This is a genomic window from Faecalibacterium sp. AF28-13AC (assembly GCF_003478405.1).
GTDB lineage: Bacteria > Bacillota > Clostridia > Oscillospirales > Ruminococcaceae > Faecalibacterium > Faecalibacterium prausnitzii_E.
Genome location: NZ_QUFG01000008.1, coordinates 1 through 55708, shown reverse-complemented (window position 1 = coordinate 55708; position 55708 = coordinate 1). Strand labels below are relative to the sequence as shown.

The 55708-nt window shown below is 62.4% G+C and carries 54 protein-coding genes and 1 tRNA gene (1 of these 55 cut by a window edge); 25 read left to right on the top strand and 30 right to left on the bottom strand.

Annotated features, from left to right (window positions below; all coding sequences use genetic code 11):
• From DWY95_RS17105 to DWY95_RS12055, 7 genes are all read right to left on the bottom strand, one after another.
• Nucleotides 1-87, bottom strand: partial view of a hypothetical protein gene (locus DWY95_RS17105; protein ID WP_158577560.1) — the 5' portion only. It extends 51 nt beyond the left edge of the window; 87 of the gene's 138 nt are visible here — the first part of the coding sequence; it begins with the start codon at nt 85-87; its stop codon lies beyond the left edge, outside the window.
• 252 nt (nt 88-339) lie between these two features.
• Nucleotides 340-678 (bottom strand): hypothetical protein, encoded by a 339-nt coding sequence (locus DWY95_RS12080; RefSeq protein WP_118553692.1) that lies wholly within the window; start codon nt 676-678, stop codon nt 340-342.
• Nucleotides 679-786: 108 nt separating this feature from the next.
• Nucleotides 787-1128, bottom strand: coding sequence for a hypothetical protein (locus tag DWY95_RS12075; protein ID WP_118553691.1), 342 nt, complete (start codon nt 1126-1128; stop codon nt 787-789).
• A 204-nt stretch (nt 1129-1332) separates the two neighbouring features.
• Nucleotides 1333-2496 (bottom strand): DHHW family protein, encoded by a 1164-nt coding sequence (locus DWY95_RS12070; protein WP_118553690.1) that lies wholly within the window; start codon nt 2494-2496, stop codon nt 1333-1335.
• Between the two features lie 14 nt (nt 2497-2510).
• The gene (locus DWY95_RS12065; protein ID WP_118553689.1) at nt 2511-3929 is read right to left on the bottom strand and encodes an MBOAT family protein; all 1419 of its coding nucleotides are present in this window, start codon (nt 3927-3929) and stop codon (nt 2511-2513) included.
• A gap of 60 nt (nt 3930-3989) precedes the next feature.
• Nucleotides 3990-4565 (bottom strand): DUF4358 domain-containing protein, encoded by a 576-nt coding sequence (locus tag DWY95_RS12060; RefSeq protein WP_118553688.1) that lies wholly within the window; start codon nt 4563-4565, stop codon nt 3990-3992.
• A gap of 161 nt (nt 4566-4726) precedes the next feature.
• On the bottom strand, nt 4727-5608 hold the full coding sequence (locus DWY95_RS12055; protein ID WP_118553687.1) for a M15 family metallopeptidase: 882 nt from the start codon (nt 5606-5608) through the stop codon (nt 4727-4729).
• A gap of 61 nt (nt 5609-5669) precedes the next feature.
• Between DWY95_RS12055 and DWY95_RS12050 the strand changes: the two genes are divergently transcribed.
• From DWY95_RS12050 to DWY95_RS12040, 3 genes are all read left to right on the top strand, one after another.
• Nucleotides 5670-6110: a SpoVA/SpoVAEb family sporulation membrane protein gene (locus tag DWY95_RS12050; RefSeq protein WP_097791806.1), complete on the top strand. Its 441-nt coding sequence runs from the start codon at nt 5670-5672 to the stop codon at nt 6108-6110.
• Between the two features lie 111 nt (nt 6111-6221).
• On the top strand, nt 6222-7244 hold the full coding sequence (locus DWY95_RS12045; RefSeq protein ID WP_118553686.1) for a stage V sporulation protein AD: 1023 nt from the start codon (nt 6222-6224) through the stop codon (nt 7242-7244).
• Nucleotides 7241-7597, top strand: coding sequence for a SpoVA/SpoVAEb family sporulation membrane protein (locus tag DWY95_RS12040; RefSeq protein WP_097791808.1), 357 nt, complete (start codon nt 7241-7243; stop codon nt 7595-7597). Before DWY95_RS12045 ends, DWY95_RS12040 begins: the two co-directional genes overlap by 4 nt.
• A gap of 136 nt (nt 7598-7733) precedes the next feature.
• Here DWY95_RS12040 and rpsT read toward each other — a convergent pair whose 3' ends face one another.
• Nucleotides 7734-7994, bottom strand: coding sequence for a 30S ribosomal protein S20 (rpsT, locus tag DWY95_RS12035; RefSeq protein ID WP_005929709.1), 261 nt, complete (start codon nt 7992-7994; stop codon nt 7734-7736).
• A 178-nt stretch (nt 7995-8172) separates the two neighbouring features.
• Here rpsT and gpr point away from each other — a divergent pair, with 178 nt between their 5' ends.
• Entirely contained in the window at nt 8173-8955 is a 783-nt protein-coding gene (gene gpr, locus DWY95_RS12030) for a GPR endopeptidase (protein ID WP_118553685.1), read from the top strand.
• Nucleotides 8956-9035: 80 nt separating this feature from the next.
• Complete coding sequence (locus DWY95_RS12025; RefSeq protein ID WP_118553684.1) at nt 9036-10142, top strand: stage II sporulation protein P; 1107 nt, start codon at nt 9036-9038, stop codon at nt 10140-10142.
• Between the two features lie 49 nt (nt 10143-10191).
• On the opposite strand, the gene DWY95_RS12020 is transcribed toward DWY95_RS12025, so the two are convergent.
• The gene (locus DWY95_RS12020; RefSeq protein WP_118553683.1) at nt 10192-11685 is read right to left on the bottom strand and encodes a hypothetical protein; all 1494 of its coding nucleotides are present in this window, start codon (nt 11683-11685) and stop codon (nt 10192-10194) included.
• Between the two features lie 502 nt (nt 11686-12187).
• Here DWY95_RS12020 and asnS point away from each other — a divergent pair.
• The 6 genes from asnS (at nt 12188) to DWY95_RS11990 (ending at nt 17940) form a co-directional block, all read left to right on the top strand.
• On the top strand, nt 12188-13576 hold the full coding sequence (asnS, locus tag DWY95_RS12015) for an asparagine--tRNA ligase (protein WP_097791812.1): 1389 nt from the start codon (nt 12188-12190) through the stop codon (nt 13574-13576).
• Between the two features lie 183 nt (nt 13577-13759).
• Nucleotides 13760-14812 carry an A/G-specific adenine glycosylase gene (gene mutY / locus DWY95_RS12010; RefSeq protein ID WP_118553682.1) on the top strand — a complete coding sequence of 351 codons (1053 nt, stop codon included), beginning with the start codon at nt 13760-13762 and terminating at the stop codon, nt 14810-14812.
• A 199-nt stretch (nt 14813-15011) separates the two neighbouring features.
• Nucleotides 15012-15194, top strand: a complete 183-nt coding sequence (locus tag DWY95_RS12005; protein ID WP_097791814.1) for a phosphatase — start codon at nt 15012-15014, stop codon at nt 15192-15194.
• A 198-nt stretch (nt 15195-15392) separates the two neighbouring features.
• Entirely contained in the window at nt 15393-16697 is a 1305-nt protein-coding gene (locus DWY95_RS12000; protein ID WP_118553681.1) for a M23 family metallopeptidase, read from the top strand.
• Nucleotides 16698-16785: 88 nt separating this feature from the next.
• Nucleotides 16786-17451: a zf-HC2 domain-containing protein gene (locus DWY95_RS11995; protein ID WP_118553680.1), complete on the top strand. Its 666-nt coding sequence runs from the start codon at nt 16786-16788 to the stop codon at nt 17449-17451.
• A gap of 3 nt (nt 17452-17454) precedes the next feature.
• Nucleotides 17455-17940, top strand: coding sequence for an RNA polymerase sigma factor (locus DWY95_RS11990; RefSeq protein ID WP_097791817.1), 486 nt, complete (start codon nt 17455-17457; stop codon nt 17938-17940).
• Between the two features lie 52 nt (nt 17941-17992).
• Here the strand turns inward: DWY95_RS11990 and DWY95_RS11985 are convergent, their stop codons facing one another.
• The 3 genes from DWY95_RS11985 to DWY95_RS11975 all read right to left on the bottom strand — a co-directional run bounded on the left by DWY95_RS11985 (nt 17993) and on the right by DWY95_RS11975 (nt 21807).
• Nucleotides 17993-18976, bottom strand: coding sequence for an aldo/keto reductase (locus DWY95_RS11985; RefSeq protein ID WP_118553775.1), 984 nt, complete (start codon nt 18974-18976; stop codon nt 17993-17995).
• A gap of 144 nt (nt 18977-19120) precedes the next feature.
• Nucleotides 19121-20725 carry a peptide chain release factor 3 gene (locus DWY95_RS11980; RefSeq protein ID WP_097791819.1) on the bottom strand — a complete coding sequence of 535 codons (1605 nt, stop codon included), beginning with the start codon at nt 20723-20725 and terminating at the stop codon, nt 19121-19123.
• A 224-nt stretch (nt 20726-20949) separates the two neighbouring features.
• Nucleotides 20950-21807, bottom strand: coding sequence for a GNAT family N-acetyltransferase (locus DWY95_RS11975; protein ID WP_118553679.1), 858 nt, complete (start codon nt 21805-21807; stop codon nt 20950-20952).
• 196 nt (nt 21808-22003) lie between these two features.
• Here DWY95_RS11975 and DWY95_RS11970 point away from each other — a divergent pair, with 196 nt between their 5' ends.
• Nucleotides 22004-23395, top strand: coding sequence for a trypsin-like peptidase domain-containing protein (locus DWY95_RS11970; RefSeq protein WP_118553678.1), 1392 nt, complete (start codon nt 22004-22006; stop codon nt 23393-23395).
• 94 nt (nt 23396-23489) lie between these two features.
• Here the strand turns inward: DWY95_RS11970 and pulA are convergent, their stop codons facing one another.
• A complete protein-coding gene (pulA, locus tag DWY95_RS11965; RefSeq protein WP_118553677.1) occupies nt 23490-25439 on the bottom strand; it encodes a type I pullulanase in 1950 nt (649 codons plus the stop codon).
• Between the two features lie 157 nt (nt 25440-25596).
• On the opposite strand from pulA, the gene DWY95_RS11960 reads away from it, so the two are divergent.
• Entirely contained in the window at nt 25597-27636 is a 2040-nt protein-coding gene (locus DWY95_RS11960) for an AAA family ATPase (RefSeq protein WP_118553676.1), read from the top strand.
• A gap of 51 nt (nt 27637-27687) precedes the next feature.
• On the opposite strand, the gene DWY95_RS11955 is transcribed toward DWY95_RS11960, so the two are convergent.
• The 12 genes from DWY95_RS11955 to DWY95_RS11905 all read right to left on the bottom strand — a co-directional run bounded on the left by DWY95_RS11955 (nt 27688) and on the right by DWY95_RS11905 (nt 39025).
• Nucleotides 27688-28653 carry a WYL domain-containing transcriptional regulator gene (locus tag DWY95_RS11955; protein ID WP_118553675.1) on the bottom strand — a complete coding sequence of 322 codons (966 nt, stop codon included), beginning with the start codon at nt 28651-28653 and terminating at the stop codon, nt 27688-27690.
• Nucleotides 28654-28662: 9 nt separating this feature from the next.
• Nucleotides 28663-29526 carry a prephenate dehydrogenase gene (locus DWY95_RS11950; protein WP_118553674.1) on the bottom strand — a complete coding sequence of 288 codons (864 nt, stop codon included), beginning with the start codon at nt 29524-29526 and terminating at the stop codon, nt 28663-28665.
• A complete protein-coding gene (gene aroA, locus DWY95_RS11945; protein WP_118553673.1) occupies nt 29516-30790 on the bottom strand; it encodes a 3-phosphoshikimate 1-carboxyvinyltransferase in 1275 nt (424 codons plus the stop codon). Before aroA ends, DWY95_RS11950 begins: the two co-directional genes overlap by 11 nt.
• Nucleotides 30791-30856: 66 nt before the next feature.
• Nucleotides 30857-31873: a 3-deoxy-7-phosphoheptulonate synthase gene (aroF, locus tag DWY95_RS11940; protein WP_118553672.1), complete on the bottom strand. Its 1017-nt coding sequence runs from the start codon at nt 31871-31873 to the stop codon at nt 30857-30859.
• A 346-nt stretch (nt 31874-32219) separates the two neighbouring features.
• Nucleotides 32220-32684, bottom strand: coding sequence for a type II 3-dehydroquinate dehydratase (locus tag DWY95_RS11935; RefSeq protein WP_118553671.1), 465 nt, complete (start codon nt 32682-32684; stop codon nt 32220-32222).
• Nucleotides 32665-33927, bottom strand: a complete 1263-nt coding sequence (locus tag DWY95_RS11930; RefSeq protein ID WP_118553670.1) for a shikimate kinase — start codon at nt 33925-33927, stop codon at nt 32665-32667. Before DWY95_RS11930 ends, DWY95_RS11935 begins: the two co-directional genes overlap by 20 nt.
• Entirely contained in the window at nt 33928-35070 is a 1143-nt protein-coding gene (gene aroC, locus DWY95_RS11925) for a chorismate synthase (RefSeq protein ID WP_118553669.1), read from the bottom strand.
• Nucleotides 35071-35072: 2 nt separating this feature from the next.
• Nucleotides 35073-36116, bottom strand: a complete 1044-nt coding sequence (aroB, locus tag DWY95_RS11920) for a 3-dehydroquinate synthase (RefSeq protein WP_097791832.1) — start codon at nt 36114-36116, stop codon at nt 35073-35075.
• Nucleotides 36113-37183, bottom strand: coding sequence for a prephenate dehydratase domain-containing protein (locus DWY95_RS11915; RefSeq protein WP_097791833.1), 1071 nt, complete (start codon nt 37181-37183; stop codon nt 36113-36115). The genes aroB and DWY95_RS11915 overlap by 4 nt, the downstream gene beginning before the upstream one ends.
• Before the next feature lie 177 nt (nt 37184-37360).
• The gene (locus DWY95_RS17100; RefSeq protein WP_158577559.1) at nt 37361-37522 is read right to left on the bottom strand and encodes a hypothetical protein; all 162 of its coding nucleotides are present in this window, start codon (nt 37520-37522) and stop codon (nt 37361-37363) included.
• A 4-nt stretch (nt 37523-37526) separates the two neighbouring features.
• The gene (locus DWY95_RS11910) at nt 37527-38291 is read right to left on the bottom strand and encodes a hypothetical protein (protein WP_097791834.1); all 765 of its coding nucleotides are present in this window, start codon (nt 38289-38291) and stop codon (nt 37527-37529) included.
• A gap of 8 nt (nt 38292-38299) precedes the next feature.
• On the bottom strand, nt 38300-39025 hold the full coding sequence (locus tag DWY95_RS11905) for a lysophospholipid acyltransferase family protein (RefSeq protein ID WP_118553668.1): 726 nt from the start codon (nt 39023-39025) through the stop codon (nt 38300-38302).
• 217 nt (nt 39026-39242) lie between these two features.
• On the opposite strand from DWY95_RS11905, the gene DWY95_RS11900 reads away from it, so the two are divergent.
• The 7 genes from DWY95_RS11900 to DWY95_RS11870 all read left to right on the top strand — a co-directional run bounded on the left by DWY95_RS11900 (nt 39243) and on the right by DWY95_RS11870 (nt 46938).
• Nucleotides 39243-40091 carry a DUF624 domain-containing protein gene (locus tag DWY95_RS11900; RefSeq protein ID WP_118553667.1) on the top strand — a complete coding sequence of 283 codons (849 nt, stop codon included), beginning with the start codon at nt 39243-39245 and terminating at the stop codon, nt 40089-40091.
• Nucleotides 40092-40123: 32 nt separating this feature from the next.
• Nucleotides 40124-41506 (top strand): hypothetical protein, encoded by a 1383-nt coding sequence (locus DWY95_RS11895; protein WP_118553666.1) that lies wholly within the window; start codon nt 40124-40126, stop codon nt 41504-41506.
• Nucleotides 41507-41564: 58 nt separating this feature from the next.
• Nucleotides 41565-42173, top strand: coding sequence for a cytidylate kinase-like family protein (locus DWY95_RS11890; RefSeq protein WP_097791838.1), 609 nt, complete (start codon nt 41565-41567; stop codon nt 42171-42173).
• A 151-nt stretch (nt 42174-42324) separates the two neighbouring features.
• On the top strand, nt 42325-43677 hold the full coding sequence (locus tag DWY95_RS11885) for an MATE family efflux transporter (protein WP_187116986.1): 1353 nt from the start codon (nt 42325-42327) through the stop codon (nt 43675-43677).
• A gap of 45 nt (nt 43678-43722) precedes the next feature.
• Nucleotides 43723-44427, top strand: coding sequence for a DUF308 domain-containing protein (locus tag DWY95_RS11880; protein WP_118553664.1), 705 nt, complete (start codon nt 43723-43725; stop codon nt 44425-44427).
• A gap of 92 nt (nt 44428-44519) precedes the next feature.
• Entirely contained in the window at nt 44520-45932 is a 1413-nt protein-coding gene (locus DWY95_RS11875) for an FAD-dependent protein (RefSeq protein ID WP_097791841.1), read from the top strand.
• Nucleotides 45933-46137: 205 nt separating this feature from the next.
• Nucleotides 46138-46938, top strand: a complete 801-nt coding sequence (locus DWY95_RS11870) for a MurR/RpiR family transcriptional regulator (protein ID WP_118553663.1) — start codon at nt 46138-46140, stop codon at nt 46936-46938.
• A 52-nt stretch (nt 46939-46990) separates the two neighbouring features.
• On the opposite strand, the gene DWY95_RS11865 is transcribed toward DWY95_RS11870, so the two are convergent.
• Nucleotides 46991-48199 (bottom strand): aminotransferase class I/II-fold pyridoxal phosphate-dependent enzyme, encoded by a 1209-nt coding sequence (locus tag DWY95_RS11865; RefSeq protein ID WP_118553662.1) that lies wholly within the window; start codon nt 48197-48199, stop codon nt 46991-46993.
• 266 nt (nt 48200-48465) lie between these two features.
• Nucleotides 48466-48541: transfer RNA gene (locus DWY95_RS11860), tRNA-Pro, on the bottom strand.
• A 187-nt stretch (nt 48542-48728) separates the two neighbouring features.
• Here DWY95_RS11860 and DWY95_RS11855 point away from each other — a divergent pair.
• Entirely contained in the window at nt 48729-49874 is a 1146-nt protein-coding gene (locus DWY95_RS11855; protein WP_118553661.1) for an MFS transporter, read from the top strand.
• 31 nt (nt 49875-49905) lie between these two features.
• On the opposite strand, the gene DWY95_RS11850 is transcribed toward DWY95_RS11855, so the two are convergent.
• Entirely contained in the window at nt 49906-50232 is a 327-nt protein-coding gene (locus DWY95_RS11850; RefSeq protein WP_097791860.1) for a helix-turn-helix domain-containing protein, read from the bottom strand.
• A 142-nt stretch (nt 50233-50374) separates the two neighbouring features.
• Here DWY95_RS11850 and DWY95_RS11845 point away from each other — a divergent pair, with 142 nt between their 5' ends.
• The gene (locus DWY95_RS11845) at nt 50375-50728 is read left to right on the top strand and encodes a cupin domain-containing protein (protein ID WP_118553660.1); all 354 of its coding nucleotides are present in this window, start codon (nt 50375-50377) and stop codon (nt 50726-50728) included.
• A 69-nt stretch (nt 50729-50797) separates the two neighbouring features.
• On the opposite strand, the gene DWY95_RS11840 is transcribed toward DWY95_RS11845, so the two are convergent.
• Nucleotides 50798-51424, bottom strand: a complete 627-nt coding sequence (locus tag DWY95_RS11840) for an epoxyqueuosine reductase QueH (protein WP_097791846.1) — start codon at nt 51422-51424, stop codon at nt 50798-50800.
• 280 nt (nt 51425-51704) lie between these two features.
• On the opposite strand from DWY95_RS11840, the gene DWY95_RS11835 reads away from it, so the two are divergent.
• The 3 genes from DWY95_RS11835 (at nt 51705) to DWY95_RS11825 (ending at nt 54333) form a co-directional block, all read left to right on the top strand.
• Nucleotides 51705-51908, top strand: a complete 204-nt coding sequence (locus DWY95_RS11835; RefSeq protein ID WP_097791847.1) for a DUF896 domain-containing protein — start codon at nt 51705-51707, stop codon at nt 51906-51908.
• Between the two features lie 187 nt (nt 51909-52095).
• Entirely contained in the window at nt 52096-53388 is a 1293-nt protein-coding gene (locus DWY95_RS11830) for an adenylosuccinate synthase (RefSeq protein WP_118553659.1), read from the top strand.
• 45 nt (nt 53389-53433) lie between these two features.
• Nucleotides 53434-54333 (top strand): DegV family protein, encoded by a 900-nt coding sequence (locus tag DWY95_RS11825; protein ID WP_118553658.1) that lies wholly within the window; start codon nt 53434-53436, stop codon nt 54331-54333.
• 61 nt (nt 54334-54394) lie between these two features.
• Here the strand turns inward: DWY95_RS11825 and aroD are convergent, their stop codons facing one another.
• Nucleotides 54395-55153: a type I 3-dehydroquinate dehydratase gene (gene aroD / locus DWY95_RS11820; protein ID WP_118553657.1), complete on the bottom strand. Its 759-nt coding sequence runs from the start codon at nt 55151-55153 to the stop codon at nt 54395-54397.
• Nucleotides 55154-55708 lie beyond the last annotated feature (555 nt).

The window sequence follows — 55708 nt, the reverse complement described above, 5'->3', positions numbered from 1 at the left end:
ATCGATCGTGTCGTAGATAACTGTGACGATCAATCCCAGGAAACTGATGATGAGCGCCAACAGTGCAAGAACCTCAGTCAATGTCATTTGACATCCCCCCTTTCAGCCACAAGGCCTCCGGGGGACAAAAACTACAAAAGTCGCCCTCCCGGCGCCTTGCTGATAACAAGACCTTCCGGTAGGGAGTTGCCGCCTGCGTTCTGGACACAGCGTCTTCCGGTATTAGAATAGCACACTTTTCTCCAAAACACAACAAAAAGCGGCGGCCCGCCCCGATTGGGGAGAGCCGCCGCTTTTCATTGTTCTTTGGAGGACTCCGGGCTGTCTGGCCTCAATATTTTAGGCAGTGATGACGACCAGAGCGGTGATGGGCCACAGGCCGACAGCAGCCGTACCAGCGCAGATACCCTTGAATGCGCTGATCAGATCCTTCTGCAGGTAGTTCACATAGGTGTTCATGCCGCCCTCCAGCAGAGCTGCGGTATCCTGGCCCTTGTGCGCTGCGACATAGTTGCGGGTAGCGACCATGCCCTTGTAGTAGTTGTACAGGTTCCAGATGCCGAATGCGGTGCTAGCCAGAGCAGAAATAGCACCAATAGCGCTGCCGCCCTGCGTATAGGTCATTTCCTCTTCGTTCATGACGTTGTAGTTCGCGGGCATCTTCATCTTGTTTTCCATAATAACACTCCTTTGAAAAAGCAATAATATCCCAAGCAGTGCATTCGCTGCACTGCAGGTTTCCAAACAAATGCTAAGGGGTTCCAAGAGGCATCCGGGGCTGTCTGCTCAGATGAGCATCAGCACCACGCTGACCGGAGCCAGACCCACCACCGCAGCGGTGGAGACCACATCCCGCAGGAAGTTGGACGGGCTCTGGCTCATGTCCTCGCCGATATCATCCAGTGCACGGCCGATCACCGTAAAGACATTGCCCTTGCGGTTTCCCTTCTGGCTCAGCCAGCTGCGGGCCGTTCCGATGCCCCAGACATAGCTGGCACCCAGCACCACAGCTCCTACGACCGTTGCCGCCGTCGAGAGCGCATCCAGATAACTGCCGCCCTCAACATAAGTCATCTCATCCTCCGACACCACGGCGCAGTGTGCGGGCATCTTCAGTTCGTTCTTCATCTTTCGTTTTCCCTCATTTCGACGGTTTCTGTTCCTCCGCCGCATACAGCAACCCTGCTGCATTCCTCACTCACTCTTTATACGCTCATTTTACTACGTCTGTCGATTTTCTGCAATAGATTCTGTGCAAAACTGTGAAAAATCGGAAAGTCGCATGAAAACTTCACGAAAAGTTTGTGAAAAAGGACTGCGTTTTTTCACAGCTCAGCCTGCCACGCCCGCACGGTAGAGATACGGGTCGCTGGTAAAGCTGGAATAGCTGTACAACACCAGGATGGCGTCGTAGTCGTTGTCTGCGATGAGCTGGTCCAGACCGTAGTTGTAATTGCGGAAGTCCACCACATCGATGGCCGCATAGTTTGCCGTCAGATACGGCACGAAGCTGTTGGCGTAGCTGTCCTTGATGACGAGGATCTTGCCGGTGCCGTCGCCCTCCACCCGGCTCAGGCCGTTGTTGCCGTGGAGGAACATGGCGTACTTGTCGTAAACGTCCAGCTTGCCCGTATCGTACAGGTCGGTCTGTGTGCCCTCGGTGGGCTGGCCCGGCGCAGTGACGTTCCAGATGGTGAGCCGATTCTGCAGATCGTACCAGGTGATGGTGTCCGGCTCGGCATTCCAGGTGCGCGCCTTGGAGTAGTGGGTGCCGTAGAAATCCTCCGCCGTCTCCACAGAATGCGCACTGCGGTCAAAGGGCGTCAGGCCCTGCGCTTCGCAGAACTGCTCGTAGGCGTAGTAAGCCCCCAGCGTCGTCCAGTGGTGGTCGGTGCGATAGTACAGATACTCGTCCTTGTGCGCCCGCAGCGCATCGGTGACGCGGAGAAACTGCACCGCCGGGAGCGCCGCCTTCGCTTCGTCGATCCGCCCTTCCTCGTCCATCTGGGGCGCAGCGAGGGGCAGGTCTTCCGGGTAGAGCACCGAGGCCGACGGCACGAGCATGAAGCTCACCTTGCCGGGGTAACGCTCACCCAGCAACTGCACCGCCGCCAGATTCTTGTTCCAGACCCGCTCTTCGGTGGGCAGAACGCGGTAGCGCCGGGCAAACATCCGGTGCTCCCGCCCCAGCAGGATACCGCCGCTCTGGGTCTTCTGGAACAGGGTCGTCTCGGCCAGGCTCTGCAGGCTGATCCACTGGTCCCGCCCGAAGACCTGATCCTTCACATATTTGGTATAGTTCGTAAAATAGTTGTTCAGCCCATCCACCGACACGGCCGTCAGTTTGGGCCGCTGGGTGAGGGTGGTGTTTTCCAGCTCGCTGTAGGCGCGGTCCGGCGTCACCAGGTCCAGCACGAACAGCGCCGCGAAGAACAGGGTGAAAGCTGCCAGCACCGGGTACTGCTTCAGGGAGGAAACACGCTTTTTCGGATCCATGCTTTACGTCCTCCTCAGAAATTGAAATACAGGAACGGGCTGTTCGTGCTGCCCACGACATAGGCCGTGGAGAGCACCAGCAGCACCAGCACCGTGGCCACCCGCGTTGCGGTGCGCTTCTTCAGCAGGTCCCAGATTTTTTCGATGAGCGGGGTGCAGCAGACCACCGACACCGCCAGCAGCACACCGTAATTCCGCAGGAAATACACCGGCGACACGCCGCCCGCAGGCACGAAGAGCTTATAGAACAGGTAGTTGAACCCGACGCCCCAGTCGTTGCCCACGAACATGGCCCAGCCCACCACCACGAGGAAGAGGGTGTAGACATGCGGCCAGATTTTGCCTTTTTCGAGGTATTTCAGCAGGAACAGCTTCTCGACGGCCAGCAGGATGAAGTAGTACAGGCCCCAGCAGATGAAGTTCCAGTCCGCGCCATGCCAGATGCCAGTGAGCAGCTCCACGACGAAGAGGTTGAAGATCTGCCGTTTGAGGCCCTTGCGGTTGCCGCCCAGCGGGATATAGACATACTCCCGGAACCAGCCGGACAGGGTCATGTGCCAGCGCCGCCAGAATTCCGTGATGGAGCGCGAGATATAGGGGTAGTTGAAGTTCTGCGGGAAATCAAAGCCCAGCATCTTGCCCATGCCGATGGCCATCATGGAATAGCCGGAAAAGTCGAAATACAGCTGCAAAGAATAGGCGATGACGCCCAGCCAGACCAGCGCCGTGGAGGCATTGCCCAGACCCACATAGGTGGTGGAGGGGCTGTTCTGGATGCCGATGATGTCGGTCCAGAGCGCGCCCACGGCATCCGCCAGCAGGACTTTCTTCGCCAGACCGAAGGTGAACAGGGTCATGCCCTCCTCGATCTGCCGGAGGCTGTAGCGATGTTCGTAGACATGCAGCTGAGCCGAGACATCGCGGTATTTGACGATGGGGCCTGCGATGAGCTGCGGGAACATGACCACATAGGCACCAAAATCAATGATGTTGTGCTCGGTCTTCACATCCCGGCGATAGACATCAATGGTGTAGGAAAGGGTCTGGAAGGTGTAGAAGCTGATGCCCAGCGGCAGGGTGCTGATGCCTTGAATGGCCGCGAACTGAGTGCCGAACAGGCTGTTCAGGCTGGAGAGGACGAAGTTCGCATACTTGAAATAGAACAGCATCCCCAGGCTCCCCGCCAGAGCCACCAGCAGCAGCGCCGTGCGGGCGGCGGGCTTGTCCTCCATGCGTTCCAGCCCCAGGCCGCAGAGGTAGTTGATGAGGATGAGGGCCAGCATGACCGGGAAAAACCGGACTTCGCCCCAGCAGTAGAACACCAGACTGCACACAAAGAGCACGGTGTTCTTGAGTTTGGCGGGCGCAAGGTAATAGAGCGCCAGCGTGATGGGGAGAAACCGGAACAGAAAAAGGATGGTGCTGAAAACCAAGGTGTTCCTCCTTTGAAAAAGGGCCGATGCCGCCAAGGCACCGGCCCACGATGATCGTTGTTACTTGAGCAGAACGCCGTTGACGGCGTCGGTCAGGTCTTCCGTGCACGCGTTGGAGGCAATGACCATCACCACGCGGTCGGCGCTGTTGGCGATGACGGCATTTTCCACATTGGCCTGTGCCGCGGCAAACTCGGCATAGTTGCCGTAGAAGGCCACCTGGTCCTGCTGGTAGGCCTTCAGGGCCTCCACGATCTCTTCGGCCTTGCCCTCTGCCGGCTCGATGACCAGCACCAGACCGGCGTCGCCGTTGTCGTTGCTCTTCACGCCCTTATAGCTGGCCACATCCTCCGCCTTCAGGCCGAAATCGTACTCGATGTTCATGGCAGCGATCTCGAACTGGTTGGAGATGGGGTTCGCTTCCAGCAGCGCATCTACCTCGTCGGCCAGCGCATCGGGGCTGTTGGTGCCGTCGTCGGGCAGGGCGCTCTCCGCCTGGGACAGCACCACCGAGGACGCCGCCGGGCTTGCCGAGGACGCCGTGGAAGAGGAAGCCGCGCCGCCGCAGCCTGCGAGCAGAGCGCAGCCCAGCGTGGCAGCCACAGCGGACAGTATCAGTTTTGAACGGATCTTCATAGATTATTCCTTCTTTTGCATTCATTACACTCAAGCCCGGCGCTGTGCCTTCCGGCGCGGCTGGCCGGGCCATTGCTATCTTACCATACCCTTGCCGGAAATGCAAAGGTTCGCGCAAATTTTTACGGTTTCTTCACCGGTCTTTGCCAGCGCTTTTCCGCTCAGCCCGCAAGGGTGTGCAGCTGGGCGATGTAGTCCTCGAAGCACAGGCCGCTGGCGCTGATCTTCCGGGCATTTTCCACGCCCACATAGCGCCAGTGCCAGGGCTCGTAGGTGATCTCGGTCTGGGCCTCGGCCCCCTTGGGGTAGCGCAGGATGAACCCGTAATCTGCCGCGTGCTCGCACAGCCAGCGGAAGGCCGTGGTGTTCTCAAAGCCCTCGTCCAGGCCGGTGTGCTCCGGGCTGTTCAGGTCTGCGGCCAGACCGCAGTTGTGCTCCGAATAGCCCGGCGGGTTGACGACCGCCGCCGCCTTTTCCTTGGCTGTGGCCAGGTCGTAGCCCTGGTCGGTGTAGTATTTCGTCTTCCGCTCGTACAGACCGGTCTGGTACTTGACGCTGCGGTAGCCGCTCTGCATCCAGATGGTCACATTTTCGGCGGCAGCGGCTTTCTGCATCTCCAGAAAGGCATCGCATGCCACGGTCTGCAGCGTCTTGTTCACAGCGGTCTTCGAGCCGCACTCCTTGGTCTCAAAGGTATAGTCGTCCGGCATCTTGTTGGTGTGGTTCACCAGCACCATCAGCGGGTCGGCCAGCATGGCAGCGGCCTCGTCTGCGGTCAGGCCCAGAGCATTGCCATTGGTCTCCTCCACGGTGCTGGACGCTGCCGGAAGCAGGCTGTTCTCCGCATCCTCCGCCGGGGCGCTGGCCGCGCTGGCGGAAGGCACCGGGGCGTGGCGGTTGAGCAGGAACGCAGCCCCGCCCACGAACAGGCAGACGGCGACGGTCAGCCCGGCCACCCGGCGGATGGCACGGCTGCGACGGCGGCGGCGCACTTCGGCGCGGGTCATGCGGCGGTGCGGTTGGTTCACAGGTCGTTGATTCATAAGGCTTCTCCTTGTATATTCTCTCCGGGCTGGGGACATCCTATCCCCGGAGGTGTTCTGCATGAAACTGACAGCGCAGGAATATGCGCGGCGGGTACAGCGGGCAGGCCCGCATTCGCCGCTGGGCACCGACTGCCTGTGGGCTTTCGGCGTGGGCGGCGGCATCTGCCTGCTGGGCGAGGTGCTCCGCCAGTGGTATCTGGGTCTGGGGCTCGAAGCCGACCTTGCCGGTACCCTGACCAGCTGCACCCTCATCGCCCTCTCGGCGGTGCTGACGACGCTGGGCCTTTACCAGAAGCTCGCCGCCCGCGCGGGGGCCGGGTCGCTGGTGCCCATCACGGGCTTCGCCAACGCCGTGGTCAGCGCGGCCATCGAGTTCAAGACCGAGGGCCGCGTGCTGGGCACCGGGGCCAAGATGTTCACCATCGCCGGGCCGGTCATCGTGTACGGCACACTGGCTGCGGTGCTGTACGGCGGGGTGCTTTGGCTGCTGGGCGGCTGATCCCTCTCACTTACCATACGCTTTGCCGGGCGCAAAGATTGCACACTCCCGGCGATTTTCCAGTATACCACAAAATCCGCAAAAAAACATCCCTGAAAGGAGGAATTTCTCATGGCGACCCGGCGCGGCGACACCCTGATTTTCCAGACTCCGCCCGTCATCGCGGCCCATGCGGCGGTGGGCGGCAAAAAAGAGGGGGAAGGCCCCCTTGCGGCGGGCTTCGATGCGCTGAGCGCCGATAACCGGTTCGGCCAGTCCGGCTGGGAAGCCGCCGAGACCCAGCTGCAGCTGCGGGCGGCGCGGCTCTGCCTGAAAAAAGCACAGATCACTGAGAAAGAGGTCAGTCTGGCTCTGGCCGGAGACCTGCAGGCCCAGTGCACGGCCTCCAATTACGCCATGCGGGCACTGGGCATCCCCTATGCGGGGCTGTTCGGGGCCTGCAGCACCATGGCCGAAGCGCTGGGGCTGGGGGCTGCGCTCTGCTCGGCCGGGCTGGCCGACGGCCTGCTGGCCATGGCATCCAGTCATTTCTGCACCGCCGAACGCCAGTTCCGCACCCCGCTGAGCTATGGAGCCGTCCGCACCCCGACCGCCCAGTGGACGGCCACCGCCGCCGGGGCCTGTCTGCTGCGCCCCGCCGGGCAGGGGGTCGGCATCCGGGCCGTGACCTTCGGGCGGGTGCAGGACTATCAGATTCGGGACATCAACAACATGGGCGCAGCCATGGCCCCCGCCGCCAGCGCGACCCTGCTGCACTACCTGCGGGACACCTACGCAGAGCCGCCGGATTTCGACGCCATCTACACCGGCGACCTGGGCCATGTGGGCAGCCAGCTCTTCCGGGAGCTGCTGGCCGCCGAGGGCCTGCTCATCAAGAACCATGTGGACTGCGGCTGCATCCTCTACGACGCCAACGAGCAGGCCGTGAAGAGCGGCGGCTCCGGTGCGGGCTGCTGCGCGGCGGTGCTCTGCGCCCACATCCTGCCCCGGCTGGAGCGCGGCACCCAGAAGCGGGTGCTCTTCCTCGCCACCGGAGCCTTGATGAGCCAGACCACCTTTCTGCAAAAGGAGAGCATCCCGGCCGTCGCCCATCTGGTGGAGCTGGCTGCGCCGGAGAAAGGAGCCGCATCATGAACTATCTTTGGGCCTTCGTCATCGGGGGCGGCATCTGCGCCGCCGGGCAGATCCTCATCGACCTGACCGGCCTGACCCCTGCCCGCATCCTGACGGGCTATGTCGTCGCGGGGGTCGTGCTGTCGGCCCTCGGCTGGTACGCCCCGCTGGCCGAGCTGGCCGGGTGCGGGGCCACCGTGCCGCTGCTGGGCTTCGGCCACCTGCTGGCCAAAGGCGTCCGCACCGCATTGCAGGAGGAGGGGGCCATCGGCATCCTCACCGGCGGGCTCACCGCCGCTGCCGCCGGCATCACCACCAGCCTCGTCTGCGGCGTGGTCTGCTCCTGGGTCGGCCGGAGCCACGACCAGAACTAGCCCACAATAAAAAGCGGCGCTGCTTCGCGCCGGTTCGCGCACGGCGGGTGGTAGGATGCAAAAAAACAAAAACCCCCGCACCGGAAACCGGCACAGAGGTTTTGTTCGTCAGTCGATCACTCGATCAGGCATGAACTCAAGCGTTCTTGTTTGCACGCTTTGCCATACGGCTGATCTTGCGAGAAGCGGTGTTCTTCTTGATGACACCCTTAGCGCGAGCCTTGTCGATCGCGGAAACAGCAGCCAGGACAGTTGCGTCCTTGTCAGCGGCTTTAGCATCGATGGCAGCGTCTGCCTTCTTGACGACTGTTTTCAGGTTGGTCTTAATGGCCTTGTTGTGAGCCTGCTCAGCTGCAGCCTGCACGACGCGGTCCTTCTGAGATTTGATGTTAGGCATTCGTTCCACCTCCTTGGCTACCTATAACAGCGCACCTTATGATACCATATTTGCCGTACCAGCGCAAGCCTTTTTTCGATTTTTGTTTAGAAAAGTTTTCAAAATCCCATACTGAAGCTGTAAATCCGGGCCAAAACGGCCCCAAATGCAAATTTCAGATGGGAAAGCGGGATGAATCATGCGGGAAACAGACCTTGCCGATGAGCTGTTCCGGGCACCGGACAGTGCGCCGCCCACCGGTGTGCGGGTGGCCACAGCCAGGCGCGGCGGCGTGACCGTGACGCGGGTGGAGATCGCGCGCGAAGGGCTGGAGCGCCCCCGCGGGCGGTACGTGACGTTGGAAGTGCCCCGCGTCAGCCTGCTGGACGAGCGGGACGAAGCGGTCATCGAACCGGCTGCGGCAGAGCTGCAGGCCCTGCTGCCTCCGGCAGGGCCGGTGCTGGTGCTGGGCGTCGGGAACCGGCGGGTGACCTCCGATGCCCTCGGCCCCCGGACCGTGCAGAAAATTTTCGTCACGATGGGGCAGCATGCCGTCCCGGTGCAGGGCATCCGGCCGGTGGCGGCAGTGGCACCGGGCGTGTCGGCTGCCACCGGGCTGAGTTTGCAGCAGCTGGCCGGGGCACTGGTGCGGGAGATCCGCCCCGCTGCCCTGCTCTGCGTGGACAGCCTCTGCTCTTCCGAACCAGAGCGGCTGGGCCGGACCCTGCAATTCTCGGACACCGGGCTGTTCCCGGCCCAGCCCGGCCACAGCCGCCATCTGGATGCTGCCCGGCTGGGGGTGCCGGTCGTAGCGGCAGGCATCCCGACCCTGATGCAGGCCGAGGAGGGCAGCGACCTTGTGGTGACCCCCCGCGAGCTGGACAGCGTCATCGCCCACGGGGCCGCCCTGCTGGCCGCGGCCATCAACCGTGCCCTGCAGCCCCGCCTGAGCATTGCCCAGCTGGGCTGGCTGACGAGCTGAGGCCTTGGCATTCCGGCACGAAACGTTCTATCTCTACAGGTTCATTTCATACCCTATCAAGAGGGAAGGAGGTGTCCGCCATGCGCCGCAGGCAGGGAGATTTCGGGGCCGGGCCGGTGCTCAGTCTGGCCGGGGCGGCGGCGCTGATGCTGGCGCTGACCGTTTTTGCCCATGGGCTGGTGCTCAGTCTGGCGGCGCTCATCATCGGGCCGCTGCCCGCCGCGCAGACGGCCCTTTCTCTCAGCCGGAAGCAGGCCGCCTCCGCGCAGAGCGGCGAATCTGCGGCAGAAGCGCTTCCGCCCGAAGTCCTCGAACCCGCTCCGGGATCTCTGCCCGCCGCCGCAGACCGCTCCTACCTCGTCCCGCTGGAAGGCGACGACGCCCGGCCCGAAGACGCAGGCACCGTCCTCGAAAAGACCTATCCGCAGGGCAGCGGCGAAAAATACGTGGCCTGTGGGGCGGGCAGCATCAAGAACAACACCCGCGTCCCGGCGGCAGACATCGCGGCAGAGATCCAGAACCCCCTGCCTTTTCAGGTGGAGTGGAACAGCCCGGAGCCGCAGATCCTCATCATGCACACCCACGCCACCGAGGACTACCGCCTCTCGGCCGGGCTGTGGTTCCGCCCCGGCGACGGCTCCCGCACCACCGACCGGAACTATAACATGTGCGCCGTGGGCCGCGTCATGGCCGACACCCTCAATGCCGCCGGGCTGAACACCCTCCACGACGAGACCCTGAACGACTACCCCAGCTACACCGGCAGCTACGCCAACAGCCGCGCTGTGGTGCAGCAGTACTTAGCCCAATACCCCAGCATCAAGGTGGTGCTCGATGTCCACCGCGACGCCATCGAGACCGAGAACGGCTCCCGGATGGCCCCGGTCTGCACCGTGAACGGCCAGCAGGCGGCTCAGGTCATGATCATCTGCGGGTGTGACAACGGCGGCAGCATCTCCCTGCCCAACTACCGCCAGAACCTCCGCTTCGCCGCCGCATGGGAGCGGGCGATGGAGGGGACATTCCCCGGCCTCACCCGGCCCGTGCTGTTCAGCTACCGCTTTTACAATCAGGACCTCACCACCGGAAGCCTGCTCATCGAGGTGGGCGGCCATGGTAACAACCTCAATGAGGCCCTGTACGCCGGGCAGCTGGCCGCCGAGGGGCTGATCAGGGCCTTGCAATAAAAAAGCCCGCTCAGGCATCGCAGCGCCATACCTGAGCGGGCAAGATCCATTATTCGTATACCACGCAGCCCAGAACCGTCTTGCCCAGACGAGCGATCTGCTCCTTCTGGTCGTTCACGCTGCTGTAACGGGAGCAGCTGCAGTCGGCCACGAGCACCACCGCGTCGGCGGCGTTGACTTCCAGAACGGCGGTGGAGGAGACCAGTACGCTCTCGGCGCAGGTCAGCTTCCGGCTGCGGAGGGTGTCGGCAGCCTGCAGCTGGGCGGTCAGGGCAGACAGCTGCTCTGCGGGCAGATCGCCGGTGACGAGGATGCGATCAGCCTTGGGGGCACGGCTGGCAATGGTGGCGGCGATCAGGCGCACCGTCTCGTCGTCGCGGCTGCCATCGGGGCGGCCCTCCAGCTTGTTGAGTTTGGCGTCCAGCTTGACTGCCTTCCGGGCAGCGGCACCGGCCAGCGTACCGAGGACGGGCAGATTGCAGGTGGACTTGAGGTCCTTCGCAGAGTAGACGAGGCCGGCGGTCAAGAACTTGACGACCGCAGCGCCGGCTACCAGGACCACGCCGAGGACCAAGCCGATCACGGCAAACTTCACAAGAGAGGAGCTGCCGTTGCCCGGATCTTTCGGCACTTCGAGGGCAGCCAGGTCCTGATCGGCCTTCTGGATGTTCTGCTCCAGCAGGTCGTGCTGCGCCTGCAGATCGGTCATCTGGTTCTGCAGGCTGGTCAGGTTGTCGCGGGTGTTCTGCTGCTGGTCGCGCAGGTCGGTGGACACGGTGACGCTGCTGGTGCGGGACAGCAGGGTGATGCTGTGGTGCCCCACGGTGGACTCAATCGTCTCGTACAGGCCGTTCATCCGGGCGATGACAGCGTCCAGAATGGCGGTGGCATCTTCCTCGGATGCTGCGTTGATGCTGATGGAGAGCAGGCGGGTGGAGTCGTCGCCCCAGACGCTGACCAGCTCCCGCATATACCGCTCTTCCATGTTGAACTGCTCTGCAATGGCAGAAATGGCCTCGTGGTTGGTCAGCAGGGAGGTGTATGCACTCAGGACCGAACTGGTGTAGTCGGGGTTCTGGTAGTCCATGCCGGGCATGATCTTATAATCGGTGGTGACGTACAGATCCGCTCTGGCGTTGTAGACATTGTAGGGATCGATGCTGTTCAGGACGGACTTTTCCATGTACTCTTCGGCGTTGTCGATGTTGAACTGGACCGTCTGCTGCGAACGCTCGTTGTCGCGCAGCTGCTGGTTGTAGCTCTGCACGTCGGTATCGCGTTTGTTCTGTGCTTCGCGGTACTCGACCATGTCCTCTTCATACGTCTGCTGGGCCGAAGTGCGGGGTGCGGTCTCGCCCTCTTCTGCCGCCTTCTGGACGGCGGCGTTCCACGAGATGTTCTTCACAACAGCCACGCCTGCAAACAGTACGGCGCAGACCAGGGCTGCGGCCGCCATCTGCCGGTATTTGCGCAGGACTGTGAACAGCAGGGAAACGAGGTTGATCTCCTCTTCCTGCTCATACGGGATCTGGTTTTCAGTCATAAATGTCCTCCTAAAACAACAGAGAGTTTGCAGCGCGGGATGCCTCCCCGGAACGCCCGGAAACAGGATGGGTATAAAGCGCACAACATATCATTTTAGATGATATCATTTTTCGGCCCGGAATGCAAGACAAAGTCTTGATTTTTGATTGACAAAGCCGCTTTCCTGTGCTATTTTTAGAATTACCGAAAAGCACAGATCGGGAAAAGTAACGCATCCGGGACGCTTCCAGAGAACACGGCAGTTGCTGCGAGCCGTGAGCGCCCCCTGCGCGAACGAACACCCAGGAGCTGCAACCTGAACCCCAGTTTTTTGCAAAACTGCCAGTAGGTGCGCCGCTGCGCCCCGCGTTACAAGGGCAGCGCTTTCTTTTTGAGATGAGCGCGTGAGCGACCGGACACTTCCGGTAATTCAGGTGGCACCGCGGACATTACAAGACAGCTTGTTCGCCCTGAAACTTCAGGGCAAAGCTGTCTTTTTATTTTACATCGGAGGAGATACCATGGAACGCACTGAGATCGTTTCGCTGTACAAGAACACCCCCGCCGACGGCACCGTCGTGACCGTCTGCGGCTGGGCAAAGAACATCCGCGACTCCAAGAACATCGGCTTCATCGCCCTGTCGGACGGCGGCTGCTTCAAGACCCTGCAGGTCGTGCTGGAAGCCGGCAAGCTGGAAAACTACGACGCCGTCATCCACACCGGCCTCTACAGCAGCCTGCGCATCGTGGGCCGCATCGTGCTGACCCCGCAGGCCAAGCAGCCCTTTGAGCTGAACGCCGATTCCGTCGAGATCCTGGGCGACTGCCCCGCCGACGAATACCCGTTGCAGAAAAAGAAGATGAGCATGGAGTATCTGCGCACCATGCCCACCCTGCGCCCCCGCACCAACACCTTCAACGCCGCCTTCCGCGTCCGCAGCGTGGCTGCTTATGCCATCCACAAGTTCTTCCAGGAGAACGGCTTCGTCTACGCACACTCCCCGCTGCTGACCGCATCCGACTGCGAGGGCGCCGGTGAGATGTTCCGCGTGACCACCCTCGACCTGGAGAACGTGCCCAAGAACGAGGACGGCACCGTCGATTACACCCAGGACTTCTTCGAGAAGCCGGTCAACCTGACCGTTTCCGGCCAGCTGGAGGCCGAGGCCATGGCCATGGCCTTTGGCAAGGTGTACACCTTCGGCCCCACCTTCCGTGCGGAGAAGAGCTTCACCACCCGCCACGCCGCCGAGTTCTGGATGATCGAGCCGGAGATGGCCTTCTGCGACCTGAACGGCTACATGGACACCGCCGAGGCCATGACCAAGTATGTCATCCGCTATGTGCTGGACAACTGTCCCGACGAGATGGCCTTCTTCAACCAGTTCATCGACAAGGGCCTCATCGAGCGCCTGGAGCTGGTGGCGAACAGCGAATTCGGCCGCATCACCTACACCGACGCCATCGAGGTGCTGAAGAAGAACAACAAGAAGTTCCAGTTCCCCGTCGAGTGGGGCGTGGACATCCAGACCGAGCACGAGCGCTACCTGACCGAGGTCGTCTTCAAGAAGCCCGTCTTCGTCACCGACTACCCGAAGGAGATCAAGAGCTTCTACATGAAGCAGAACCCGGACGGCAAGACTGTGGCCGCAGCCGATATGCTGGTGCCCGGCATCGGCGAGCTGATCGGCGGCAGCCAGCGTGAGGAAGACTACGACAAGCTGGTAGCTCGTATGGACGAGCTGGGGCTGGACAAATCCAGCTACGACTGGTACCTCAACCTGCGCAAGTTCGGCGGCGTGGAGCATGCCGGTTACGGCCTGGGCTTCGAGCGCATGATCATGTACCTCACGGGCATCCAGAACATCCGTGATGTCCTGCCGTTCCCCCGCACCGCTTACGGATTCTAAAAAATGAGGAAACCTCTCCGTCATTGCTTCGCAATGCCACCGCTCCTACCGAGGAGAGGCCTTGGCAGAACGGGAAACGTTCCCTTTTCGCCAGAGGCTCCCCTAGCAGGGGAGCTGGCAAAGCTGTCAGGCTTTGACGGAGAGGCTTTTCTTGATCCATTTTCAACATCGAGGTAACATTTCGTGGAAAACATTTCGCCCGCCCTGCTCCACTGGTTCCATGCGAACCACCGCATCCTGCCTTTTCGCTCCGACCCCACCCCCTACCATGTCTGGCTGAGTGAGATCATGCTGCAGCAGACCCGCGTCTCGGCGGCGCTGCCCTACTATGAGCGGTTCCTTGCCGCTCTGCCGGACATCCCCGCCCTTGCCGCCTGCGAGGAGGAAAAGCTCCACAAACTGTGGGAGGGTCTGGGCTACTACAGCCGGGTGCGGAACCTGCAAAAGGCGGCAAAGCTCGTCTGTGCGCAGTACGGCGGCGAACTGCCCGCCGACTACGATGCCCTCCGCGCCCTGCCCGGCATCGGCGACTACACGGCGGGTGCCATCGCCTCCATCAGCTTCGGCCTGCCGGTGCCTGCAGTGGACGGCAATGTGCTGCGGGTGTTTTCCCGTCTGTACAACGACGACCGCCTCATCACCGACCCCAAGGTCAAGCGGGCATTCACGGCCCGTGTCATGGAACACCAGCCCCCGGCTGCCCCCGGCGACTACAATCAGGCCCTGATGGAGCTGGGTGCGCTGGTCTGTGTACCCAACGGTGCCCCGCTCTGCGCGCAGTGCCCGCTGGCCCACCTCTGCGCCGCCCATGCCGCCGGGACGGCCCTCACCCTGCCCCGCAAAGCGGCCCCCAAGGCCCGCCGCATCGAGCCGGTGACGCTGGCGCTCGTCCGCAGCCCGGAGGGCGTCCTGCTCCAGCAGCGGCCCGAAAAGGGTCTGCTGGCGGGCCTGTGGCAGCCGGTGCTCTGGGAGGACGAATCTCTCTCCGCCGACGAGGCCCGCGCCCGCCTGGCGGCGCTGGGCGTCGTCTGCACCCCCGATGCCGCCAAAGCCCTCCGCCCGGCCCGGCACATCTTCAGCCACATCGAGTGGCACATGGGCGGCTATCTCTTCACGGCAGAGCGCCAGCCCACCCCCGCCGGCTGCGTCTGGGCCAGCCCGGAACAGCTGGAAGCCGCGTACACCCTGCCCGGTGCGTTCAAGGCGTACCGCAAACTGCTGGCCGCTGCATTTTAACTTTTTTCGTGCAGGTCGATGAAAATTTACGGATTGGCAGTTGTAATTTTTTTGCATTCCGGGTATAATATTCCTAACGCGATATTTCTACACGATATCTGCAAGGGCGGTTCCATGGCCCACCGCGAAAAGGGCCACCCCGACACAAAGGATGTTCTGGACCCATCGTTCCGACCCAAAAAAGGAGTGTGCTGAACCTATGAAGAAATCTTGTTTGATCGCTGTGATCGCTACGCTGGCCGCCATCGCCGGTGCACTGGCCGCCGTGGCCGTTTATCTCCGTCGCCGCGAGAAGGAGCTCGACGAGTACGAGCGCCTGCTGTTTGGCGAAGACAAGGCGGAACCCGCCGACGCACCTGCCGAGGACGCCGCAGAAGAATAACCGATCCGCTGAAGGGCGCACCCGGTGGTCACTTCCTGACCCGCCGCGTGCGCCCTTTTTGCAACCCTCTCAGGCGCTGACACGCCAGCTCCCTCCAAAAAAGGGGGGAGCCTTTGGCAGGTCGGACATGTTTTTCAGACCCGCCTGCGGCTCCCATACTGCCGGGCCCTGCACAATGTCAGGAGGATGTTACATATCATGAAGCGATTTTTTCTTTGGATCATCGGCGTCGCGCTGGGCGTCGTCGTGCTGCTGGGGGCCGTAATGGCCGTGAGCTATTCCTTTACCGGCGAGGGGGCCCGCCCTGCGGCGGACGTACAGTTCGGCGGGCAGGCACTGGAAGTGAACGGCTCCTGCTGGCAGGTGCCGCTGGTGGGCGGTGTGCTCGACAGGGTCTTTGCCGAGCCGGACACCCTTACCGTGCAAAAGCTGGGCACACTGTACGATGCCCACCCGGCACTCGCCCTGCCCGACTGGGCCACCTACACCACCCTGACCATCGAGACCGACGTCGGCAGCCTCGTGTTCGCCGGTTCTGCCGGGCAGTATGAAGACTTCCTCTTCCCGGCCAACGGCAGCTACAAGGCCACGATGACAGTCTGGCGGCTCCCGAATGACCTTCTTTCCACCCAGTTCGACGGCGGTACCAACGGTGCCATTCATAAGAACTGGGGGCAGGAACACCCGGCCCGGCCCACCGGTTGGTATCGGTTCTCCTTCCGGTTCACGCTGCAGGCCAGCGCCAACGTCGAGCTTTCGGCTGAGCGGGTCGAGCAGGGCGGCATCGTAGGCGTCGCCATCACCGGCATGGCCGGGGACACGGCCCCCACCCTGGAGACCGACCTCGGCAGTGTTTCGTGCACCCGCAGCCCCTCCGGCTGGCGGGCCTACATCCCTGCGGCCTACAACGCCTCCGCCGGAGCCCACGAGATCCGCATCACGGTCAACGGGGAGACGATTTCCCGGACGCTGACCGTTCTGCCCAAAGACTTCGGCACTGCGGAGGTCGAGGCCGGGCCGGCCCCCACCGAGGCCGCAAACACCGAGTTCCGGAACAACATCTGGCCGCTGTATGAGCTGCCTGTGCGGGAGAAGCTCTGGTCCGGCGGGTTCATCTGCCCGGCCGAGAACTATCTCATCCTGCTGGATTTCGGTCAGGTCAAGGTCACGAACGGCCAGCAGGGTTCCCGCTCCAACTCCACCAAACTCTACACCATCCCCGGCGACCCGGCCCGCGCTCCGGCGGACGGCGTCGTCGTCTTTGCCGGGAATCTTGCCCTCACCGGCAACACCGTCGTCATCGACCACGGCTGCGGCCTGCGCAGCTACCTTTACGGCCTGCAGACCCTCTCCGTCAGCCGGAATACGACCGTCCAGAAAGGGCAGGCCGTCGGTGCGCTGGGCGAAGAGATGACCATGGACTTCAAGCTGGGCAGCAAGAGCGTGAACCCCTGGCTGCTGTTCCAGACCAGCGGCGGGGCATTCTGGCGTGAAAACGGGTGAAGCAAAAATAGTTTCGGAGATTCCTGTAATATTTTCGTCTTTGGGGCGTTATTGAGGTGAACGGACACGAAAAAAGGAGGTCGTACTCATGAAACTGCCCTGTGAACTCATCCGGGACCTGCTCCCCCTCTATGCCGAACACCTCACCAGCCCGGAGACCGGCCAGCTCATCGAAGAGCATCTGCAAAGCTGCCCGGCCTGCCGGGACGAACTGCACAGCATCCGCCTGCCAGTCCCGGTGCAGGCCGATGCGCAGGCCGACGCCCCGCTGAAACAGGTCCATGCCGCCCTGCAGAAAAAGCAGCTGCTGACCACTCTGGCGGCTGTGCTGGCCGTGGTGTGCGCTCTGGCACTGGCCGTGTGGATGTACAGCGCCGAGGCTCCCGCCACCGTCGAGGAAGCCCGGTTCTGGACCTACAACCGGAAAGAAGACTCTGCCAACCTCTGCATCCTCGAAGTGCAGGGCGAGGGCGTCTGGCTGACGCTGGACGAGCCCTTCAGCTGGGGCAGCCCGACCGTGACGGTGCAGGCCGTGCGCTATCGTTTCCCGCACTTCCACGCCGCACTGGCCGGGGTGTTCGGGAGCGCGGCATCTTCCAAGACCATCGCCGTTTCCAACACCCAGCTGCTCGCCGTCGTCTGTGCCGACGAAACGCTCCATTACCGGGAAGGCCAGCCGGTCTCGGCCTACCGCCTCAATGGCACCATCGTCTACGGCACCGAGCAGGAGCTGGGCCTCTATCCGAGGGCCTAGCCTATGGACATGGATGCACTTTACCGGCTCTATTTCCGGGATGTGTTCCTGTTTTTGCAGGGGCTCACCCACTCGGAATCGCTGGCCGAAGAACTGACGCAGGAGACGTTTTTCAAGGCCCTGAACGGTCTGAAGCACTTTGATGGCCGACAGGACATCCGCGCCTGGCTCTTCACCGTAGCGCGGAACTGTTATTACTCCCACTGCCGCAAGGCGAAACAGACCGTCCCGCTGGACGAGGCGTTCCCGCCCGCCGCTGCCCCGCAGCCGGACCTGGACGAACTGCTCATCGACGAAGACGCCGCTTTTACCATCCACCAGTGCCTCCACCGGCTGGAAGAACCGTACAAGGAGGTGTTCACCCTCCGGGTCTTCGGCGAACTCTCCTACGAGAAGATCGGTGCGATCTTCGGCCACACCGCCAACTGGGCCTGCGTGACCTACTGCCGCGCCAAACGAAAGATCCAGCAGATGCTGAAAGAAGCATAAACGAAGAGGAGCCGCGGCCAATGGCCGCGGCTCCTCTTCTGCCTTTATTATCTTACGAAATGGCGTCCACATCCCACTTCATGCGGACGGCATCTGCGCCGTTGAGCTGGATGCGCAGGGCACCGGCGTTGTCGCGCACCTGCTCCGGAGTGCGGGCACCGCAGAGCACATGCAGGCCGGGGATCATCCGGGCCGTCAGCGCGATGACCAGCTGCGCGAGGGTGCAGTCGTATTTTTCGGTCAGGTCGCCCCACTTTTCCAGCAGCTCAATGGCCTGCGCACGGCGGGCGGGCTGGAAGCTGGGGTTGGTGTTCCGGGTGCTGCCCTCCGGGTAGGTGGTCTCCATCGTGACCTTGCCGGTCAGCAGGCCCTGCTCCAGCGGAGAGTAGGCCTGAATGGACACACCCAGCTCCTTGCAGGTGGGCAGCAGCTGCTTTTCCACGCGGCGGGTCAGCAGGCTGTACTTCTCCTGGATGACATCCAGCTGGCCGTACTTGCAATAGCCGCGGATGATGTCCGCCGTCACATTCGACGCACCGATGGCGCGGATCTTGCCCTGCTCCTTGAGCTTCATCATGGCCTCGACCGTCTCTTCCAGCGGGTAGAGGCCGAGATCCGGGCTCTGCCAGTGGGTGTACAGGACATCCAGATGGTCGGTGCCCAGCCGCTTCAGGCTCTCTTCCACGTCCTCGATGATGCTCTGGGCGGACAGGTCGCGGTAGACTGCGGTGCCGTCCACGACTTTGTGGAGCACCGGCGTCTCGTGCCGCCATTCCAGGCCGCACTTGGTGGAGAGGACCACCTTGTCGCGGTCGATGTGCCGGAGCGCCTCGCCCACGACCTGTTCGCTGTGGTACAAGCCGTAGATGGGGGCCGTGTCGATCCAGCGGATGCCCTGCTCGACCGCCGCTTCAATGGCGTTCACCGACAGGGCGTCGTCGTTGTCGCCCCACCAGCTGCCGCCGCCAATGGCCCAGGTGCCCATACCGAGAAAGGGCACCTCGATGCCGCTTTTTCCGATCGTGATATTCTGCATCTTATTTTCCTCCATGCCAGAAGTGTTCCCCATCGGGGGCCTGTCTCATCCCATTTCTGGCATTCTTTGTTGTATTTTTTCTTTCTATCCAAAAAGAGCTGCTGTTTGGAGTCCCGCCCCGCACAGCAGCTCTTTGGGATCGTTTTAGATGTTGCCGAACTCGCTCAGTTCCAGCGTTTCGTTGTGGGTCTCGGCCCAGCGGATGGCCCAGTCCGAGGTGAACAGCAGCAGACGGTTGCCCTTCATATCCTCCACGGCCTTGGTGTCGCTGGTCAGGTCGAGGTCCCGCAGGTTGTAGGTGTCGGGGTCATTCTTCACCCAGCGCAGCTGCTCGAAGGGAAGCTGCTGCATCCGGATCTCGACGTTGTATTCGGTGTTCAGGCGGTACTCCAGCACTTCCAGCTGCAGCACACCAACGACGCCGACCACGACTTCTTCCATGCCGCCGCCCACTTCGCGGAAGATCTGGATGGCACCCTCCTGGGCGATCTGCTCCATACCCTTCACGAACTGCTTGCGCTTCATGGTGTCCTTCTGCTCGATGCGCGCAAAGTGCTCCGGCGAGAAGGTCGGGATGCCTGCAAATTCCACCTTCTTTTTGCCGGTGCACAGCGTGTCGCCGATGGAGAAGATGCCCGGATCGAACAGGCCGATGATATCGCCTGCATAGGCCTCATCCACGATGGCGCGGTCCTGCGCCATCAGCTGGGTGCCGGTGGCCAGCTTGATGTTCTTGCCTTCCTGCACATGGTAGGCTTCCATGCCGCGCTCGAACTTGCCGGAGCAGATGCGCATGAAGGCGATGCGGTCGCGGTGGGCCTTGTTCATGTTGGCCTGGATCTTGAAGATGAAGGCCGAGAACTCTTCGCGGCAGGGGTCCACCGGCTCCCCGGTCAGGCTGTCCACACGGGCCAGCGGGGTGGGGGTCAGGCGGAGGAAGTTCTCCAGGAACGGCTCAACGCCGAAGTTGGTCAGCGCAGAGCCGAAGAAGACGGGGCTGAGCTCGCCGCGCAGCACCTTGTCCAGATCAAATTCCTCGGCGGCACCGTCCAGCAGCTCGATCTCATCGGAGAGCTGCTGGTGCAGATAGGGGGTCAGCAGCTCGTCCAGTGCGGGATCGCCCAGCTCGGCCTCGGTCTCCTCGACCTTCTTGACGCCGTTGGCGCGGCCGTCGCTGGAGAAGGCCAGCACCTTGCGGGTGTTGCGGTCGAACACGCCCTTGAACTCCTTGCCGCAGCCGATGGGCCAGTTCATGGGGTAGGTCTTGATGCCCAGGATCTCTTCGATGTTCTCCATCAGCTCAAAGGGGTCGCGGGCCTCGCGGTCCATCTTGTTGATGAAGGTGAAGATGGGGATATGGCGCAGGGTGCAGACCTTGAACAGCTTGATGGTCTGGGCCTCAACGCCCTTGGCGGCGTCGATGACCATGACGGCAGAGTCCGCCGCCATCAGGGTGCGGTAGGTATCCTCCGAAAAGTCCTGATGGCCCGGCGTGTCCAGGATGTTGACGCACTTGCCCGCATAGTTGAACTGCAGCACCGAGGAAGTCACGGAAATACCGCGCTGCTTCTCGATGTCCATCCAGTCGGAAACGGCGTGCTTTGCGCTCTGCTTGCCCTTGACGGAACCCGCCTGGTTGATGGCTCCACCGTACAGCAGCAGCTTTTCGGTCAGCGTGGTCTTGCCGGCGTCGGGGTGGCTGATGATCGCAAACGTCCGACGGCGCTCGATTTCTTCACGATTTGTCATAGATTTATAAGTCTCCCAATTTCAAGTCAGAGGGGTTTGTTTCGGGTCCTTTCTTCGTCACATGGGTCGTTCTCCATCAATAGGCCTGCCCTCTCAGGCGCTTTGCGCCCGCTCCGCCAAAGGGAGAGGCGGCATCGCATCCGCGATGCCAAAGAGGGTCCGGCCGTCTAAAAATCAAACAGCATTTATTTTAGCAGAAATTCCACCTAGATGCAAGACTTTTCTCATTTTTTCAGAAGAAAGCAGGGCAGGGGTGCCGTTTCGGCCCAATTGGCGAAATCGCAGACGAGGACGGTGCAGCGCGTCAGGGGCAGTGTGCGCATCCAGTGCAGGATCTCCGTCTTCTCGTCCGACCCGATGACCCGGCCGCTGTAAAGGATGGCGCTGAGCACCCCGCCGGGCCGCAGTGCGTCGAGGGCCGCTTCCAGCGCAGGGATGCTGCTCTCCGCGTGGGAAAAGACCGTGTGGTCTGCCCCCGGCAGCCAGCCGAAGTTGAACATCACGGCATCCGCCGTGCCGGGCTGGACATCATGCAGCAGGTCTGCATGGCTGCCGCAGTACAGCTCGGCGGAAAGCCCGTTCGCGGCCAGATTCCGTCGGGTGGAGGCAATGGCTTCGGGCTGGATGTCAAAGCCCAGCACCCGGCCCGTCCCGCCCGCCAGACGGCACAGAAACGCCGTATCTCCGCCGTTGCCGCAGGTGGCATCCACCAGCAGCTGCGGGTTTTGCAGCCGGGCCGCAAGGAAGTCCTGCACGAACTTCACAGCGGTCAGGTCCGGCGTCCGGCGGCGGCAGAGCCGCCCGGCCTCCTCCCGGAAGCCGAACTTCGCCCAGAACGCTTCCTCCCCCGGCACAGCGGGCAGCGGGGCCGTGAAAACGGTGGCCGTCTCCCTGTCATATCCGCCAAAGCGGCGCAATATCTCTTTTAGCAGATAAGACCCATAGCCTTTCCGCCGCCATTCTGGTACAATGGTAAGGCAGGCAACGTCCGCCCCTGCCGCCGTCCGGGTCAGCTGACAGCAGCCCACCTCGGTCTTCTCTTTATACAGTGCAAAGCCGCCGGGCCGTTCTTCCAGTTTCATACGCAGTCTCCTTTTCCCTTACAATACCAAGCTCTCGCGCCGCTGTCAAGGCCTGCGGCTACGACCTTATTTCACACATTCTTCACCCGCTCAGCGATTCGTTTTCACAATTAGCGGCTACAATAGAGCCAGTTCCAGAGAGGGACGGGCGAAACGCCCCTCCCGAACCAGTCCCTTCGAGAAAGGAAGTTGTACCATGGAAAATGAAAACAAATGGGAATACGATTATTCCTCTGCAAATAGTTCGTCCGGCGATACCGGATACCCCAACGTCGGCTCCTCCGGCATGAACACCGCCAACACGGCGGGCACCTACAGCGACCCCGCCCCGGCCCGCCCGTCGGAAACTTCCACCGGCAATGGCGGCACTACGCCGCCCCCGGCAGGCCCGGAGCCGCAGGCCGCAGCCTCCAAGCCACCGAAGAAGCGCCGCAAACATAGCGGCGGCCGCATCGTCCGCAGCGCCGTTGCGCTGGTGCTGGCCGCAGCCATGGGCTTTGCAGGCGGCTTCGTGGGCGCACGGGTCGGCAATGCAGGCAACAAGGTCGTCATCCAGCAGGTGGAGCGCACCGACAGCAGCGCGGCCTCCGGCACCGCCGTCGCGTCCGGCGGCATGACTACTTCGCAGGTCTCCGAGATGGTCAGCCCCAGCGTCGTGGTCATCACCACCGAACAGGTCGTCTACTCGCAGTGGTCCTGGTACGGCCAGAATCAGGTCGAGTCCGGCGCAGGCAGCGGCGTCATCATCAGCTCGGACGGCTATATCCTCACCTGTGCGCACGTGGTCTCCGGTGCATCGCAGATCACCGTGACCATCGGGGATACCGACTACACCGCCACCGTGGTGGGCGAGGACGACACCAGCGATGTCGCCGTGCTGAAGATCGACGCCACCGGCCTGACCCCCGCCACCGTCGGCGACAGCGACAGCCTGTCGGTCGGCGACAGCGTCCTGGCCGTCGGCAACCCGCTGGGTGAGCTGGGCGGCACCGTCACCAGCGGCATCGTCAGCGCACTGAACCGCAGCGTGACCATCCAGGGCACCAGCTCCACCAACACCATGTCCCTGATCCAGATGGATGCCTCCGTCAGCCCCGGCAACTCCGGCGGCGGTCTGTTCAACATGAACGGTGAGCTGATCGGTCTGGTCAACGCCAAGTCCTCCAGTTCGGACGCGGAGGGTCTGGGCTTCGCCATCCCCATCAACGACGCCATCCAGGTAGCGCAGGACCTGCTGGAGAACGGCTACGTCTCCGGCCGGCCGTATATGGGCATCACCTACATCGCCGTGACCGACGCCCAGACGGCGGCCCAGTTCAACGTCAACGCCTACGGCGTCTATGTCGTGGACGTCGTGCAGGGCGGCCCGGCCGACAAGGCCGGTCTGAAGGCCGGGGACCGCATCGTCAGCATCGACGGCAGCGAGATCGCTCAGAAAGACGACCTTGGCACCCTGATGCAGCAGCACACGGCCGGTGACACCCTTTCCATCACCGTTGCCCGCGACGGCCAGATGCAGACCGTCTCGCTGACGCTGGGCGAAAAGAATGCGTCGAACACCGCCGCACAGCGTTCGGCCAACAACTGAGCCACCCCCGCCGCAAGGCGTTATCAAGATTTGATCCCTTTCTTCTTCAAAAATCCCCCGACTGGCGGTGACCCGCTGGCCGGGGGATTGCTGTTTATACCAAGCCGAAGATGGTCGCACTGACCGGGGCCAGGACCGCTTCGCCGCTCAGGATGCGGCTGTCGCCCCGCCACAGGCTGGACGAGGTGCCGTCGCTCAGCAGCTTCCAGCGCCCGTCGGGCAGCCGGATGGGCTGTTCCTGTTCGGTGGGGTTGTAGTAGACGCAGAGCGCGCCCCACCACGCCCCATCGCCGGGCAGGGCAGGCAGACGCCAGCCCACCAGCGGCTGTTCCAAATCAAAAAATGCAATGGCGTTGGGGCTGGCCCTGTCTACCGCACCCAGCCGCGGGAAGGCATTCCGCAGCCCGATGAGGCCCCGGTAATAGTCCACCAGCCCATGGAACTGCTCGGCCCGCTTCCAGTCCAGCCGGTTCAGCGCCGGGGAGGAGCGGTAGCTGTTGCCCTGCCCCTTTTTGGTGCGGGCGAACTCTTCGCCTGCCTGCCAGAAGGGCAGGCCCATGCAGGTGAGGTAGATGCCCGCCGCCAGCCGGTTCTGGGCCAGGGCGGCACGGTCCACCGCGCCGAACTCCGGGCGCTCGTAGCGCACCAGAAGCAGCTTGTCCCACAGGGTGAAATTGTCGTGGGCGGACACATAGCTGACGATCTGCCCCGGCGTGTGGGGCGGGAACTTATCGCTGCGGCACCATGCCGCCACGGCCCCGCCGATGTCCCAGAAGCTGCCGGGCTTTCCCTCCACGTAGCCCGGCTCCCGCGCATTGAAGCAGCCGCCCTTGATGGCGTCGCGGGTGTCGTCGCAGAAGATGCCGATGCGGTCGTTCAGCATGGCCAGATTGTTCTTGTTCGCCTCGTACCGGTGCAGCGCACTGCTGCCGCCCTGCCACGGCTCGCCGTACATCAGGATGTCCCGCCCGCCGGGCAGCTTGTCCAGCTCGGCCCGCAGCAGGTTCATCGTCTCCACATCGTACAGGCCCATCAGGTCGAACCGGAAGCCGTCGATGTGGTACTCCTGCGCCCAGTAGAGTACCGAATCCAGAAAGTATTGCCGGGCCATGGGCCGCTCACTGGCAAACTCGTTGCCGCAGCCGCTGCCGTTGGAAAGGCTGCCGTCCTCGTTCTGGCGAAAATAATAGAGGGGGACCGCTCGGTTCAGCACGTTGTCGAAGCGGTACATGTGGTTGTACACCACATCCATCACCACACCGATGCCCGCCGCATGGAGGGCCTGGATCATCTGCTTGCACTCCCGCACCCGGACTTCGCCGCGGGCGGGGTCGGTGGAGTAGCTGCCCTCCGGGACGTTGAAGTTTGCGGGGTCGTAGCCCCAGTTGTACTGCCGGGTCAGCGGGCGGCTCTCGTCCACGCTGCCGAAATCAAAGATGGGCATGAGCTGGACATAGCGCACCCCCAGCCGCTTGAGGTAGTTCAGGCAGGTGGGGTGGATGCCGTCGCCGTTCAGGGTCGTGCCCTGCTGGGTAAAGGCCAGGAATTTGCCCCGCCACGCATTGCGCACCCCGCTGGCCGGGTCCTGCGAGAAATCCCGGACGTTGACCTCCCAGACGCTCCGCTTCGACGCCGGGATGACCGGCCGTTTGTCCTGTTCCCAGCCCGGCGGGTCGGTGCGGGCCAGATCCACGATCATGCTCCGCGCCCCGTTCACGCCCGCCGCGCGGGCATAGGGGTCAGCGGTGGTCACGCTGCCCCACTCGGTGGTCACGTTGAAATTATAATACTTCCCGTGCTGGTCGCCGGGCAGATAAACGCCCCAGACGCCCTGCCCCCACGGGCTCAGCGGCAGACTGCCGATGCAGGCCCCGCCGTCGCCTTTCCGGTAAAGATCGACCCGGACCGACTGCGCCGTGGGTGCCCACAGCCGCAGGTGGGTGCCCGATGGGGAATACGCCGCGCCCAGCGGCCCCTGATAGCCGGTCTGACGGGCAAACTCCTCGCTTTCGAACCATGCTTTCCATTGTGCAGGCGTTTTCATTGACTCTCATCCTTTATCCTAACATTTCCGCCCTCGCCAGAGGCAGGCCTTTTGAAATCAGTGTACCCGGCTTGCGCGGATTTTGCAAGAGTTTCCTTGCAAATGGGGCTGCGGTACACTATACTGAAAGAAATGAACCGATCACGGAGGCGATGACATGGCATACACAGACGATTGGGAGACCCTGATGAATGGAGTCTTCGGGCCGGGCGGCAGATTCAAGGCCGCCCCCGGCACCCCCGCCGAACCCAGACAGCAGCCAAACAGCACCCTGAACGACCTGAACGCGGCGCTTCTGGAACAGCAGAAGAAGCTGGATGCGATGCTCAAGGCCCAGTCGGCCCAGCTGAAGACGCAGGACACCGCCGCCGAGGCCGCACTGGCCGACAGCCGCCGGATGCTGCGGGATATGGAGAACGACGGTCTGCTGGCCAAAGGCACCACCGACGTGAAACCCGAACATCTGGGCAGCTTCGAGGGGCTGGCCGACGAAGTCCGGCAGACCGTGCTGGGGCAGGACGCCTTTGTGGACGCGGTCGTCCGCGCCATGCGCCGCCCCTTTGTGCTGGGCACCGAGCCGCCCGCCGCCCGGAACGTCATCCTGCTGAGCGGCGGCACCGGCACCGGTCGGCACTTCGCGCTGGAGGAGACCGCCCGCTGCATGGCTGCGCGGGGCCTGCTGCAAAACGACCAGATCGCCGCGCTCGACCTGGCGCTTTACGCGAACCCCGCCGCCGAAAAGCTCTTTTTGCAGGACCTCTACGCCGCGCTCCACGCCCCCGGCGAGATCGTGGTCTTTGAACACTACGAGAGCTGCTGCCCCAGCTTTCTGAAAACGCTGTCCGACCTGGCCGTCCGGGGCAGCGCCCCGCTCTCCAGCCGGTACATCGTCAACCGGGATGGCATTCTGGTGGACGCCGGAACGGCCTTGGCCCCCGGCGCGGTCAGCCGTCTCGACCCCTGCGGGAAGTACCTCATCTTCTTCTCGAACAAGGGCCGCGCCGCCATGGCGGACAAGTTCGGCGCAAGCATGATCTCGGCGCTGGGCGACGTCTGTGAGACGACCGCCTACCAGCGGGCAGACCTTGCAGCCCTCGCCGCCCAGCAGCTGAACGCGCTGGCCCAGAAGGTCACGGCCCGGCTGGGCCTGACCCTTGCCGCCGGGGCCGATGTGCGGGACTACGTCGCTGCCCAGTGCACCCCCCAGAAGGGCGCAGCCGGGCTGTCCGGCTGCTGCGACCGCATCTTCCGCGCCCTGAGCGAATACTGCCTGCAAACGGACAAGCCGCTCACCGGCACCGTGACCCTGACCGCCGCACCGGAGGGCCTGCTCTTCCACCTGAACGATGCCGCCCCGGCCCCGCTGTTTGACCTGCTACCCGCCGCCTACACCGGCGCACTGGATGAGATCCGGGCCGAGATCTCGGAGCTGGTCGGTCTGGCCCCGGTCAAGGAATACGTGTTCGGTCTGGCCGATAATCTGCAGGTCCAGCAGCGCCGCGCCGCTGCGGGCATGAAAACAGCCAGCCTTTCGATGCACATGATCTTCACCGGCAACCCCGGCACCGGCAAGACCACCATCGCCCGGCTGGTGGCCAAGTACCTCAAGGCCATCAGGGCGCTCAAGGGCGGGCAGCTGGTGGAGGTGGGCCGCGGCGACCTCGTGGGCCGCTACACCGGCCACACCGCACCGCTGACCAACAGCGTCATCGAGAGCGCCCTCGGCGGCGTCCTCTTCATCGACGAGGCCTACAGCCTCTACCGCGGCGAGCAGGACAGCTTCGGCCTCGAAGCCATCGACACCCTCGTCAAAGGAATGGAAGACCACCGCGACGAGCTCGTGGTCATTCTGGCCGGATACACCAGAGAGATGGAGACCTTCCTCACCGCCAACAGCGGTCTGGCCAGCCGCTTCCCCAACAAAATCGAGTTCCCGGACTACACCGCAGACGAGCTGCTGCAGATCACCCACGTCCTCGCAAAAAACAAGGGCTACACCCTCTCGGAGGCCTGCGAAGAGCCGCTGCGGAACTACTACGCCCGCCGTCAGGCCGCCGATGCCCGCACCGCCGGCAACGGCCGTCTGGCCCGCAACACCCTCGAAAAGGCCATCTTCCACCAGAGCCGCCGCCTCGTCGCCGAACCCGCCGCCGCGCTGGATGTGCTCCTGCCGAGCGATCTGGAATTGGACGAATAATTGCAGAACTACGCAAAAAACGGACCGTTTTCACGGTCCGTTTTTTCTTGTTTAGCGATGCTCTTCCGCCAGCTGTTCGGCCAGCGCCCGCATCCCGGTGCGGACGTCTTCGGGCGCAAGGACTTCCACCTTGCCGCCAAAGCCCGCCACCCAGCCGTAGAACGGCTCGCTGACACAGATGGGCACATCAAAGTGGAAGCGCCCGTCCTCCTCCGGCAGGAAGGTCGGCGAAGCGCCGAACCGCTCCCGCATGGCATTTTCGAGGTCGGCCGTGCAGCGCAGGGTCACGCGCCGTTCGGGGCCGCCGTACATGCTGAAGTGCTTGCGCAGGTAGGCGGGCAGATCGAAATTGGCAAACTGCTCCCGGCCGCGGCGGGGCAGCTCCAGCACCCGGACGCCGGACATCCGGTCCACCCGGTAGTGGCGGATGCCCACCGGCTCCTTTTCGTCCTGATAGGCGATGAGGTAATAGCAGCCGTTCTCCCACGCCATCTGCCATGGGCTGATGACCCGCTTTTCGGGCCGGCCCACTTTTTTGTAGTGGAACTCTACCATCCGGCCGGTGTTGATGGCCTCGTGCAGTGCGTCGATGCTGTACAGCAGGCTCCTGCTGTCGGTCTTGGGGCGGCCGTCCACGTAGACCTGACGCTGCAGCTGGCCGCCCTCGTAATTGGAGCAAAGCTTTTCCAGCTTCCGGATCAGGCGGCGGCTCGTGGCGCTGGACACCACCCGGCTGGCCTGCACGGCGTCCACCAGCAGCTTCAGCTCGGCCAGGTCAAAGGTGCGGCTGGCCAGAAAATAGCCGCCGCCCCGGCCCCGCCGGAGCTGGATGTCGTACCCCAGTGCGTTCAGCGCGTCGATGTCGCTGTACACGCTCTTGCGCTCGCAGAGGATGCCCTGCTGTTCCAGCAGCCCCACCAGCTGGGGCACGTTCAGCAGGTGGTTTTCGTCGGTCTGTGTCTCAAAGATGCGCAAAAGCGCCAACAGCTTGGATTTCTGGCCTTCCTGCTTGGGCATAGGTTCACCTCATTCGGGGAGCTTCTTGTCGAACGCCGCACGGCGCTGGGTGGAAAGGCGGAACATCTCTTCGAGCTTTTCGCGGTCGCCCGCCGCCAGCGCGTTGCGCAGTGCGCCGAGCGCGGCGTCGAACTGGTCGATCTCCGAGATGAGGTTATCCCTGTTCCAGAGGAACAGTTCCGCCCACATTTTGTCGTTGATGCGTGCGATGCGGGTCAGATCCCGGAAGGAGTCGCCCGTGTACTCGCACAGCGAGGTGTTGTCGTTGGCGCACATCAGGCTGACGGCGATGGCATGGCACAGCTGGCTGACATAGCCGACCATCCGGTCATGCTCCTGCACGGTCAGGGTGCAGATGTGTTTGAAGCCCAGCACCTCGGCCAGCTCCCGGACCCAGGCGATGGCCTCCGGGGTATTCTTCCCGGTCGGGGTGATGATGAAGTTCGCCGGGGCAAAATTCACCTCGGCGGCGTGTTCCACGCTGGAGGTCTCGCGGCCTGCCATCGGGTGGCTGGCGATGAACTCGACCCCCGCCGGGCAAAGGGCCTGCACCGGCTCCACAAGGCCGGTCTTGACGCCGGACACATCCGTGAAGATGCAGCCGGGCTTGAGGAGCGGGCCGTACGTCCGGAACCACTCGATGAGGGCCGTGGGGTAGAGGCCGAAGATGATGTGGTCGGCCTCCCGGACAAGGTCTTCAAAATCGTGGGTTTTGCCCCGCTCGATGTAGCCATGGTCGAGCGCGAACTGCAAGTGGCCCTCGCTGCGGTTGATGCCGTCCACATGGAACCCGGCTTTGGAGAGTTCCAGCGCATATTTGCCGCCCAGCAGGCCGAGACCCACCACGAGATAACGTTTCGTTTTATCCAACATCTTCTACCTCCGCGCCCAATGGCTTGATGGCTGTAAAGAAATTCGGCCAGCTCTTCGTGATGGCCTCGGAGCCGTCGATGGGCAGCTGCAGCCCCGCCGCCAGTGCCAGCACCGACAGGCTCATGACGACCCGGTGGTCGTTGTGGCCGGAGAGGACGCTGTCCGGCGCATGGAGCGCCCCGGCACAGCCCTCGATGGTGATGGTGCCGCCCGCGCTGGACAGCACCCCGCCGCATTTGCGCAGCTCTGTTTCCATGGCCTCGATGCGGTCGCTCTCCTTGATGCGGAGGCGTTCCGCGTTCCGGATGACCGTCTGCCCCTCGCAGAACAGGCCCAGAACCATCAGCACCGGGCCGAGGTCGGGGCAGTCGGCCAGGTCGATGTCCGTGCCGTGGAGCGGCGCTTTCCGGAAGACGATGCCCTGTTCGGTGCGGGAGAAGTCGGCCCCGCACCGGTGCAGGATGTCCAGAATGGCCGCGTCGCCCTGCAAGGTCGGTTCGGCCAGACCGGTCAGCGTGACGCCGCCGGTGACAGCCCCCAGCACCGCCGGGAAGGCCGCCTGGCTGTAATCGCCCTCGACGGTGTAGTCACAGGGGCGGTATGCCTGCCCGCCGGGGATCTCCAGCGTCGTTTCGTCCACCCACCGGCTCGTGACGCCGAACGCCGCCTGAACGGACCGGGTCATGTCGATGTAGCTGCGGCTCTCCACCGGCGGGAGCAGGTGAAGGGTGCTGGTGCCGCCCAGCAGCGGCAGGGCGAACAGCAGCCCGCTGATGAACTGGCTGGACACATTGCCCGCCAGCGTATAGTCCCCGCTGGAGAGCGCCCCCTCCACGGTCAGGCCGGAAGGGCTCTGCGCAAAGCGGAGGCCCTGCTCCCGGTACAGCGCTTCATACACCGACTGGGGCCGCTCCATCAGCCGCCCGCGGCCCACAAAGGTCACTTCCTGCCCGGTGAGGCTGGCCAGCGGGATGAGGAAGCGCAGGGTGCTGCCGCTCTCGCAGCAGTCCACCGGGGCTTCCACGGGCAGAAAACGGCCCAGTCCCTCCACCACTGCATCGTTCCCGCCGGTGGTGACGCGGGCGCAGAGCTGGCCCGCCGCCGCGAGGGTGGCGGCGATATCCTTGCTGAACTCCAGATTCCGGATGTGTGAGGTGCCATTTGCCAGCGCCGCACAGAGCACGGCCCGGTGCGCCATGCTCTTGCTGGGCGGGGCCATAATGACTCCGTCAATGTTTCTGTCTGGTTGGATCGTGATCTGCATTTGCAGCCCTCCTTCTGCCCGTTCTGCCAAACGCTCTCCCTGCGGGAGAGCTGGGGCCTGAGAGGGTCAGATCTCCCGCCCGATGGCCCATGCGACCTGGCGGCACTTGGCCATGGCCTGAGCAAAGCTGTCCGGGGTCAGGCACTGGGCACCGTCGCTCCATGCGTGGCGGGGGTCGTAGTGGACCTCCACTTCCAGACCGTCGGCACCGGCGGCCACCGCAGCGATCATCATCGGCTCCACGAGGTTGGCCTTGCCGGTGGCGTGGCTGGGGTCCACGATGACGGGCAGATGGGTCTTTTCGTGGATGATGGGCACGGCGGAAAGGTCCAGCGTGTTGCGGGTATACTTTTCAAACGTGCGGATGCCGCGCTCGCAGAGGATGACCTGCTCGTTGCCGCCGGCCATGATGTACTCGGCGCTCATGATCCACTCCTCGATGGTGTTGCACAGGCCGCGCTTGAGCAGGACCGGCTTGTGCATCTTGCCCACCGCCTTGAGCAGCTGGAAATTCTGCATGTTGCGGGCACCGATCTGCACGACATCGACATACTCTTCAAACTCCGGGATGCGGTCTTCGCTCATCAGCTCGGAGACGATGGGCAGGCCGGTGGCCTCGCGGGCCTTGACCATGTCGAGGATGCCCTCGGTCTCCAGACCCTGGAAGGAGTAGGGAGAGGTGCGGGGCTTGTAGGCACCGCCGCGGAAGAGGGCAGCACCGCCGGCCTTGACGCTCTGGGCGATGCGCAGGGCCTGCTCCTCGCTCTCGATGCTGCACGGGCCGGCCATGACGGCGATCTTCTCCCGGCCGCCGATCCGGACGCCGCCGCAGTCGATGACCGAGTCGGCGGGATGGAACAGGCGGTTGGCGCGCTTATACGGGGCCGACACACGGGTCACGTTGTCGATCCAGGGGTTGGCGAGCACATCGCGCTCGTCGATCTTGGTGGTGTCGCCCACCAGACCGAAGACGTTGTAGTCCTTGCCGGTGATCAGGGTGACATCGAGGCCCTGCTTTTCAAAGCGGTCCACGATCTTTTCCAGTTCTTCCTTCGGGGTGCCTTTTTTCGTCGAAATGATCATCTTCTTGCATTCCTTTCCCTTTTATCAACGTGTCAACCTCTCAGCCACTGCTGAGATTCACGGTCTGAACCTCTCAGTCTGCTTCGCAGACAGCTCCCCTGATAGGGGAGCCCTTGGCAGGCCGGGCAAGCCCTGCTGTCTGCGTAGGCCCGATGGGGCGCAAAGCAGCGGGCCCTGTCCTCTTTGGCAACGGCATTTGTACTGCTGCTGTGAATCTCAGCAGCGGAGCCCGGCCGTTTCCGGAAGTAAAAAACTTCGCTCGTTCAGCACAGTCCTCACCGACTCGCCAGAGGCTCCCCTATCAGGGGAGCTGGCGAGCGTCAGCGAGACTGAGAGGTTTCTTTCCTTACTGCACCATGTGCGATTGTGCGCCGCCGTCCAGCCGGAGCAGCTGCACCAGATAACTGCATGCGTGGAGATAGCCGCCGATGCCCTCGCCCGCAAAGCGGCCCTGACAGCCGAACGAGACGACGTCCGTGTTCCGGAACGGCTCCCGGCCGCTGGGTTCGCTCATGAGCACCTCCACGGCGGGCACACCGCAGAGCTGCAGCGCTTCCAGAATGGCCACGCTGTAATAGGCATAGCCGCCCGGATTGAGGATGATGCCGTCGGCGCGGCCTGCGGCCGACTGGATCTCATCAATGATATCGCCCTCGTGGTTGGACTGGAAGAAATCCGGCTCGATGCCCATCTGCTGGCAGCAGACGTCCAGATAATCCAGCAGGCCGTTGTAGTCCACTTCGCCCTCTACACCGGGCTCGGTGAAGCGGGCGATGTTGACGTTTGGCCCGTTAATGAACAAAAATCGCATCCAATGCCTCCAGTGCCGCCGCAACGGCGTCTGCAACGGTCGTTTCGTTCGGGATGACCGCATCGGCTGCGGCCAGATAGAGCGGGCGGCGCTGGGCTTCCATGGTCTTCAGCGCCTCGGCGCTGGTGGAAAGCGGACGCCCGCCGCCCACGGTCAGAGCGTCCAGCGGGCGGTCGATGAAGAGCACCACGCCGTTCTGCCGCAGGGCCCGCAGGTTTTCGGGCCGCTTGACGACCCCGCCCCCGCAGGAAAGCACCTGACGGCCCTCTCTGGCAAAGCGGGCGGTCTGCTCGGCCTCCCGTGCCCGGAAGCCGTCCTCGCCCTCTGCGGCGAAGAGGTCCGGGATGCTGCGGCCTGCGGCCCGGACGATCTCCTCATCCAGGTCCACGAACCGCTTGCCCAGCCGGTCGGCCAGCGCACGGCCGATGGTCGTTTTGCCGCAGGAGGGCATCCCGATGAGCGCCACATTCAGCTGCTCTTTCCGGAGCTGGGCGGTGATGGCGCGGATCTCGGCCGGGGCATCGTCGAACTTGCGGTCCAGGAAGTATTCCGCCGCATACACGGCCTGGGCCACCAGCATTTCGAGGCCGCCCACGGCCACCGGCACACCCGCCTCCTCGGCGCGCAGGATCAGTTCCGTTTTGTCCGGATTGTAGACCACGTCGAGGACGGCTTCCAGCCCCGGCATCGCGGTCACATCCAGATTGCAGACCCCCACGTTCGGGTACATGCCCGCCGGGGTGGTGTTGATGACAATGTCGGCCCCGCTGTGAACGGCTTCCGCATAGGAAAGCTCGCCCTTTTCGGGGTCCGGATGCCGGCTGACGGTCAGCACTCTGGCCGCGCCCTTATCTTTTGCCACGGCGCTCGTGGTGTTGTGGGTGCCGCCGGTGCCCAGAATGAGAACGGTCCGGCCCGCGAACTCCACGCCGTGGGCATCGGCCAGGTAGGCAAAACCGAGATAGTCGGTGTTGTAGCCGTAGAGCAGGCCGTTCCGGTTCACGACCGTGTTCACGGCCCCGATGGCCTTGGCGCGCGGGTCGATGTAGGAGCAGAATCCCATGACCAGCCGCTTATACGGGATGGTCACATTGATCGCCTTGAAGGCCCGCCGGGTCAGGAAGGCCCGCGCCTCCTCCTCGGTGGGCAGCGGGCACAGGTCGTACCGGTAGCCGCAGAGCATCTCGTGGATGATCTTCGAGTACGAGTGCCCCAGTTTGGAGCCGATGAGTCCGTATTCCATTTACAGCTCCTCCTTGCGGTAAGCGGTGGGCCGTTCCATCCAGGCCATGCCGTACTTCGCGGTCAGCAGGTCGCCGACGGCCAGCGCCGCCGCGCAGGTCTGCACGATGGCCGCACGGGGCACGATGCAGGGGTCGTGACGGCCCTGGATGGAAAGTTCCGCGTTCTGTTTTGCAATGTAATCCACGGTATCCTGTGGTTTGTAGATGCTGGGCGTGGGCTTGACCACGGTGCGGAAGACGACCGGCATCCCGTTGGAGATGCCGCCGTTCAGGCCCGCGTTGTGGTTGGTAGCCGTCACGATGCGGCCCCCCTGCATCCGGAAGGCATCGTTCGCCTCGCTGCCCTTCAGGTCGGCGAAGCCGAAGCCGGTGCCGAACTCAATGCCCTTGACGGCCGGGACCGAGAAGGCCATGTGGGCCAGCTCGCTTTCCACGCTGTCAAAATAGGGTTCGCCGACGCCTGCGGGCAGGCCGAGGATGGCGGTCTCCAGCGTACCGCCCACACTGTCGCCTGCGCTGCCTGCGGCGCGGATGGCCGCTTTCATCGGCTCTTCGGCCGCCTCGTTCAGCAGGGCAAAGCCATCGCCCCGGCTCAGCAGCGCTTCGGCCTGCGCCCCCAGTGCCGCCGGGTCATCCAGCGCAAAGGGGGTGTCTGCAACGCCCGCGCACCGCCCGATGTGGGTCACGATGTTGATGCCGGCCCGGTCGAGGGCACCCAGCACCACCGCACCGCCTGCCACCAGCGCCGCCGTGATGCGGCCGGAAAAGTGTCCGCCGCCCCGCGCATCCTGAAAGCCGTGGTATTTGGCATAAGCTGTGTAATCCGCATGGCCGGGGCGGAGCAGGTCGGCGGTCTTGGCATAATCGCCGCTGCGGGTGTTCTGGTTCTCGATCATCAGGGCGATGGCGGTGCCGGTCGTCCGGCCGTTCACAACGCCGGAGAGGAACTGCACCCGGTCCGCCTCCACGCGGGGGGTGGACAGGCCGTCGCCCCGCGCCCGGCGCTTGTCCATGCAGGCGGCGAGGAACGCATCATCCACCGGCACACCCGCCGCCATGCCGTCCAGCACGGCGCCGATGGCGCGGCCATGGCTCTCGCCGAAGATGGTCAGGGAGAGGGCAGACCCGAACGTGTTCTTCATGGTCATTCCTCCATGCCCAGCAGGGGGCGCAGGCCCTCCACCGGGATGGTCTCAGCGCGCCAGCAGCCCAGACCCGGCACCTTGATGATGGTGATCTGACCGCCCTGCGCCTTTTTGTCGTGCAGCATCTCGGCCAGCACCTTTTCTTTGTTGTAGGTGGTGCGCAGGGGCAGGCCCAGGCGGCGGTAGACCGCCCGCACTCGCTTTTGCAGCGCCTTGGATTCGATCATAGGCAGCATCCCCAGCGCCACGCACTCGCCGTGGAACAGGCCCACGGTGCGGCGGCCCTTGATGCCCTTGACGGCCTCGATGCCGTGGCCGATGGTGTGGCCGAAGTTGAGGGCCTTGCGCATCCCGCGCTCGGTCTCATCCTGCTCGACGATGTTTTTCTTGAACCGCAGGCTGCGGTAGATGATCTCGTTGATCTGGCCGTCGATGTCGCCCTTTTCAAAGATGCCGAACAGCTCCGGGTCGGCCAGCAGGCTGGCCTTGACCGCCTCGGCCAGGCCGTTGATGTAGTGGCGGCGGGGGAGCGTGGCCAGCGTATCCGGGTCCACGATGACCAGTTTAGGCTGCCAGAAGGCACCCACGATGTTCTTGGTATCGCCCAGATCCACCGCCGTCTTGCCGCCGATGGAGGAATCGATCATCGAGAGCGTGGTGGTGGGGCAGTTGATGAAGTCGATGCCCCGCATATAGATGGAGGCAGCAAATCCGGCCAGGTCGCCCACGACGCCGCCGCCCACCGCCACGACCAGGTCGCCGCGGCCCATGTTGAAATCGAGCATCTGCTGTAAAACGCTCTCCAGGATCTTGAAGCTCTTGCTGGCCTCGCCCTGGGGCACCGTGATGATCCGGGCCTCGCGGCACTGGTCGGCCACCCGCTGGGCATACTGGGCCGGGACGCCGCTGTCGGTGACGACGGCCACCCTGCGGTCCAGCCGGGCGAACTGGTACAGGTTCTCCAGTGCGCCGTTCTTCAGGATGATGTCATAGCTGCGCTCGCCCAGATTCATGGTGAGCTTGGTTCCGATAAAATCGCTCATTTGTTGTACACTCCTAACAGCCGTACCGTGCGGCAGACATGGTTCAGCGCGCGCAGCAGCGCGGCGGTCTCTTCGGCGGTGGGGTCGCCCACCAGCTCAACGTAAAAATAGTAATCGAAGGGGACATGGGGCAGCGGGCGGCTCTTGATGGACTCCATATCGTAGCCGCTGGCACCGATGATCTGGATGACCTCGGCCAGCTTGCCGGGCTTGTTGTCCACCGTGAACAGCAGCGAGAAGCGGTTGCCCGCCGTGGGCTTTTCGCGGCTGAGGACGATGAACCGGGTGGTGTTGTCGCCATCGGTGTTGATGCTGGGCACCAGAACTTCCAGCCCGTACAGCGCCGCCGTTTCCACACTGGCGATGGCCGCCTGCGTCCGGTCGCCGCTCTCGGCCACGAACTTGGCCGCCATGGCCGTGTTGGGCATGGCCGTGGCCGGCAGGCGGAACTGCTTTAAGAAGGTCTCGCTCTGGGCAATGGCCTGCTGGTGGCTGTACACATGCTTCAGCTCGCTCAGCGGGGTGCCGGGCAGGACCAGCAGGTTCTGCGAGATGGGCAGATCGTACACATCCACGACCCACAGGGCGGGGTGGTTGTAGCACAGGTCCAGCACGGCGGACACATCGCCCGCGTGGCTGTTCTCAAAGGGAACCACGCCATGGGCAGCATCGCCGCGTTCCACCGCGTCGAAGACCTCGTCCCAGGTGGGGTAGCTGACCGCCTCCGCATGGGGGAAGAGCGCCTTGAGCGCGATGTGCGCAAAGGCTCCCTCCACGCCCTGATAGGCGGCGCGGTTCCGGCCCAGCACCTCGGCCTCGTACTGCTTGGCCACATCCATCATGTGCTGTACGTGGTCGCGGTAATAGGGGCGCAGGGCGGGGTCCTGAATGCGCGCTTCGGCCTTGTCCAGCACCACGGCTTCCCGCGCGGCATCGAAGATCGGCAGGCCGTGGGCCTTTTTGTATTCGGCAACCGCCAACACAGCCGCCATCCGCCGCTCGAACAGCGCGGCCAGCGCGGCGTCCACCGTGTCGATCTCCCGGCGGGCTTTGTCCAGTGCGTCCATGGGTTCCACATCCTTTGTTTTCATGATACCGGAGATGATACGGAATGAGTATACCATAACCCGGACACAGAAACAACAAACCCCGCCCCGGTTCTGTGCGGAGTTTTTTTCAGATTTTGCTTTGGAAAAACGAAAGAGTCTCATCTGCCATCGGGCGGATGAGACTCTTCGATCGGGTCATTTTCGCAGGTCTTCCCGGCTCCGCGCCTTCCCGTAATACCGGCCATAGGGGTTGTCGAGGTCGGCAGCGCGGGGCGGGGCGCGTTCTGGCTCTGGGGGCGGCGGGACGGGCAGGCGGCGGGGGGCACCGACCTCCCGCTTGATCAGGCGGAACCGCATGGCGTCAGTCCTCCGCGCTGGCAGTGGAGACGGCCCCGGCAGTCAGCGCCTGCCAGAACGCTTCGCCGCCCTTGAGGTTGTCGGCGGTGCCGGAATTCCAGGCACCGCGCATCCCGACGTAGAACTGCGCCATGTACTCCTGGCTGTCGCCGCCCTGAGCGTGGGTGGTATCGGCCTGGTATTCACCGAGGCCCAGCCCGGTCAGGGCGGGGCAGTCGGTCCACCGGTAGACCATGTTCCACCAGTCACCGTCGCTGCCGGGTTCAGGCAGGCTGCCGTCGAGGTAGCGCAGGGTACCGGTGCTCTCTTCAAAGCCCGCCGGGTCGTACAGCAGAAAGACCGCGCTCAGACCGCCCTGCACATCGGCGGCCAGCTTAGTGGTGCCCGCCATGGTCAGGTAGGCTGCGCTCTCGGTCTGGGTCTCCTCGTCGGAATAGTCCAGCGTATAGACGTTCAGGGTCACGACCACCTTGCCGTCGCCGTTCCGGTCTTCGCCGAATTGGGCAAGCTGGGTCTGGAGCGCATCCACAGTATCCTCCGGCAGGTAGTAGGGGGCCACCACGGCCACATTGTAATCGGCCTTGGTGGTAAAGAAATACTGCCCGATGAAGTTGTACGCCACAAAGGCCACGGCGATGCCGATGAGGATCACCCACTTCAGGTTATAATCCCACCAGTTGGCCCAGCGTTCTTTCCGGGTATACTGTTTTTCCCGGCGGGGTTTGAGGTCGCCGGGCTGGATGTCGCGTTCGTAACGATAGCTTGCCATAGTTCTCCTTAAAGCTGTGCGAGGATGGTCTGGCGGACGGCTTCGGGCAGCTGTTTCTGCTCTGCCTTGCTCATGCCGACCGTCCGGATGGGCGGCAGGATGCGGATGTGGATGGAACCGGGGGTCGCGCGGTTGCCGTGGGCCTCGAACAGGCCGCGGGCACCGGAGATGGCCACCGGCACCACCGGGGCACCGGTCTTGATGGCGATGCGGAACGCACCGGCCTTGAACTCGCCTGCGCCGCCCTCTTCGCCCTTATAGCGGGTGCCTTCGGGGAAGATGACGAAGCTCTTGCCGCTCTCCACGATGGCCGTGGCATCGTTCAGCGCCTTGACGGACGCGCGGATGTCGTCGCGCTTGACGAAAACGCAGCCCAGCAGCTTCATCCAGCGGTTGAGCAGAGGGATCTTTTCCAGCTCCTCTTTCGCCAGGATGCCGTGGGGCGCATCCAGCGCCGCCAGAAGCAGCGGGATGTCGTAGTAGCTGCGGTGGTTGCCCACGAAGACGCAGGGGCCGTCCTTTGGGATGTTCTCCTGCCCTTCCACCGCCAGCCGTGCGCCGGTCACTTTCAGGATGCCCCGGCTCCAGTGCGGGATATGCTTGTTGATGATCTGCTCCACGGTATCCATGTCCCCGGCGGCGAGGGCGCGCTCGGCCCGGCGGAGCACACCGTAGTGGACGATCATATAGCCAAACAGATATACAAACATCGCGATCGTGCGAAGAATGCTCATGATACGTTCCTCCTTCTGGCCTGAAAAGCCTGTTTCATTGTACCACACTTTGGGCGAAAATGGGAGCCGAAACACTTTTTTTACAAATGAAGGGCCGGATGGCTTGCAAAATTCACAAAATCCGGGTATATTTATAGAAAGAAAGGTAGCACAATGGGCAGTTCCTTTTCCTTCTGCCCCGCGGCACCGAGCCAAACCAGAAAGGGTTCGAAACAAAATGGGTCTTTTTCCTTCTGCAAATGATTTCCGCAAGGCCGGGCCGGGCGTCGAGAAGGACACCCCCCGCAAAACGGGCATCGGCCGCTTTTTTGAGCTGGTCGGGCGCGACATGTCCGGCATGTTCCTGGCCAATCTGCTCACCTGCATCGGCTTTCTGCCGGTCATCTGCCTGGTGTATGTCGGTTTTCTGATGAACAACCTCACCGTCATGGTGGTCAGCGCCATCGCGGGCGGCATCCTGGCCGGCCCCGCACTGGCGGGCATGTACGACACCGTGCTCCGCGCCCTGCGCGATGAAGCGGGCTACTGGTGGACCACCTACCGCCGCGCGTTCAAACGGAACTTCAAAGCCGCCATCCTGCCCGGCATCGTCTACTGCACCGTCATCACCATCCAGATCTTCCTCGTCTATTTCTGCTTCAACATGCTGTACCACGGCACCAACGTCGGCCTGCCCATGTGGGTGGCCACGGTGCTGAACCTGGTGCTGTTCCACATGCTGTTTGCCTACCTGTGGCCGCAGGTGGTTCTGCTGGACCAGCCCTTCCACCAGACGCTGAAGAACTGCCTGAACTGCATGATCGCCTTCTTGCCCCACGCGCTGGCGTCCGCCATCGTGACCATCCTGTTCTGGGGCGTCGTCATCCTGTGCATGCCGCTGGGCATCTTCCTGATGCTCGTCTTCGGCTTTTGGTTCCAGACCGAGGTCTGCTGCCAGATCGTCTACGGAGACGTGAACCGCGTCTTCCACATCGAGGAGAGCCTCCAGAAACTGCACGACGCCGAGCTGGACGCCGCCCTCCGGGAGGAATACGGCGAAGACGAGCCGGACGGCACCGAACACTGATCTTTCACCGATGCGCAAAGGAGAACCGTGCGATGGAACAACGAAATAACCTCGTGTTGCAGGGCACCGAGACCTTCTCCCGCGGCGCGCTGGACAATGTCGCGCTGGAAAGCGGCGCTTTGGTGCTGGACAGCTCCGCCGGGCGGTATCTGCCCTACGGCAGCTACACCACGCCGGAGTTCGCGATGCCGGCTTTCTGCAACCTGAACGTCAGCTGGAACGCCAGCGCCCCCCATAACACGATGGTGGAGGTGCGCTGCCGGGTCTATGCCGGGAACACCTGGACCGGCTGGATGAGCTTTGGCAAGTGGGCCCCGGATTACCCCCGCTGCAGCATCAACGCCCAGAGCGAGGACGGGATGATCTTCCTGCTGGGGGACACCGTCACCGTGGCCACGCCGGGCGGCGGCACCGGCATCCAATTGCAGGTCAACCTCTCGACCAACGACGACAAATCCACCCCCGCTGTGCGGCTGCTGGCTGCTGCCGTCCGCCCCCTGACCTGGGAAAAACACGAGGGTCGGCCGCTGAACCGGCGGCTTTACCTGCCGGAATACTGCTTCTCTGCCCACGACCCCAGCTTTGGCCGGGAGATGGACCTGCCCCTCGTCATGGCGGCGCTGATGAACCGCTGGGGTGAGGACATCCTGCCCGAAGAGGTGGCCTACGCCATGGAGGACAACGCCACCCGGAGCACCGGCAACACCGCCTTTGCAGCGGCTGCCGCGGGCTGCTGCGGCTTTCCCTGCTGGCAGGCCTGGATGGACCTGCAGGATCTGCGCACCCAGATCCACGACGACTGCCCCGTTGCCGTCCGGGTCGAGCGCCGCATCCGGGGCCAGCGTGACCCGGTGGGCATCTGGATGGGGCTGCGGGGCTTTGGCCACGACGACGCCGTGATGGCCGATTATGTCCTGCTCAACGACCCCACCGCCGACAGCGACGGCTCCGTCAACTGCACCATGGCGCTGTCGGATTTCCTGCGCTACTTCACAGGCCGGGCCATCGCCCTGCAGCGCAAGCCCAGAGATGCGGCCGCCGACCTGCCCAACCGCGTCCGCTGCGAACTGGCCCGCAGCGAGGATGGCCGCTGCTATTACTTCGAGCAGCGGGGCCAGCGCGACCTGCTGCCGGATGATTTCTCCGGCTGGACCGCCTACACCCTGCACGACGGCATCGCCCATGCCACCACGGCCCACCGGACGTTCCGCCGGATGGAGCGCACCCCGGACGGAGGCCTGTGCTTCCCGCCCGAACAGCTGGCCGCAGGCGGGCGGTGCAGCGTTTACGCCGTAGACCAGACCGGCCGGATGCGGGTCGCGGAAGTCCGCCTGCCCGCGCCGCCCAGACCCCCGGCAGCACCGCCTGCCGCACCTCAGAATGACCCCCAGAGCACCGGGCAGCCGGACCTCTAGGCCCGCCCCCGCCAAACGCTTTCCGGGGATAAAAACTGTTACATAGGAGGAACACATTATGGCAAAGACGATCATCACCATTGGCCGTGAGTACTGCACCGGCGGCAACTACATCGCAGAGGATGTTGCAAATGCTCTGGGCATCAAGCTCTACGACAAGGAGCTGATCACCATGGCAGCCAAACACTCCGGCCTGTCCGAGGAGGCTGTTGCCGCCAGCGAGAAACGCCACACCCACAGCCTGCTGTACAGCCTGTACACCATGGGCAACGAGCTGCCGCTGGGCGATCAGGTGTTCATCCTGCAGAGCCGCATCATCAAGCAGCTGGCAGAGGAAGGCCCCTGTGTCATCCTGGGCCGCTGCGGTGACTATGTGCTGCGGGACCGCAAGGACGTGCTGCGCGTCTTCATCTATGCGCCGGTGGAGTGGCGCCGTGAGCTGGCCAAGACCGACCCTCTGGTCAAGGCACACGACGAGAAGGGCATCAAGGAAGAGATCGAGAAGACCGACCGCAACCGCTCGGCCTACTACAACTACTACACCCAGAACCGCTGGGGTGATGCCCACAACTACGACCTTGCCATCAACGCCGCCCTGGGCCGCGAGACCTGCGTGAAGATGATCCTGGACGCAGTGGCTGCCAAGGAAAAGGCTGCGGAGAAGTAACCGCTCCGGGCTGCAAAGTCAAAAAACAATGATGCTGCGTGGGTAGGGTGCTTTGGCGCTCTGCCCACGTTTCAAGCATAGAGAAAAAACGTCAAAAGGAGAAATCGTGGAAAACAAGCAGACCAATCCCCCCACCACCCAGGAAAACATCATGGGCACCATGGCCATCAATCCGCTGCTCGTCAAGCTGAGCATCCCGATGATGGTCTCGATGCTGGTCCAGGCACTTTATAATGTCGTGGACTCCATCTTCGTTTCGCATGTCAGCGAAGGTGCGCTGACCGCCGTTTCGCTGGCCTTCTCGCTGCAGAACATGATGATCGCCGTCGGTGTCGGCACCGGCGTCGGCGTCAACGCCCTGCTGTCCAAGAGCCTGGGTGAAAAAGACCAGGAGCGCGCCAACAGGACGGCTGAAAACGGCATCTTCCTGGCGCTGTGCAGCTTTGCTGCCTTTTTCATCATCGGCCTGACCTGCATGAAGCCGTATTTCTATGCGCAGACCAGTGATGTGGAGATCGCCGAGCAGGGCATCCGCTACCTGACCGTCTGTTCCGTGTTCAGCCTGGGCCTGTTCCTGCAGACCATGAGCGAAAAGCTGCTGGCCGCGACCGGCCGCACCAACCTGAGCATGTGCAGCCAGCTCATCGGTGCCATCGTGAACATCGTGCTCGACCCCATCTTCATCTTCGGCTACTGCGGTGAGGCCCTGTCCGGCACCACCGGCGCGGCAGTGGCCACGGTCGTCGGCCAGTTCTGCGGTGCCGGTGCCGCCATCTTCTTCAACCTGAAGAAGAACCCCGACATCCAGATCAGCTGGCGCGGCTTCCGCCCCAGTGCAGACGCCATCAAGCGCATCTATGTCGTCGGCCTGCCCAGCATCGCCATGCAGTGCGTCGGCAGCGTGATGACCTTCTTCATGAACCAGATCCTGATGGCCTTCTCGGCCACGGCGGTCGCCGTCTTCGGCGTCTACTTCAAGCTCCAGAGCTTCGTCTTCATGCCCATCTTCGGCATGAACAACGGCATGGTGCCCATCATCAGCTACAACTACGGCGCCCGTAATCCCGACCGCGTCAAAAAGACCATCAAGCTGGCCATGTGCTACGCAGAGGGCATCATGCTCATCGGCTTCTGCCTGTTCCAGTTTGCGCCGGACAAGCTGCTGAGCTTCTTCGCCGCCAGCGACGCGATGCTGGCCATCGGCATCCCGGCCATGCGCACCATCTGCTTCCACTTCCTGCTGGCCGGCATGAGCATCATCCTGTCCTCCACCTTCCAGGCGCTGGGCAACGGCATGTTCAGCCTCATCGTCTCCGTCTGCCGCCAGCTGGTCGTCCTGCTGCCTGCCGCCTGGCTGCTGAGCCAGACCGGCAATGTCAACCTGGTGTGGTGGTCGTTCGTCATCGCCGAGCTGGTCAGCGTGACCCTGAGTTTTGTCTTCTTTGCCCGCCTGGACAAAAAGATCATCGAACCCATGTACAACAAAGCTCCTGCCATGCAGTGAGCGGAGCCGGCATTCTCCAAATTGAGAAAGGAACGTGACTGTTTTATGGGAAAGAAGTTGAAATGGAATCTGGTCCTGATGAGCATCCTCTATCTGGGGCTGGGCATCTTCCTGCTGCTGGTGCCGGGCACCGCGATGAACATCGTCTGCTATGCGCTGGGCGGCGTGGTGCTGGCCTGCGCAGCGGTGCAGCTCGTCCGCTACTTTGCGGTGGAGCGCGGTGTCTTCCAGAGCCAGCTGACCCTGATCTCCGGTCTGGTCTGTCTGGGGCTGGGTGCGTTCCTCATCATCCGCAGCGACATCGTGGTGCGCATCCTGCCCATCGTCTTCGGCCTGTTCGTCGTCTTCGACAGTCTGGGCCGCATCCAGAACGCACTGGAGCTGCGCAAGTGCCAGTATCCCAGCTGGAAAGGCTTCCTGCTGCTGGCCGTGCTGAGCATCGTGCTGGGCATCGTCATGATCCTCGACCCCTTCGGCACCATGGAAACGCTGGTCATGGCCATCGGCGTCATCCTCATCGTGGAGGGTGCGCTGAACCTGCTCAGTGCGCTGTACACCGTCATCGCGGTGAAGCGGTTCCTGAAGCTGCACCCGGAGACGCAGTCCATGCTGGAAGCCGTCACCGGGGAAGACCTGAACGGCGACGGCGTCGTCGCCCCGGAGGTCGCCCATGCCGATGTGGAAGCCACTGCCGTCGAACTCGACCATGTGGACGAGAGCGCTGAGGTGGAGCAGGAAGACGACCCGTAAAACAAGCCCGCATAAAAGCCCCCCATCGGGGGAACTGGCCGTAGCGCGGCCTGAAATGGTTTTTATCAAATACAGCAAAGGATTACAGAACAATGGAAAAGTACGATCTGATCATCGTTGGCGCCGGCCCGGCCGGCATCTTTACCGCCGTGGAGCTGCTGCGCCACGGCAGCAAAAAGAAGATCCTGCTGGTGGAAAAAGGCAAGCCGGTGGAAAAGCGCCACTGCCCCAAGGCAGAGCTTGGCCACTGCGTCAACTGCCGCCCCACCTGCGCCATCACCACCGGTTTTTCCGGTGCCGGTGCCTTCTCGGACGGTAAGCTGAGCCTGTCCTATGAGGTCGGCGGCGACCTGCCCAGCCTCATCGGCGAGGAGTTCGCGCAGGAGCTTATCGACTACACCGACAAGATCTATCTGGAGTTCGGCGCAGACCCCCATGTGGAAGGCATCTACACCGGCGAGGAGATCAAGGAGATCCGCAAGAACGCCATCCACGCCGGTCTGAAGCTGGTGGACTGCCCCATCCGCCATCTGGGCACCGAAAAGGCCCAGCAGCTCTATCTGGCCATCCAGAACTATCTGGCCGACAACGGCGTCGAGATGCTTTTCTCCACCGAGTGTGAGAACATCATCCTGGAAGACGAGGTCTGCAAGGGCGTGTATCTCCGCGCGGGCAGCGACAGCGAGCCCCGTGCCGTCTATGCCGACACCGTCGTCATCGGCACCGGCCGCCGCGGCGCGGACTGGCTGGAAAAGATCTGCGCCGAACACCACATCGCCCACAAGCCCGGCACCGTCGATATCGGCGTCCGCGTCGAGTGCCGCAATGAGGTCATGGAGAAGGTCAACAAGGTGCTGTATGAGTCCAAGCTCATCGGCTACCCCAAGCCCTGGAAGAACAAGGTCCGCACCTTCTGCCAGAACCCCGGCGGTTTTGTGGCGCAGGAGAACTACGACAACGACCTGGCCGTCGTCAACGGCCACAGCTTCAAGGAGAAGAAGAGCGAGAACACCAACCTCGCCATCCTCGTCTCCCACAACTTCACCGAACCGTTCAACCAGCCCATCGCCTACGCACAGAAGGTGGGCGAGCTGACCAACATGCTGGGCGCAGGCCACATCATGGTCCAGCGCTACGGCGACATTCTGGACGGCAAGCGCACCTGGGCCAAGGAGCTGGCGCAGTCCAACGTCAAGCCCACCCTGAAGGACGCGGTGGCCGGTGACATCACCGCCGCCATGCCTTACCGCGCCATGACCAACATCATCGAGTTCATCAAGATGCTGGATATGGTCGTGCCCGGCTTTGCCGCCAACGAGACCCTGCTCTACAGCCCGGAGCTGAAGTTCTACTCCAACAAGGTCAAGATGGATGAGAACCTCGACACCAACATTCAGGGCCTGCACTGCCTGGGCGATTCTTCCGGCTGGACCCGCGGCCTGATGATGGCGTCCGTCATGGGCGTGCTCATGGGCCGCAAGCTGGCCGAAAAGGAAGGCTGCTGATCCCCGGAACTCACGATCCCCCGTGCGATTCGCACGGGGGATCTTTTTACCGGTTTTTGCTGGTTTTTGCCCGGATTTGCCAAACTGGCGGTGTTCCGGTCCTGTTCGGCCTCCTTCACAGAAATAATTGATTTTTTTCGCGAAAACTGCTACACTAAGAAAAACTCCACTGAAAGCGCTTCATAGATGTAGGGAGGTATCTTCTATGCGCGATTCTCCGGGAAGCGTCGTCACGCTGCTGTGTTCTGGCATCCAGCTTTACAGCGCGGAACGGCGCATTGCAGACTGCATCCTCAACGATGTGAAATGGGCGTCTGTGGTCACCTCGGCCCAGCTTGCCCGCGCCAGCCAGTCCTCGGAAGCCACCGTCACCCGGCTGTGCCACAAGCTCGGCTTTGACAACTACCGCAAATTCCAGCTGGCACTCGCGCGGGATGTGATGGACCAGCAGGAGACGGAGACCCAGCGCTCCACCAGTCCGGACCCCTTGCGGCAGGCCCTGCAGTCGGTGGAGGCCAACCGGCAGGAAGAGGTGCGCGCCACCATCCAGGCACTCAATCTGCGCCAGCTGCGGAAGGCGATGAGTGTCCTGCGCAGCGCGGAGCTGATCGAGGTCGAAGCCTCCGACAACAGCCTGCCCGTGGCCATGGATGCGTCGCTCAAGCTCGGCAGCCTGGGCAAGCGCTGCATGACCAGCGCCGTGCCCGGCCGGACCAGAGCCTTTGCCGCCACCCTGACCGAGCGGGACGCCCTGCTGCTCATCTCGAACTCCGGCCGCAGCGAGCGCCTGCTGGAAACGGCTCGCGCCGCCCGCGAGCGGGGTGCCTCGGTCCTGCTCATCACCTGCGACCGCCGCTCCCCTCTGGCCGCGCAGGCAGACCACCTGCTGCTGGCCTCCAACCGGGCGCAGCGCATCGTGGCGACCGACCCGGTCCCATCTCTGCTCTCGTCGGCCCTTCTGGTCGAGGTGCTGTACTACCTGCTCCTGACCGAAGAAGACCTCTGACCAACCAAAAAGGGCCCTCTGCCAACCGGCAAAGGGCCCTTTTTCTGCTTCCTTACGCATGGAAGACATACTGGTCCATCCGGCGGAAGGCTTCCTCGATGCGGGAGCGGGGCGAAGCCAGGTTCATCCGCAGATGGCAGGGGCCGTGGAACATTTTTCCGTCCTGCACGGCTACGCCGACCTCCCAGCAGGCCTTTTCCACATCGTCGATGGTCTTGCCGTGGGCGGCGCACCAGTCGGTGCAGTCCACAAAGAGCATATAGGTGCCTTCGGGCTTGGAGACCGTGACGCCCGCAAAGTGCTGCTCGATGTAGTCGCAGGCAAAGTTCACATTGCCGCTCAGCACCTCGCAGAGCTCGTCCGTCCACGCATAGCCTTCGGGCCGATAGGCGCCGATGAGGGCGTGCATGGACAGCACGTTCATCATGTTGTAGTGGTTCAGGCTGGACTCTTTCTCGATGCGGTCACGCCACCAGTTGTTGTACACGATGTGGTAGCTGCCCACGAGACCGGCCAGGTTGAAGGTCTTGGAGGGCGCATAGAAGGCGGCGGTGCGCATCCGGGCATCCTCGCTGACGGACTGGGTGGGGGTGTGCTTGTGGCCGTTCAGGATGATGTCCGACCAGATCTCGTCGGAGACGACGTAGACGTCGTACTTTTTGAACAGCTCCATGGCCTTTTCCAGCTCCCAGCGCTCCCAGACGCGGCCGCAGGGGTTGTGGGGGTTGCACAGGATGGCCGCATGGATATGCTCTTCCTTCAGATGCTTCTCCATGTCCTCAAAATCCATCCGCCAGACGCCGTTCTCGTCCTTCACCAGCGGGGAATGCACGGCCTCGTAGCCGTTGTTCTTCAGGCTCATCGTGAAGCCGATGTAGGTGGGGCTGTGGATCAGGATCTTGTCGCCGCGGGAGCAGACGCAGTTCAGCGCACTGATGACGCCGCCCAGCACACCGTTCTCGTAGCCGATGTGTTCCGGCTTCAGGCCGGTGACGCCGTTGCGCTTCTCATGCCACCGGATGATGCTGTCGAAATACGCATCCGTGGCTTGAAAATAGCCGAAGGCCGGGTGTTTTGCACGCTCAATGATGGCTTCCTGGATGGTGGGCACGGTGGGGAAGTTCATGTCGGCCACCCACATCGGGATAGCGTCAAAGCCCGCCTTCGGGGGAGCCGGGGAGAAGCCGTCGCCCTTCAGGCCGTCCACTGCGATGGCGTCTCTACCGCGGCGGTCCAGGATGGAAGTAAAATCGTATTTCATAAGTGCGCTCCTTCTCAAAAATTTTGTCTGGCCCCACCTTAACACATTTGGGAGCCGGATGCAACCGCCCGCCGGGAAGTTGAAAAAATCGTGCGGAAAAATCACGAATTTCTACGATAAAAAAGAGCCTTCCGGCCGCCGAGTAAAGCACTTTTTGGGGCGATAAGGCACAAATAAGGCACATTCTAGCCAGATTTCAGGATTCTGAAAACAAAGAAAGCCACGATAAAACCGCATTTGTAAACGGTTCATCGTGGCTTTTCTTGTGGTCGGAGTGGCGAGACTCGAACTCGCGGCCTCCTGCTCCCAAAGCAGGCGCGCTACCAACTGCGCAACACCCCGGAAAAATACTATCATAGTATACTCTTTTTTGCGGCGTTCGTCAATCCTGAAGTGCGCGACTTCACGCTCCCGTTGTTTGTGCGCATTTTTATAAGAAAATCCGGTTGCAAAGGCCGGAAGGGATGGTCTATAATGGAAGTTGAGAAGCGGCCAGGAGCCGTTCGATTGCCAAAGTGAGGAGACCGGAATGAACGAGCAGAAAACGCGCCTGCGGAATGCGGGCTTTGTGACTTTCTTTTTCAGCGGCATCTGCGCCATTTCCAGCGGCGTGGTGGTCAGCCTGCTGCAGGAACAGTATGGGTTTGCCTACGGCATGACCGGGACGCTGCTCTCGCTGATGAGCATCGGCAACCTGCTGGCGGGTTTTCTGACCGGTGTGCTGCCGGGTGTGCTGGGGCTGAAACCAAGCATCCTGCTGCTGACCATCGGGTACACCGTCGGCTACGGGATCATGGGCTTTACCGGGGCGGAAGTCCTGCTGGCGGCGGCGTTTTTCCTTGTGGGTGTTGCCAAGGGCAGCGCCATGAACGCCTGCACCATCCTCGTCAGCGACAACTCCGCCGACCGCACCCGCGGCATGAACCTGATGCACAGCTGCTATGCCTGCGGTGCACTGCTCTGCCCGTTCCTCATCGCAGCGGCGGCGCGGGTCAGCACCGCACTGGCGGTGTTCCTGCTGGCGGCGCTGGGCGTGGTGCTCTGGCTGGTCTACTGGAAGACCCCGATGGAAGGCAAGGTCAAGGACCGGAAGGCGGCCATCGACTGGAGCTTTCTGCGCTCCGGCCGGTTCTGGCTGCTGACGGGTCTGCTCTTCTGCCAGAACGCGGCCGAGCAGAGCGTGACCGGCTGGATGGTGACCTATTTCAAGGGCAGCGGCATCATTGCGGGCACACTGGCTGCCTATACCGTGACCGTGATGTGGGGGGCCACACTGGTGGCCCGGCTGCTCATTGCATTCGTGTTCCCGTTCAAGTCCCCGCGCAAGGCGATGGTGGTCATGGCTGTGACCTGCACCCTGTTCTATGTGCTCCTGATGCGGGCCGACAGCCAGCCGGCCGCGATCCTGCTGCTGTTCGCCTTTGCGTTTGCGATGGCAGGCATGAACCCTACCGCAGTGGCCAGCGCGGGCAGGATGACCAGCGTGACCAGCATGGGCATCATGCTGCCCGCTGCGTCCAGCGGTGCCATTCTGATGCCCTGGGTCATCGGCCGTGTGGCAGAGCGCGCGGGCCTTGCCGCCGGGATGGCGATGAACATCGTGCCGTGTGTGGGGCTTATCATCTTCTCCATCCTGGTGGAAAGACTGTCGGAACAGGAATCTGAAAAAAGCTGACGCGGCTGCGTCAGCTTCCGGAACAGATGCTTCATGAAACGACCGATTTATAGTAGGTCCCGAAATCGGCCAGTGCGTCGATGATGGGCAGCATTTTCGTCCCCAGGTCGGTCAGTCTGTATTCGACCCGCGGGGGCAGCTCCTGATAGTCATGCCGGTAAACGAGGCCGTCGTCGATCATCTGCCGCAGGCTGTCCGTCAGAACTTTCTGCGAAATGCCGTCCAGGTCCCGTTGCAATTCGTTGAACCGCCATGGGCGGGTTCTCAGATTACGCAGGATGAGCAGCTTCCATTTGCCGCCGATCAGAGCGACCGCTGTGGCGACCGGACATGCAGGCAGTTCCTCTTTTGTTTTCATCGTCATACACCTCCTGGTCAAGTATAGCACACTCTGTTTTAAGTGTACAGTTATAAAAAAGTGCGTACTTGTTTTTGAATGCGCAGCACAGTAAACTGGAAACAAGCAAGAAACTTGCGAATCTGTTCAGGAGGTCCCTATTATGACAAACTACGAAAAGATCACAGTTGGAAACGAAGGACGTGTGGAGCTTCACGATCAGCTGAAACTGACCGGTGCAGAGGTCAGCATCAACCAGCTTCCGGCCGGTGCGGGGGTGCCTTTCGTGCACTCTCATACGAACAATGAGGAAATCTACGGTATCCTTGCAGGCAAGGGCAAAGCCATTCTTGACGGTGAGGAAGTCGACCTCGCAGCAGGTGACTGGCTGAAGGTTGCCCCGGCGGCAAAGCGTCAGTTCTCCGCAGCAGCGGACAGCGGCATCACCTATCTCTGCATTCAGGTCAAAGAAAACTCTCTCGGTGGATTCACGGCAGAGGATGCAGTGGTGTACTGAGATATGTAGATGAAAATGTCCCGTGTCCGGCATCGCAAGGATGAGGACATGGGACATTTTGCGTTCTGTTTAGACGATGCCTCTTGCTCTGGCGCTGAACTCGCAGCCGCAGTAGTCCTGCCGGTAGAGGCCGTACTCTTCGGATAATTGCAGGCTGCGCAGATAGCCGTTGTGCTTTTTGAAGTCGGAGGGCAAGTGCTTGACGCCGAATTCGGCTTCGAGCGCCTGCCCGATCTCGTTGATCCGCCTGGCGTCCTTATGGGGGCTGATGGACAGGGTGGTGGTGAACCACGCGAAGCCGTGCTCCTGGGCGTACTGTGCGGCCCGGCGCATCCGCAGCCGGTAGCAGACCGTGCACCGGCTCCCGCGCTCCGGCTCCTGTTCCAGCCCGGCGACGGCGGAATAGAACTCCTGCGGGTCGTAGCGGTCTTCTACGACGGTCACGCCCAGCGGGTGAGCCGCCGCCACGAAACGCTCCAGCTCCTCGCCGCGGCGGTGGTATTCCGCAGCAGGCCAGGTGTTGGGGTTGTAGTAGAGCACGGTGATCTCGAAGTGCTCGCACAGCTGCTCCAGCACGGCGCTGGAACAAGGGCCGCAGCAGGCGTGGAGCAGGAGCTTCGGCCGGGCGGGGCCGAGCGTTTTCAACACTTCGTCCATCTGTTGTGCAAAATTCAACTGCTTTGACATAAAACGCATCCTTTGATATACTGATAAAATCGTGAAGCTTATCTTCGTACAACCTCTCCGTCATTGCTTCGCAATGCCACCTCTCCTTGTAGGAGAGGCCTTGGCAGTCCTCGCAAAGTTCCCAGTTTCGCCAGAGGCTCCCCTACTAGGAAAGACTCCCCCGGCCGGGGGAGGTGGCGTGTAAACGCCAGAAGGGGAATGGCTGTCGAGCGTGAGCGAGACTGAGAGGTTGTACAGAGGAAAACTAAATCTATTATAGCACACTTTTGAATAAAAGAGGAGAACTTCGATGACGAATGAAAAAATCGCCCGCATCAATGAGCTGGCGCGCAAGAGCAAGACCACCGGCCTGACCGAAGCCGAAAAGGCGGAGCAGCAGGCCCTCCGGCAGGAGTATGTGGCCGACGTCAAGGCCAGCCTGCGGGCCCAGCTGAACAACACCTCCATCCAGGAGCCGGACGGCACCATCCACAAGATTGGGAAAAAGAACTAAAAATGGAACGTCGGGTTTGTGCAAGAATTTGCGCAGACCCTCTTTTTTTGCCCGCCGAATCGTGCTATACTATACTTGTACTGTTATGACTGCTTGACAGTGCGGTACAAGATTCCCAAGGTGGCGTATCCCGCGCAAAGTGCGCGGAAAAGGCTGTCTTTTGAAAAGGATAAAGAGGTCATTTATTATGCTTACTGCAATTACGGGTATCAACTGGGGCGACGAAGGCAAGGGCCGCATGGTCGACCTGATCAGCCAGGAGTACGACATCGTTGCACGGTATCAGGGCGGCAACAACGCCGGCCACACCGTCAAGAACGAGCGCGGCAAGTTCGTGCTGAACCTGCTGCCCTCCGGCATCCTGCGCCCGGATGTTGTCTGCGTGATGGGCAATGGTATGGTCATCGACCCGCACCATCTGGACGGCGAGATCAACAAGCTGCGCGAGCAGGGCATCTCCATCACCCCCGAAAACCTGAAGATCTCCGACCGTGCGACCATCACCATGCCGTACCATGTGGCACAGGACGGCCTGGAAGAGGCCCGTCTGTCCAAGACCGGCGCACAGTTCGGCTCCACCAAGCGCGGCATTGCATACGCTTACGGCGATAAGTATATGAAGAAGACCCTGCGCATGGGCGATCTGCTGCATCTGGACGAGTCGGTGAAGAAGCGCCTCGTGACCATGGTCGATTCCAAGAATCTGGTCATGGAGGGCAGCTACAATGCCGAGCCCATCCGCGTGGATGAGATGTGGGCATGGCTGGAAAAGTATGCCGCCATCTTCAAGGATTACATCTGCGATGTGGGCCAGTACCTGGCCGATGCAGATGCCGCCGGGAAGAAGGTCCTGTTCGAGGCCCAGCTGGGCGCTCTGCGCGACATCGACTTCGGCATCTACCCCTACACCACCTCTTCCAACGTCATCGGTGCCTATGCACCCATCGGCGCCGGCATTCCGGGCCACAAGCTGACCAACTCCATCGGCGTCATGAAGGCTTACTCTTCCTGCGTCGGCGACGGCCCCTTTGCCGCTGAGCTGGCCATGACCGAAGAGGAGAAGCACGACCTGCGTGAGGCTGGCCACGAGTATGGCGCAGCCACTGGCCGTCCCCGCCGCGTCGGCCCCATCGACCTGGTGGCAAGCCGCTACGGTGTCTTCTGCCAGGGATGCGACGAGGTCGCACTGACCCTGCTGGACGTGCTGGACTACATGGAGAAGATCCCCATGGTCACGGCCTACAAGCTGACCGACGGCACCACGACCACCCGCTTCCCCATGGGCGAGGCTCTGGATACCGCACAGCCCGTGGTGGAGTACCTGCCCGGCTGGCACTGCGACATCACCGCAGCCCGCAAGTGGGAAGATCTGCCCAAGGAAGCACAGGCCTATGTGGAGTACCTGGAAAAGGCTGTCGGCTGCAAGATCACTTATATTTCGGTCGGCGCAGAGCGCGAGGCATACATCCATCGCGCCTGATCTGCTCTGCCTTCCCGGACCGCAATCGAAAAGGAAGCGTCACTTATGTTTGATATCATTACAGACAGCGCCTGCGACCTGACCCCCGAAACGGCGGCCAGGCTGAATGTTGAGGTCATCCCCTTCTATGTCTCGCTGGACGGCGAGCACTACCGCAAAGAGGGCACGGAGATCGCGGTGCGGGACTTCTACCAGTTCATGGTGGACAATCCTTCGGCATACCCCAAGACCAGCCTGCCTTCGCTGGAGGATTTCGAGACGGCGTTCCGCGCCCATGCCGAGGCGGGCCGCCCGGTGCTCTGCCTCTGCTTCACCAGCAAAATGAGCGGCTGCGTGGGCAGCGCCCGCAATGCCCGTGAGCTGGTGCTGGAGGATTACCCGGACGCAAAGATCGAGGTCATGGACACTACGGCGGCGACCGTCACCGAGTCCATCGTGGTGGAAAATGCCGTGGCCATGCGCGACGGCGGCTGCACACTGGAACAGACCGTGGACTGGCTGAGCGCAGAGCGTGCGACGAACCAGATCTTCTTCACGGTGGGCAACCTCGACTACCTCATCAAAGGCGGACGCATCGGCAAGGTCACCGGCCGTGCGGCCAACATCCTGGGCATCAAGCCGATGATCCTTTTCAAGGAGGGCGAGATCTTCTCCGGCGGTGTGGCCCGTGGACGCCAGAAGAGCTTTGAAAAGGCGCTGGAACAGCTGATGGCTTACCTGACCGAGCGGAATGCGACCCCGGATGATTACTGCATCACCGTGGGCTATGGCTACGACGAGGAAGAGGGCAAGCGTCTGTGGATGCAGACCCGCGCTGCGCTCCGCGCCAAATATCCCACCAGCAAGTGCGAAGTCGGCCTGCTGCAGATCGGCTGCACCATTGCCGTCCATACCGGCCCCTATGCGCTGGGCATGGGCGTCATGCGCCGCTGGAAAAAGCAATAAAACAATAAAATGAAATCCCCGCTGTTTCATCTCGAAACGGCGGGGATTTTTTGTGTGCGGTTCAGGAGAGCCGCAGGCTGTCCAGCACGGTGTCCACAACATCCAGCGGCACCTGGCCGGGGGCACTGGCGGTGCCGGGGTTGGCAAAGGTCATGGCCGAGCCGAAGGCCTCGCCGCACAGGCGGCTGACGGTGCCCAGCGCTCCCATGCTCATGGTGATGACGGGCGTTTCGGGGTGGTGGTCGGCCATCTCGGCCGTCGCGGCCAGCAGCTCCAGCACATCGGTGCGGCGGGTGGGCATGACGGCCAGCTTGGGCAGATCGGCCCCGGCCTGCTGCATCTGGAGCATCCGCTCCACGAGCTCGGCGCGGGGCGGCGTCTTCTGGAAGTCGTGGCTGGAACAGACCACCTTCACCCCGGCTGCATGGGCGGCTGCGATCCATTGGGGCAGGCGTTTCCCGGCAGAAAAGAACTCGATGTCCAGCAGGTCGGCGCAGCCGGAAGCACAGACGGCTGCGCAAAAAGCCGCGTACTGGTCGGCGGTCAGGGCCGCTTTTCCGCCCTCGGCCTGGGTGCGGAAGGTGACGAGCAGCAGCTTCTCGCCCAGCGCAGCCCGCAGCCCGCGCAGGCAGCGGCTCAGCGCGTCGGCATCCAGTGCGTCGGCGAACCAGTCGACCCGCCATTCCACACAATCGGCGGAACTTGTGGAAAACGCAGCGGCTTTTTGCAGGATGGCGGCTTCGGTGCGCTCCACGATGGGGACGATGACCTTGGGGCGTCCCTCCCCGATGCAGCAGCGGCGGATGGTGATAGATGACATGGCAGACCCCTCTCTTTCCTTCTTATAATAGAGGGGCGCGGCGGGACTTGTCAAGTCCGCAGCGATTTGTTGGTTTCTTTTTGTGAAAATTAGCCCTTGTGGAACGCCGCGAAATCCAGTACAATAAACCCGGCGAAGGCAGAGCAGCCCACATCCGGGCGGCTCTGCTTTTTTGTAAGGGATAAGGATTTCTTTATATAGAACAGAGAAAGCAGAAAGCGCCTGTGCGGCCCAAATGCATGGACGCTTTTATTGCGTCAAAGGAGATGCAAGTTCCGCGCAAAAAACTGGTAAAAAGGCCGAACCGAGAAAAAAGGGCAAAAAAGTTGAAAAAAGGGGTTGCCAAACGGGCGGGTGTATGGTATTATACTTGAGCGCCAAGCGCTGAGACAAAAGAATGACTTCCGAAGTCCCAGCTGAGAAGCGAGAGAAAAGAACCAATAGACGCTGAAAGACTCCAGTCAGTTCTGAGAAATCGGAAGCGATCCAAGTTCAGAACGTTCGAAACGCTTCGAAAAAAGTGCTTGACAAAAAATCACTTCTGTGATAAAATAA

Coding starts and splice junctions, on each gene's coding strand:
- DWY95_RS11970 (WP_118553678.1), top strand. CDS start 22,004: ATGGAAAATGAAAACAAATGGGAATACGATTATTCCTCTGCAAATAGT.
- DWY95_RS12000 (WP_118553681.1), top strand. CDS start 15,393: ATGAAGCGATTTTTTCTTTGGATCATCGGCGTCGCGCTGGGCGTCGTC.
- DWY95_RS11890 (WP_097791838.1), top strand. CDS start 41,565: ATGGCAAAGACGATCATCACCATTGGCCGTGAGTACTGCACCGGCGGC.
- aroD (WP_118553657.1), bottom strand. CDS start 55,153: ATGTCATCTATCACCATCCGCCGCTGCTGCATCGGGGAGGGACGCCCC.
- DWY95_RS11885 (WP_187116986.1), top strand. CDS start 42,325: ATGGGCACCATGGCCATCAATCCGCTGCTCGTCAAGCTGAGCATCCCG.
- DWY95_RS12070 (WP_118553690.1), bottom strand. CDS start 2,496: ATGGATCCGAAAAAGCGTGTTTCCTCCCTGAAGCAGTACCCGGTGCTG.
- DWY95_RS11850 (WP_097791860.1), bottom strand. CDS start 50,232: ATGAAAACAAAAGAGGAACTGCCTGCATGTCCGGTCGCCACAGCGGTC.
- gpr (WP_118553685.1), top strand. CDS start 8,173: ATGCGGGAAACAGACCTTGCCGATGAGCTGTTCCGGGCACCGGACAGT.
- DWY95_RS11980 (WP_097791819.1), bottom strand. CDS start 20,725: ATGACAAATCGTGAAGAAATCGAGCGCCGTCGGACGTTTGCGATCATC.
- DWY95_RS11870 (WP_118553663.1), top strand. CDS start 46,138: ATGCGCGATTCTCCGGGAAGCGTCGTCACGCTGCTGTGTTCTGGCATC.
- DWY95_RS12005 (WP_097791814.1), top strand. CDS start 15,012: ATGAAGAAATCTTGTTTGATCGCTGTGATCGCTACGCTGGCCGCCATC.
- DWY95_RS11875 (WP_097791841.1), top strand. CDS start 44,520: ATGGAAAAGTACGATCTGATCATCGTTGGCGCCGGCCCGGCCGGCATC.
- DWY95_RS11955 (WP_118553675.1), bottom strand. CDS start 28,653: ATGCCCAAGCAGGAAGGCCAGAAATCCAAGCTGTTGGCGCTTTTGCGC.
- DWY95_RS11995 (WP_118553680.1), top strand. CDS start 16,786: ATGAAACTGCCCTGTGAACTCATCCGGGACCTGCTCCCCCTCTATGCC.
- DWY95_RS11990 (WP_097791817.1), top strand. CDS start 17,455: ATGGACATGGATGCACTTTACCGGCTCTATTTCCGGGATGTGTTCCTG.
- aroC (WP_118553669.1), bottom strand. CDS start 35,070: ATGAAGAACACGTTCGGGTCTGCCCTCTCCCTGACCATCTTCGGCGAG.
- DWY95_RS11880 (WP_118553664.1), top strand. CDS start 43,723: ATGGGAAAGAAGTTGAAATGGAATCTGGTCCTGATGAGCATCCTCTAT.
- DWY95_RS11835 (WP_097791847.1), top strand. CDS start 51,705: ATGACGAATGAAAAAATCGCCCGCATCAATGAGCTGGCGCGCAAGAGC.
- DWY95_RS11915 (WP_097791833.1), bottom strand. CDS start 37,183: ATGGACGCACTGGACAAAGCCCGCCGGGAGATCGACACGGTGGACGCC.
- DWY95_RS12050 (WP_097791806.1), top strand. CDS start 5,670: ATGAAACTGACAGCGCAGGAATATGCGCGGCGGGTACAGCGGGCAGGC.
- DWY95_RS11985 (WP_118553775.1), bottom strand. CDS start 18,976: ATGCAGAATATCACGATCGGAAAAAGCGGCATCGAGGTGCCCTTTCTC.
- DWY95_RS11825 (WP_118553658.1), top strand. CDS start 53,434: ATGTTTGATATCATTACAGACAGCGCCTGCGACCTGACCCCCGAAACG.
- DWY95_RS12075 (WP_118553691.1), bottom strand. CDS start 1,128: ATGAAGAACGAACTGAAGATGCCCGCACACTGCGCCGTGGTGTCGGAG.
- DWY95_RS11950 (WP_118553674.1), bottom strand. CDS start 29,526: ATGTTGGATAAAACGAAACGTTATCTCGTGGTGGGTCTCGGCCTGCTG.
- DWY95_RS11840 (WP_097791846.1), bottom strand. CDS start 51,424: ATGCGTTTTATGTCAAAGCAGTTGAATTTTGCACAACAGATGGACGAA.
- aroA (WP_118553673.1), bottom strand. CDS start 30,790: ATGCAGATCACGATCCAACCAGACAGAAACATTGACGGAGTCATTATG.
- DWY95_RS11845 (WP_118553660.1), top strand. CDS start 50,375: ATGACAAACTACGAAAAGATCACAGTTGGAAACGAAGGACGTGTGGAG.
- aroB (WP_097791832.1), bottom strand. CDS start 36,116: ATGAGCGATTTTATCGGAACCAAGCTCACCATGAATCTGGGCGAGCGC.
- asnS (WP_097791812.1), top strand. CDS start 12,188: ATGGAACGCACTGAGATCGTTTCGCTGTACAAGAACACCCCCGCCGAC.
- DWY95_RS11905 (WP_118553668.1), bottom strand. CDS start 39,025: ATGAGCATTCTTCGCACGATCGCGATGTTTGTATATCTGTTTGGCTAT.
- DWY95_RS11830 (WP_118553659.1), top strand. CDS start 52,096: ATGCTTACTGCAATTACGGGTATCAACTGGGGCGACGAAGGCAAGGGC.
- DWY95_RS12040 (WP_097791808.1), top strand. CDS start 7,241: ATGAACTATCTTTGGGCCTTCGTCATCGGGGGCGGCATCTGCGCCGCC.
- aroF (WP_118553672.1), bottom strand. CDS start 31,873: ATGATCATTTCGACGAAAAAAGGCACCCCGAAGGAAGAACTGGAAAAG.
- DWY95_RS11910 (WP_097791834.1), bottom strand. CDS start 38,291: ATGGCAAGCTATCGTTACGAACGCGACATCCAGCCCGGCGACCTCAAA.
- DWY95_RS12060 (WP_118553688.1), bottom strand. CDS start 4,565: ATGAAGATCCGTTCAAAACTGATACTGTCCGCTGTGGCTGCCACGCTG.
- DWY95_RS12055 (WP_118553687.1), bottom strand. CDS start 5,608: ATGAATCAACGACCTGTGAACCAACCGCACCGCCGCATGACCCGCGCC.
- DWY95_RS11865 (WP_118553662.1), bottom strand. CDS start 48,199: ATGAAATACGATTTTACTTCCATCCTGGACCGCCGCGGTAGAGACGCC.
- pulA (WP_118553677.1), bottom strand. CDS start 25,439: ATGAAAACGCCTGCACAATGGAAAGCATGGTTCGAAAGCGAGGAGTTT.
- DWY95_RS12020 (WP_118553683.1), bottom strand. CDS start 11,685: ATGACTGAAAACCAGATCCCGTATGAGCAGGAAGAGGAGATCAACCTC.
- DWY95_RS11930 (WP_118553670.1), bottom strand. CDS start 33,927: ATGGAATACGGACTCATCGGCTCCAAACTGGGGCACTCGTACTCGAAG.
- DWY95_RS11935 (WP_118553671.1), bottom strand. CDS start 32,684: ATGCGATTTTTGTTCATTAACGGGCCAAACGTCAACATCGCCCGCTTC.
- DWY95_RS11960 (WP_118553676.1), top strand. CDS start 25,597: ATGGCATACACAGACGATTGGGAGACCCTGATGAATGGAGTCTTCGGG.
- DWY95_RS11900 (WP_118553667.1), top strand. CDS start 39,243: ATGGGTCTTTTTCCTTCTGCAAATGATTTCCGCAAGGCCGGGCCGGGC.
- DWY95_RS11975 (WP_118553679.1), bottom strand. CDS start 21,807: ATGAAACTGGAAGAACGGCCCGGCGGCTTTGCACTGTATAAAGAGAAG.
- DWY95_RS12045 (WP_118553686.1), top strand. CDS start 6,222: ATGGCGACCCGGCGCGGCGACACCCTGATTTTCCAGACTCCGCCCGTC.
- rpsT (WP_005929709.1), bottom strand. CDS start 7,994: ATGCCTAACATCAAATCTCAGAAGGACCGCGTCGTGCAGGCTGCAGCT.
- DWY95_RS11895 (WP_118553666.1), top strand. CDS start 40,124: ATGGAACAACGAAATAACCTCGTGTTGCAGGGCACCGAGACCTTCTCC.
- DWY95_RS11855 (WP_118553661.1), top strand. CDS start 48,729: ATGAACGAGCAGAAAACGCGCCTGCGGAATGCGGGCTTTGTGACTTTC.
- DWY95_RS12025 (WP_118553684.1), top strand. CDS start 9,036: ATGCGCCGCAGGCAGGGAGATTTCGGGGCCGGGCCGGTGCTCAGTCTG.
- DWY95_RS17100 (WP_158577559.1), bottom strand. CDS start 37,522: ATGCGGTTCCGCCTGATCAAGCGGGAGGTCGGTGCCCCCCGCCGCCTG.
- DWY95_RS12080 (WP_118553692.1), bottom strand. CDS start 678: ATGGAAAACAAGATGAAGATGCCCGCGAACTACAACGTCATGAACGAA.